Here is a 57671-nt window from a genome sequence, read left to right as displayed (position 1 = left end):
CCGGCTGCCCATGACTCAGGCAGCCGTCTACCGGTGGTGCGGTCTGCACGCCCGCTACATCGTGAGCTGGTGCCGACGGCACGGCCACGCGGATGTGCTCGGCGAACTGAGATAGTTGCCCGATCAGGCGAGGTAGCGGTCGACCAGCTTCTCGGCCTTCTTCGGTGTCCGGGCTTGGAACCCGTCACCGATCGCGCGCAGCTTCCATTGCGGGCCTTCACGATTGATCACCGCCATCACCACACCGGTGAACGGCATACCACCGGCGAGGGTGAAGCGGGCCAGTTCCGCGTTGTTGGTGTCGTCGATGAGGCGGCAGTACGCGTTCTGGACCTCCTCGAAGGTCTGTCCGCGATAGGAGGTGACGATGAAGACCAGATTGTCCACCGACGGTGCCACCGCGGGCAGTGACACGCTGATCACCTCGTCGTCGCCTTCACCCTCGCCGGTCAGGTTGTCGCCGGAGTGGTGGATCGACTTGTCTTTCGAGTTCAGCCGTCCGTAGTACACGGTGTCGACGCACCGGCCCGCCGAGAACATCAGCACGGACGCGTCAAGGTCGATCGCACTGCCCCGCTTGCGGAGGCCACCCGGCGGCGGCACGGGATCCCAGCCGAGACCCATGCGGATGGCGGTCAGGGCAACTCCGCCGTCCTTGCGCAGCGTCACCTTCTGGCCCTTGGACAGGTTGACCGGACGCGACTTGGTCAGATTTATCTCGGGTGCCGGGGGCGGCGGCTGTGGTGGTGTGTACGCGGGCGGTGCGGGTGGCGGTGTCGGGGCAGCGGGCTGATCGTCGACGCTGACGCCGTGGTCGCGGACGAGATCGGCGAACCCTCCGGCATAGCCCTGCCCGACCGCACGAACCTTCCAGTCACTCCCACGACGATAGAGTTCGACGGTGATGACCACGGATTCCGTTGTCAGACCGCCGATCACGAAGTCGTAGTGCTCCCGGCCAGACGCGTCGCCAACCCGCGCGACCGGCGGAGCGCTGCGCCCGAAATTCGACGACGGGTCGTCGAGGGTGACGACCGCGCGGACGGCATCGATGTCGGCGGGGATCGCGCCGGTGGCGATGACCAGGCGAGGCCGGCCCGACGCGGTCTCGAGTCTCACCCCGGGGCCAACGGGCTGGTTGTAGAAGACGAAGTCGGCGTCGGAGCGCACCAGGCCGCGGTCGGTGACCAGCAGGGCCGAAAGATCCGCGGCGGCTCCCACGTCGACCGTGATCGTCAGGTCGGCGGTGGGCAGAGGCGCGTTCTGCCCCTTGCTCAGAGCGGTCATGGGGTGGCCTCCAACTCATTGACGGCGTCCTGATTGATGTCGCGGTCGCCGGCCTCGGTGGCCGAGCGTACATAGTCGCCGAACCAGGTCAGGATCTCTTCGCCGGCAAGCGCTCCCGAGTCCCTGGTCACGGCGACGTGGTCGCGGTTCCACCCGAGATTCTCCAGCTCACCATGACGAGGGCGGATGGCGGCGTCGGAGGCTTCGAGAAGGTCGGCGTCGAGCCAGCCGTCGCCGGCCGAGATGAGCGGGGCGTCGGCGGTGATGCGGTCGGAGTCGACGAGACGGCGCCGTACTTCGCCGATGGCTGACGATTTGGTCACGCACCCGGGTGTCGCATAGATCTTGCGGCCCTGTTGCGACACGGTCCAGCCGTGACGGCCGCACCACTGCGTCCAGTCCGCCAGGAAGTCGGCGGGCTGGGATGCGAGGTCGACCACCAGGTAGCAGAACAGGTCGTCGGCGATGCGCAGGGACTTCACCCACGAGTCGTCGGTGCGCCTTCTCAGTTCGGTGACCACGGTGTCGAGATCGGCTGCGGTGGAACGCACTGCGTGATCGATACTGGCGCGCCACGTGGCGTCGTCGGTGCCGTCGACCAGGATCCGGCCGCCGTTGGAGACCACCGCGTACGGAAAAGGACTGCCCGGCAGCGTGACTCGATCGAACTGGGCCTGGGTTCGGGTGGTGACCGGCACCACCGGCACGGTGGCAGCAAGGTGGGCCAACAGCTCTTGGCTGTGAGCCGTCATGTAGGAGATCGGCGCGTCCTGGTAGATCTCCACACACTGGGGCGCCAGCGTCGCGAACTGTTCGTCACCCATCGCCGACCGTGAGTAGATCATCGTTCGGTCGAGGTCTGTCGCGACGAGAACCCGTGCCGGCCCGGCGATCACGCGCCCTCCTTGATGATGCCGACGCACGAGTAGGCCAGACCGTCGACGACCTCGATCGGGACCCCGCGTTCGGCTGCGAGCAGACGGATGTGCGCATGATCGGGCTGCTCGGCATCGCTCACCAGCACACGCCATGGGATGCGACGCAACAGAACTCGGGTGGTCTCCCCGATGCCCGGCTTGACGAAGTTGATCGACGACAAGCCGTACGACTCCTGGATCTGTTCCACCGCATGCCAACCCGCCCAGGTTGGCGTCCGATCCGATGCGACGATCTCTTGTACGCGCTCAGGCACTCGCTGCGCGACCGCCGAGAACTGCGCACTGATGGTGTCGAGGAGGACGCCGGAGACGTCGAACGGGGCGAGTTCGCGATAGAACTTGGCGCCGTGGTAGTCGTCGGGACCGATGTGGTCGCGATTGAGCACCGTGCGCGAAACAAGGCCCGAGACCGTCGAATTCAGGCAGGCCGACGCAATCAGGAAGTCGTCGCGGGTGCCGTAGGTCGCAGTGCAGTGTCCGGTGTCGGCGAGTACCGCCAGCTCGTCGTTGAGCGCGGGACCGCCGGCCTGCTCGAATTCCCGCAGGGCGACGGTGAGTTCACGCTGGATGGCACCCTTGCCGGTCCATCCGTCGATGAACGCCACCGACTCCGGATCATGGTCGGAAACGATGTGCCGCAGGGCATTGGTGTCGATCCCGCGACCACGGACGATCGACACCGCGTAGTGCGGCGAGGAAATACCATGGGCGAATTCGATCCAGCGTCGGATCAGCACGCCGACGGGAGTGCCGGCCCGAGCCAGTGAGACCAGCGTCGGACGTGAATGACGCTCGGCCAGAATCAGTTCCGCCACCACACCGACGGCCTCGGCAAGGCGCTGAGCCGACGCCGCCAGGGTCGTGTGGAAAAGCCGCTGATACTCCTCGCCCGGTTGATACTCGATGGGTAGCGATTCGGCGTAATGGGCGGCACCGGACTGGATTCGCCGCTCACGCTCCTCGATAGCGCCCTCGAGGGCGATGTCCGACAAGTCCTTGAGCAGCCAGGTCACCTCGTCGGGCCGGTAAGAGCCGAAGTCGGGGCCGCGCAGTCCCGATGTCCGAGTGGTTGTCGTTCCGGTCATCGGGCACCTCGTGCTTTGGCGATCACGGACTGTACGGTCTCGGGCACCACCAGCACCATCACATCGTGCCCGGCGGTGGTGAGCACATCGAGCAGGCCGCCGGGCTCGCGTAGCTCCGCAGAATCCGCCGGGGTATCGGCGACAAACAGTACTTGCGCGGGCGAGGCGCTGACGTTGTACACGTAGCGCCGCGCATCCGGGTCGAATTCCGGTGCGGCGAACTCGAATCCACGTCGCAGTGGATAGCCGTCGACGTCGCGGACATGCGCCGGCGAACGCGTGGTGGTCTGGTACCGAACGTCGAGGCCCGCGCTCTCGAGGCGTTCGGCGATGCACAGCGGCAGGTACATGAACTCTTCGTGGCCGATCACGACGAGCGGTGTGCTCGGGTCGAGTCTCTCGCGGACCGCAGCCGCCACGTCGTCGGCGGCGCGATGAAACGCGGTGGCGTCGGTGGCGAGGTAGCCGTGCCGTCCACCGTCGGGAACGTCGTCCGGCCACTCGGCATGCGTCTCTGTCACAGTACCGCGCGTCGGCGACACCGGATTGAGTCTCGCCGGTGGCAAGTTACAGACCTCGTCGATCAGGTTGTCCGGCAACGTGACCCGGCCCGTCGCCAGGGACACGAACTCGATGCGCACGCTGAGCTCGGTCGCGGCACGATCGGCGGCCGCTACATGATCGGCGTCGCGCATGTCCACCAGCGCGGCGACCACATAGTGCGATCGTGGCGCGAAACGATGCAGCGCAGCGATGGCCTCGATCGCCGTCTTACCGGTGGAGATCTCGTCGTCGACGAGGACCAGCGGCCCAGGACCGGCGATCAGATCCGGCGAACTCGGTTGCAACAGGTGTGTGGTGGCGTGGGAGTGGCCCTCCTCGAATGTCCCGTGCACCTGCGCCCCGGGGCGCGACCGCCGCGTCGAATGCAGGTAGGTGGCAGCAGAAATTCGCTCAGCCACGCAATGACCCAAACCCGTTGCCGTCTCGGCGAATCCGACCACCGTGGCGGACCGCGCGAGATCCGGCCCGAGGACACTGAGCACAACGTCACCGAGATCGTCGGCAGCGTGGCGCACCACGCTCGGGCCGATCGGGATGTGCTTGCCCAGCACCGTCGAGACCAGCAGATGCGCACGTCGCCGGTTGCGCCGCAATCCCAGCACCACGAGTTCGTTGACCGAATACCCCTGGGCGGCATCCGGCGTCCCGATCACTTCGGCACCGAAAGTACCTGTCACCCAGGAAGGAACGGTTTGTGTCATTCCGGCACCAGCGCCGTCAGCAGATCGACGAAGTCGACACCCTGCCGGGTCACCCCGAACACGGCGGCCCGATCCATCACGAGGTGCGCCCAATTGCGGTGCGGCTTCATCTCATTCATCTTGTTGTGATACGACGACGCACGTACCCCGCCGGTCTCCTGCGCGAGGATGTCGACGGCATCCTGATACTCCTCGTGGGTGACCGCCGACAAGGCGTGCACGGGGGCCACGTGTGCGGGATGGATGACGGTCTTGCCGTGGATGCCGTTCGCGCGGTCGAGCGCGATCTCGCGCAGCAGGCCGTCGATGTCGCGGCTGACCAGTTGCTGCCGGAACATCACCGCGTCGTGTTCGCGAAAGGGGGTCTGGCGCAACGTCGGACGAAAGAGACGTTCGTGGTCGGCGAAGTACTCCCAGACCGGACCGGTCACGATGTGGCCGGTCGCGTCGCGGCGACCCAACCGGTTGACAACGGCGGCGATGAGGTCGGCGGCGACGCGGACGTCGTAGATGGTGAGGTCCCGGTCGCGTCGGATGCCGAACAACCCGCAGATGTCGGTGGCGCCGATCCGCACGGCGAGAACATGTTCGCGGAACTCGTCGAGGAGGGCCGCGATATCGGTGAGCTGATCGTCACGCGTCTCCCGGTGGACGAGTGCGGGCGACTCGAGGACGGGCATCGCGAACAAGCGTGATCCGGTCGCCACCGAGGCGTCGCGGACGGCCGCGAGGTCGCCGCGCCCGGTCGACGTCCCGAACTTGGGCAAGACGAAGCCGTTCAGAGCCGCACACGATCCCAATGCCGTTGTGATGGAACGGATCTGCTCAACCCGACGAGTGCGGACGAACAGCAGCATCGAGGACACCGGCGTATCGGCGAGGGTCCGCAACGCATCCACCGCAGACTCGATGGCGATCCGTTCGTCGTCGTCGGCGACGGCATCCTCGAGGTCGATCACCATCGACGTCACGCCTTCGGCATGGCGTCGAGTTATGGTGTCCGCCAGTCCCGGCCGGGTACCCGGGACATAGAGGGTCGCGCCGAGGGCGAGGGCGAGCCGGGTGCGGGGCGCGTCGAGCGGGATGCGTTCGGGATGCACGCAGAACAATGTGTCGGCGACGGTCGCATCGATGTGGCGGAAGTGCTGCACCCCGACACCGGCGACCCCGGCCGCGCCACCCGCGGCCGCGGTGGTGGTCATCGTGCTGCCACCTGTCCTCTCATTCGGTCGACGATCTCCGAAATCCGTCGGTCGACGGCCTCCAACTGGGTGAGGTAGGCCCAGTAGTCGGGATGGATTCGTTCGAGCGCCCCGCCGGCTCGTTCGATCCGGTCGGCCTGAGCATCGAGCACCGAACCCCATTCGTCAACCAGGCCGTGGTTGATTGCGAACTGTTGGGCATCTCGTAGCCTAAAGCTTACCCGGCGTCGAACCGCGGACGGATCGTCGCGCACGCCGCGCAGCAGGCGCAGGCGGTCGAGGACGGCATCGACCGCATCGTCGGCCAAGGACAATTGTTCCCGGGCGGCTTCGGCTTCGGAGACGGCCAGATCGGGGGCGTCGATGAGGTGGCCGCGGGCTGTGGCCAGGGCGTTGTCCGCGTGACCCAGCGCGGCGGTGATGGTCGCGTCATTTCCTTCGAGGTCGGTCGAGCACTCGGCACTGAACTCGCGACGCAAGGTCGAGAGCGTCGGCTGCACCTGTTCGCGGCGCGTCGAAATCGCGCTGCGCAAGGTCTCCACCGATCGAATGACGACTTGCGCGCGATCGGCGTAGCCGGCGGCCTCGCCGAGGACCTGCTCGACCCGGGCCGCCGCGGCGATCACCGCACGCGCGGCCTGTCGTCGCCCGGCCAGCCCCGACGCCTGGGCGAAGGCGGCATCCGCGGCCGCCAGGTCGTCGGTGACTCGCACGACCGACGTCAGTCGGGCCAGTCGGGGATCGGTGTGTTCGAGCGCGTTCACGGCGCGGGTCGTGGCCACCCGCGCGTCCTGCTGCAACACCGCGTCTTGCCGAAGGGCACCGCGGGAGCGCGTCAGTTCGGCGTCATGGTCGAGCCCGAAACGGGTCATCTCCTCGTTGATGCGTCGGAGCGCGTCGGTGCAGGCCGCCACCTCCGACGGCTGCGGGCGGAATCGATCGTCCGCGTTGCCCGTCAGACGCAGGTACTCGGCGGTGATGGCCGAGTGCCGCTCGCGGATCGCGACCCACTGTCCGCGCACCGACGATCGGGGGTCGAGTTCGGCGGCCGCCGACACCGCGGTGTCGATCTCCCCGACGATCCGATCGGACGCCAGAAACTCCGAGGTCATCTGTTCGATGTACCCGCTGGAGTCCACCGCAGGGCGGCTACCTCCGCCAAACCAGCGGCGGGCAAAGTTTCTGGGCACGAGCCGATGCTATCGAGTAACTTTCAACCCGACACCCAGGCGCCGACCACCGTCGATGCGCCCGCGTGCCGACGAGGTCGGTCGCGTCGACCGGGAGGATCGAGGTAGAGGTGACGTGCAGCTAGTCCAACGCTCCAAGAGGGTCATCGAGGCCAGGCTCAACAACACCGCCGTGCGAGCGCTGAGTGGTTCGATGGTGGCCTACGAAGGTCAGGTCAATTTCAAGTCCGCCGGCTTCGGCGGCGGGGCCGGTGTGATGGCCGGTCTCAAGCAGCGCGCGACCGGCGAGGCGCTGTCGTTGATGGAGTGTGCCGGGCACGGCGTCGTGTACTTCGCGCACGACGCGGCCGAGGCCACCATCATCGAGATGACGGGTGACACCCTGCAGGTCGAATCCGAACAGCTGATGGTGCTGAACGGCAACCTCAACACCAACATCACCTTCGCCGGCCTGCGCGGCGCATCGTCGGGGCAGGGTCTGTTCACCACGACGGTGACCGGACACGGCCAGATCGCACTGCTGTCGCGGGGCGGCCCGCTGATCCACCTCGAGGTGTCGCCCCAGTACCCGCTCGTGGTCGACCCAGACGCGTTCGTCTGTGCGCGCGGCAACCTCAACCAGTCCTTCGTCACCGACGTCTCGTGGCGCACCGTCATCGGGCAGGACGCCGGCGAGGCGTTCTCGCTGCGCTGGGACGGTACCGGCGTCGTCTCCATCCAGCCCGCGGAGCGGTAGGAGTAGCAGTGTTCACCAAGGTCAACAGCAAGGTCGTCTCGGTCGACATCGGCCAGACCGGACCGGTGGTCGCCCGCAAGGGCGCCATGCTCTACTACACCGGAAACGTCCTGTTCCAGCCTCACCAGATCGCCGGCGCCGGGGGCGGCGGATTTGGCGGAGGGTTTGGGGCGATGGCCGGCCGCGCGCTGGCCGGCGAACACGAGTCGACGATGATCGCGCAGGGAAATGGCAAGGTGCACTACGGCTTCCGTGGCATCGAAGTGCAGATCGTCGACGTCGGGGCGGTCGGCGGAATGATGCGCGTAGAGGCATCACGTCTCCTCGTCTACGCCGCCAACATGCAGGCATCGGTGGTGTCGGTCGCCTCCTCGGGCGGCGGCGGTGGAGGCGGGGGCGGCGGCCTGCTCGGCTCGCTGCGTTCGGCCGCGGCCGGTGTGGTCACCGGCCAAGGCATGTTCACCACCCAACTCTCCGGTGGCGGCTCGGCGGTGATTCTCGGACATGGCGGGGTCTTCGATCTTCAGGTCACGCCGGACAAGCCGGTCATCGTCGACCCGCAGGCCTTTGTCGCGTCGGCGGGGCAGATCAACACCAACCTGAAGTCGATGGTCAGCTGGCGCAACGTCGGCCGAACCGGTGGTGAGGCAATGCAATTGGAGTGCACCGGCCATGGAGTGGTCTTCGTGCAGGCCTCGGAGGAGAAGCTGTGAGCGAGCTCAACACTGTCTGGAATCCGATGAACTTGCCGTCGGACGACAACGTCCCCGGCAACAACTACAGTTTCGCGATCGACCTCAACGCCCCCTGGTTCCTGTCCAAAGGTGCGATGATCGCCTACTACGGCCAGATGAACTTCACGTCACTCACGCACGGCATGCAAGGTCAGATGCTGCAGATGGTGGCCCAACAGTTCTCTGCGCCACTATATCTCGGGGACTACGTGGTGGCCGAAGGTCACGGAAAGCTGATCATCGGCGACCGCGGATACGACATCAACTCCTACGACCTCGAGGACGGCAACCTCACCATCCGGGCGTCGAACCTTCTTGCCTTCCAACCGAATCTGACCCTCAACCAGTCGATCGTGCCGGGCTTCCTCACCCTCATCGGGACCGGGAAGTTCCTCGCCTCGTCGAGCGGACCGGTCATGTTCGTGGAGCCGCCGGTGCGTGTCGATCCGGAAGCGCTGGTCGGGTGGGCCGACTGTCCTTCGCCGAGCCACCACTTCGACCAGGCATGGATCAACAGCTTCATCGCGGCCGCCGGCGCCCGATTCGGGATCAACTCCGGCGAAGAGCGTCAATTCGACTTCGTCGGCGCCGGAACGGTTCTCGTGCAATCGAGCGAGAAGGTGCGCAACGACAAGTCAATTGTGCAGACGATCCGCGGTCAGCTCCCGGGCCTCTCGGCACCCGGTCTGCAGCAGATCAACCAGGAGATCACCGCGCAACTCGGGCAGCATCAGTAGGTAGCGAGCTGCTCCCAGATCCAGCCGTTGCCCTTTCCGCTCCCTGAGCTGAGGTGGGTGTCCCACACGCTCTCATCCGCTGCCTGCCTGGGTGGGTGCCCCTACCGCTCCCTGAGGTGCCCGAGGCGTTAGCCGAGGGATCGAAGGGCTGGTGAGTTGACGTCGCCACGGCCTTCGAGGCTCGTCGACTTCGAGACGCTCCATGCTCGTACCTCGCATGGGGCTCCTCAGCCCGGCGGCTTGCGCTCCTCGCACCTCAGGCAGCGGGTGGGCAGTAGAGGGCGAGCCGTGGCTACACGTACACAGTCACCATCGCCGGCCGCACCGAGCGTCCGGCGACCACGAGTCCGGGTCGGATCATCTCGGCCACTCGGCCTTTGGTCGCAGATGCATCGTCCGCCGATAGTGTGTCCGCCGCCTCCATCACGGCGACGTCGAACTCGTCTCCGGCGCACGGGTTTATGACGGCTCCGTCGCGACCGACGATGAGTCGCTCCAGACCGTCACGCAATGCCGTGAAAGCGGCGGCCTCGCGCTCGGACTCCGCCGATCGTGCACACACATCGGCGTCCGTGTACAGCGCGAACAGGTCGACGAGCAGCGGCCTGTCGGCGGCTTGCCCGCCCGAGCGCGCCTTGTCCGACGCGACCAGACGGTCGAGCGTGAGTGACTGCCGCGTCACGACGCGGGCGAGGTCGGATACCTGCTCGGCGAGGCGGTCGATGGGCTCGGAAGCGGCCACTTCCGCCACGAGGGATTCGGGTGCCGATGGATCCGCCGATTCGGTCATTCATCGAGCCTACCGGCCTCGCACCGAGGAGCCCGCAGCGTCGATGCGCTGCTAGCATCCGTCTCGTGGGCGTCTATGGAATCGACTTGGGCACGACAAATTCCGGCATCGCCACAATCGGCGCCGACGGCAGGCCCGAGGTCATCTCCGGACTCAGCGGCTCGGTCACCACCCCGTCGGTTGTCCTGTTGACCTCGGCCACCGACCACGTCGTCGGTGAGGGTGCGCGCCGCCAGGCCCGCCTCGACCCCGACAACGTCTGCGCGCTCGTGAAACGACGTATGGGCGACCCCGATTGGCGGTTCGTCGCGCACGGTCAGACGTGGTCGGCGCCGGCCATCTCGGCGCTCATCCTCAAGTCGCTCGTCTCTGATGCGGCGTTCGCGGGGGAGAAGGTGGAGCGCGCCGTCATCACCGTGCCCGCCTACTTCGGCGACGAGGAGCGGCGCGCCACGATTCAGGCGGGGAACTACGCGGGCATCGACGTCGCCGGTGTGCTCTCGGAACCGATCGCGGCCGCCTTGTCGTACGGATTCAGCCGTTTGACCGACGGACTTGTCGGGCGTACGCCCGACGAGACGGTTCTCGTCTACGACCTCGGCGGTGGCACGTTCGATGCGACCGTGATCGAACTCGCCGATCGGCGGATCTCGGTCCTGGCGGTCGACGGGGATCATCAACTCGGTGGCGCGGACTGGGACGAACGCATTGCCCTGCACCTGTCGCGAACCTTCTGCGCCGAACACCCCGACACCGAGGACCCGCTCGACGACTCGGCCGGGTCGCAGAGTCTGGTTCTTTCTGCCGAGCGTGCGAAACACGAACTGACCGAATCGGATTCGACGTCCGTCGTGGTTGCTCACGATGGTGCTCGCTCGGTCATCACGCTGACGCGCGCACAGTTGGAGGAACTGACCGGCGGGCTGCTGCAGCGCACCGTCGACCTCACCCAATCCTGCCTCAAGGCGGCACGTGCGCGGGGGGTCGACCGCGTCGACCGTGTGCTGCTGGTGGGTGGGTCGTCGCGAATGCCGATGGTGGCCAACGCGATCGGCAAGGCACTGAACATCACCCCGGAGTTGTCCGACCCCGACCTCGCTGTCGCGCGGGGAGCCGCGATCTACGGTGACAAACTCGAAATCGAACGTCTCGTGACCGCCGATCTGCGCACGCGGGGCAGGCTGACCGACGGTTCCGGCGCGCTCGAGGCGAATCCAGCCGACGTGGAGGACTCGTGCCGCCGCGTCGCCGACGCGTTCGGGCTGCCCGTCGCCGGGGTGCGCCGGATGCTGGAGATCTCCGTCGACACGGTGGTGTCGCGTGGCTTCGGTGTCCTGGCTGTGGGTGGACGGTCGGGTGGACTCGAGGCGACCTGGCTGGTGCACCGCAACCAGACCCTGCCGATCCGGGTGGGCCGTTCCTTCGGCACCGTTCGGGCAGATCAGGATCGGATCAATCTGACCGTCCTCGAGCAACTCGGACAGCAGGCGACGCCCCGTCCCGAAGATGCCAAAGTGCTCATCGAGGGCACCATCACCGACATTCCGCCCGGCTACGACGAGGGCAGCGAGGTGCGGGTGACCTTCGAGATGGGATTCGACGGGGTGCTGCATGTGCGGGCCCATCACGTCGACGCCGACATACCACTGACCCTGAGCGCCAAAACCGGTGCGACGCTGTCGCAGTCGGAGGTCAACCGCGAACTCGACCAGGTGCAGCGGTCGCGGCGTCGGGACCGGTGAGGCAGACCGGTGCAGCCGTTCGTCGCCAACGACTATCGTAAGCGTGTCCTCGCCGCGGTCGATCGCCGCGGTGGTGTCGATGCCTCCGATCCCTTTGAGCTCTACGACATTCCGCTCGACGAAGCCGAATCACTCACCGATGCCGAGGTCAGCCGCCGGATCGACGAGGTGTGGGCGTTCTGGCAGAAACAACGCGACCATCCCAAGTACCGTGTCCTGGTCGGTCAGCTCGTCGCCGAACACGAACAACGCAGTGAGTCACTGCGTTTCGCCAACCGGCGGTCCGCGCTGGCACGCACCGTCACGGCGACCCGGGACCAACGAGATGCGGATCGATTCGAGTTGCTGGACAGCGCGATCGAGCGGCTGATGCAGCGTCACGGAGGCATTCCGGCGTCGAAGCGGTCGGGACTCGACGACATCGGCGCGATGGGTGGCCTGACGCCGGCCGAGATCGCGACACGTCTGCGGCGCTACCGCATCCTCGACGATTCGTCGGCGTCGACGCCGCTACCCGCCCCGACGCCGGAACTCAGCTCGGCACGGCTGGAACAGATTGCCACGCTGCTGGGCGAATTCGACCGTCTGCAGGTCGACGAGCGCACCCCGACATTGCTGTCGTTGCTGCGCCTGACCCTCGACGACGCCACCGATCTGGACGAGATCGGGAGACGGACAGCGCAATTGGGGGAACGGTCGCGCGAACTACCGGCCGGCCGGTTGCGTGCCGTCGTCGACGAACTGCTGGTGCACATACGGGAGATCCTGCTCGGTGATGTCGGCTTGGCGCGCGCGTATTCCGCAGCCGTGATGACCAGGGTCCGATCCCATCTCGAGCCTCGTATTCGTGCTGCTGTGCTCGTAGAAGACGAACTGCTGGAACATGATCGCGAGTTTCTGGTCCAGGAGGCGCTCTCGTTGGGCCTCGGCCCGGTCGGTGCGCGAGCGATGGTCGACGAGATCGCCACGGATTTCGGCGCCGCGGCACCCAAGCCGACGGTCGAAGCCCGGCCGGCGGTCGGGCCCGAACCGGCGCGTCGATCGAGGGAGTGGGAGGCTCCGCTGCGTTCGGCGCGCGCGATGCTGCGTCAGGGCAAGCCGGTGGCGGCCCGGACGCTGTGCCGCGAGGCACTCGACCTGGCGGGCGACGACTCTGACGCGATCCGCCAGATCCGTTCGGTGACAGAGGAAGTCGAGAATCTGCTGGCCGATGCAAAGGCGCGTTGGCGACGTGCACTCGACGATGCGGGAGCCGACCGTCACGTCGCAGCGTTGGCGGCGCTGGATGAGCTTTCGCGCACGGCGTCGGACATCGACACCCTCGACGTCCACGGACCCCAGCTGAGTGCTGCGCTGGAGGTCTCCCGGCGTGCCGTGGCTGCAGCGGAAAGCGTTGTCGCGCAGTCGAAGGCCGGAGGAGTCGGCCCGGCAGTACTCGCCGCTGCTGCGCGCGCCTGCGCCGACCACCCGGAACTGGCGCGGATGACCGCGCAGGTCAGCGTCGAACCCGCGACCGATGTGCGTGTCACGGTGCTCGGTGGCGTGGCCTGCCACATCACGTGGCAACCGTCGGCGACGCCGGGCGTGGTCTACCGTGTGCTCCGGCTGCGGGCCGACGGATCGTCGCAGACCGTGGGTCGCACATCGGCAACCGAACTCGAGGACGGTGGCGCGACGCCCGGGGCGGTGCCGCCCTCCTACGGCGTGGTCGCGCTGCTCGGTGGATTGTCGTCGGAGATGACCCGCTCCGACGGCGGGTCCGCTGTCGCGAAGGCTTCCGAATCACGCAGTGCACCTTCGAGTCCCGACATCGTGGTGCTGGGTGTCGTCGACGGGCGACTCCGTTTCGACTGGCCGGTCGGGGTCACCGAGGCCATGGTGGTCATCCGGCCCGACCAGCCGCCGTCCGACCCCGCCGACCCGCAGGCCCGCGGAACCAAGATCACCAACACGCGGTACGAGATCGACGGTGGCTTTGTGCTGCCCGCCGGTGCGCGCCATGTCGCGGTCGCGAGTTGTCGGCGCGACGAACGTGGAGCGCTGCACACCGCAACAGCTTTCGGGCCACAGGCGAGGGCTGTGGTCGATTCATCCAGATTGGAGTGACGAACAGAGAAGTCGTCGTCGAAACATCAGTACCGTTGACATAACTCAGCAACCGATACGCGAAGGATCGCAATCATGGGCATCGACTACACCAAACGTCCGAAGGCGCAGCCGGCACCACCGCCGCCGCCTCCCCCCGCTCAGCCGTATCAGCAGCCGCCGGCCCAGCCGTATCAACAACAGCCCTATCAGCAGCCGCCGGCCCCGCAACAACCACCCGTGTCGCTGTCCAAGGTCACGTTGACCAAGTCGGCGCCGAGCGTGTCGCTGACCAAGCAGGGTTCGACGACCGGGCAGATGCGGGTCAACCTCAACTGGACCTCCGGGTCCAAGGGTGGGCTGTTCAAGCGGTCGGCGGGCGTCGATCTCGATCTGGCGTGTCTCTGGGAGTTCAACGACGGTGACCGAGGCATCGTGCAGGCGCTGGGAAATTCGTTCCAGGCGCCTTACGACGGCCAGCCCATCATCTACCTCGACGGCGACGACCGCTCCGGTTCGGCCGTCGGCGGCGAGAACATGTACATCGATCTCTCCCAGACCCACCGCATTCGCCGGGTGCTGATCTTCGCCTACATCTACGAGGGCGCACCCAACTGGGCGGCCGCGAACGGTGTTGTCACCCTGTTCCCGGCCAACGGCCCGCAGATCGAGGTCCGGCTCGACGAGTCGGATCAGGGCGCCATCTCCTGCGCCATCGCCCTGCTGGAGAAGCGCGGTGGCGAACTCATCATCAACCGCGAGGTCCGCTACATCCGTGGTTCGCAGTCCAAGGTCGACGAAGCCTACGGCTGGGGCCTGAACTGGAAGGCCGGCCGCAAGTAGGCGGCGGCTTCCTCCCGCTGCCTGTGGGTGGTCGCCCTCCCGCTGCCAGAAGGTGGTCGCCCTCCCGCTGCCTGAGGTGTGAGGAGCGCTAGCGACGAGCCTCGAAGGCCCTGGTGAGATGACATTGTTGTCTCACCACGACCCTTCGAGGCTCGCTTCGCTCGCACCTCAGGGAGCGGTAGGGACCCCTCGGTCGGTTTCCGGGACGGTCAGGCCGGTGCGTCGATCTCCGACGGCTTCGCCTCGTCGTCGCCGGCCTCCTCGCGCCGCTTGCGCAGGACGCTGGAGGTGAACGCCGCTCCGATCAGCACCACGCCCACCAGGCCGGTGATGATCTCGTTGACGTGTGTCCCGATCGAGTACAGCAGGATGACCGCCAGTGCGCCGATCGCCCAGTGCGCACCGTGCTCGAGGTACACGTACTCCGACAGGGTGCCCTTGCGGACGAGGAACACGGTCAGCGAACGCACGAACATGGCGCCGATGAAGCCCAGGCCGAGCGCGATGATGATCGGGTCCGCGGTGATCGCGAAGGCGCCGATGACACCGTCGAACGAGAACGACGCGTCGAGGACCTCGAGGTAGAGGAACAGGAAGAATCCGGCCTTACCGGTGGCCTTCGCCAGTTCCGTCGGGCCCGACCGCTTCGTCTCGGAGGTCGCGCTCTCCTCCGACGCCTCGCCATCTTCGTCGTCGTCCTCGGTCTCGATGTTGAACAACTCACCGAGCCCGTTGACCGCGATGAAGGTGATCATGCCGAGCGCGCCGGCGATCATGACCGTCGACACCTCGTCTTCGGGTGCGATCCATGTGGCCGTGATGACCAGCAGGCTGGTGGCGATGACGACCTCGAGCATGTCGAGCTTGCCGATGCGTTCCAGCGGCCGTTCGATCCAGGTCAGCCAGGTGATCTCCTTCTCCTCGAGCACGAAACCGAGGAAGAGCATCAGCAGGAACATGCCGCCGAAGGCCGCGATCTGCGGATGGGCGTCGGTGATGATCGTCTCGTAGCTCGGATCACCGTTGGGGAAGTAGGCGGCGTCGTCCGGCGGCGGGTTGAGCGCGAGGTCGAGTGCCTGGACCGGCCCGAGTCCCGACGCGAGCCAGACGATCACCAGCGGGAACACCAGACGCATGCCGAAGACGGCGATCAGGATGCCGATGGTGAGGAAGATCTTCTGCCAGAACTCGCTCATCCGGCGCAGGACGGTCGCGTTGATGACGGCGTTGTCGAAGGACAGCGACACCTCGAGGATGCCGAGGATCACGGTGAGGAAGACGGCCTGCCACCCGCCATAGAGGAAGGCGACGATGATGGACAGAATCGTCACGACAATCGAGATGCCGAATATTCGTATTACCAAGGTGTACAGGGCCTTTCATCGAGGCGAACGGTCGGTGTCAGAGCCCTCGCGGATGGAATGCTCTCGGAATGCGCCATGCCGCACCCGAAGGTCGGGTGCGGCATGCGCGGGCACTGCTGCGGAGTCGATCAGACGTTGACGCCGAAGTCGCGGGCGATACCCGCGAGCCCCGACGCGTAACCCTGGCCGACAGCGCGGAACTTCCACTCGGCGCCGTGACGGTACAGCTCACCGAACACCATGGCGGTCTCGGTGGAGGCGTCCTCGGAGAGGTCGTAGCGGGCGATCTCGGCGCCACCGGCTTGGTTGACGACGCGGATGAACGCGTTGCGCACCTGGCCGAAGGACTGGCTGCGGGCGTCGGCGTCGTAGATCGAGACCGGGAAGACGATGGAGTCGACGTTCGGCGGAACGGCCGCGAGGTCGACCTTGATCGCCTCGTCGTCGCCCTCACCCTCGCCGGTCAGGTTGTCGCCGGTGTGCTCGATCGAGCCGTCGGGCGAACGCAGGTTGTTGAAGAAGACGAAGTGCGCGTCCGACAGCACCTTCTTGTCGGCGCCGAGCGCAATCGCGCTGGCATCGAGGTCGAAGTCGGTGCCAGTCGTTGTGCGCACATCCCAGCCGAGACCGACGAGCACCGCGGTCAGACCCGGGGCCTCCTTGGTCAGCGAGACATTGCCACCTTTGCTCAGGCTAACGCCCATTACGAGAACCTCTCTGTTTCGTGTCCACATTGTGTGGTTTGACGCTCGGACGCCACTCTATGTCAGTTCGCTGCGGGGGATCCTCCGCAGATACTTGCTGAATGACTCAGGTGGTCAGGACGACCTTCCCGCCTGCATGGCCGCCGGCCACCAGACGCAGCGCCTCGACAGCGTCCTCGAGTGCGAACGTCCGAGCGACTGGCACCACCAGGTCACCCTGTCCGGCGAGGCGAATGAGATTGGATCGCACCGAGTCTCGGAACAGCTGACTTTCGGGCTGGGCGCCACCGAGCGCGATGAATCCGTCGGCGGCGGCGCGCCGGGGTGCGGCGATGGTGACGATCCTCGACCGGTCGTCGACGAGTTCGAGTGAGGCGTCGATCGCGTCGTCGGTGCCGGAGGCGTCGAGTGCTGCCTGGATGCCGAACGGCTCGGCCGCCTCACGTATGTGGTCGGCGAGACCCGGGCCGTCGTACGAGACAGGCACGCCGCCGAACTCGCGGATCCGGTCGAAACCCGCAGGACTTGACGTCCCGACGACGCGGATGCCGCGCAGTCGCGCCAGTTGCAGGACCGCGACCCCGACTGCGCCCGACGCGCCATGCAGCGCCGCCGTCTCGTCACGATCCAAAGATGCGGCCCGCAACATGTCGGCGGCGGTGCACCCGGCCAGTAGCAGCCCGGCCGCTTCGTCGAAGGTCAACGACGCCGGCTTGGCGAACACCTTGTCGGCGGACACATTCAGCGCTGTTGCGTAGCCGCCGCGAACCCGGAAGGCGAGTACATCTCCCCCGATGTCCACGGAATCGACCTGGGGGCCGACGGCCTCGACCGTACCCGACACCTCGTACCCGATAGGCAATGGCAGCAGCGTCGAATCCGATTCGCGTCGAACGTGTTTGAGATCCGCCGGGTTGACTCCCGCGGCGCGTACCGCGATGGTCACCTCGCCTGGGCCTGGTTTGTCCAACTCCTCGTCGACGAGTGCGAAGTCGCCGAGACCATCGAAACCCGTTGCCACCCAGCGTTGTGCTCGCAACCGATTCACCACCGTGGCGTCGAGGTCGCACACTTGGTCCACATCCCTCGAGGATAGTTCCCGAGCCGCGAAAGAACCGTCGAACATGGCTTACCCTGGGCGTCGATGAGCTCGAAGAACAAGAAACCCAGGGGCGCCAAGCGCGCCGAGAAGTCGCGTAAGCGCGCCGCCCGGCGCAACAACGTCATTCCGCTGCGGCCCGGTGCGGACAATATCGATGTCCTGATGGATGGGTTCGACAACTGGCTCGAAGAGACAAACTTCGAAGCCGACGTCGAACGCCGTGCCGATCTGGTTGCGGCCGTCCAATTTCTGTACGAAACCCTCAGCCAGTCGCAGCCCGGGTTGTCGATCACCGACTGGTCGTCGGCCGAGGACCTCGACGCCGCGTTCAACACGGCTGAGTTCATCGAACAGAACGATGTGGGCGCTCCGCCGGCCGTGGTGTTCATCTTCGCGCTGCGTGTGTTCGTCGACTTCCTCGTCGCCACCGGGAAGTGGACGGGCGGCGAAGATGGCGCCGACTTCGCAATGGGTGCGTGTGAGGGGTACGTCGCCGACAAGATGGACATGCCCACGAGCGTCGAGGTCCCCGACGTCGAACCGAACCTCGAGTTCGCGGAGCTGTCGGCGACACAGATCGTGCTCTGGCTCGACGCCCTGCTCGACTGGATTGGGCCCGGGCAGCCGACGACAGAAGAGTCGTTGCCAGAGCCGGAACTGTTGCCCGAACTCTTCGAGGAGCTCGGCGTCGACCCCCCCGAAGAAGAGCTGACCTCGTTGAGCGGTCACCCACTCGAGTCCCAGGTGTGGGATCTTGCGGAGGCCATCGGGTTGATCGAGGCCGACACCTCGCAGGTACGACCAGGTGAGTTCGCCGAAGACTGGCGCCCCGAGGCCAACGGACTCACAGCGGCTCTCGACATACGGCGTCGCGCAGTGGCTGCCTCGGTGACCTTCTTGCTCACCGACCCCCGGATTCCGAGCGACGAGCCCGACGAAGTGGTCGCCCGCATCGTCTACCAGGGGCTGATGCCGGTGAACATACCGTTGGAGGCGATCGACGAGATCGAAGAGGAAGACGAGTTGCTCGGTGCGCTCGTCAAGGCACGTCTGACGGCGATCCTCGTGGACGGTTGGCTCGTCATCGACGACGACAAGTACGTGGTCCCCGAGGCCCTACGACCGGCTGTGTGGGCGGGATTCCCCGACTACCTCAATCCGGAACTGGGGAACGACCAAGCGATGATCACCGTTCGCGCCGACATGCCCGGGATCACGCCGCCCGTCTGGCGCACGCTGCGGCTGCACTCATGGGTGCGCCTCGACGAACTGCACGACGTCCTGCAGATCGTGTTCGACTGGGAAGATGCCCACCTTCACCAATTCATCGTTCGCCACACCGGGCACGTGCATCGGTACATGCCCGAGCATGCGATCCGACAGGGACTGCACCCGGCTGCGGACACCGAAGTCGAAGAACGTATCCGAATTGGCGAGTTGCTGGCCGCCCCAGGCGACGAACTGATCTACGAGTACGACTTCGGTGACGATTGGACGGTCCGGCTCGTCGTCGAGCAGATCGAGCAGATCGAGCCGGAGAACGACGATCCGTCGGCCACAGTGCTCGACGGCTCAGGGACAGCGCCGTTCGAGGACGTCGGCGGTGCGGGCGGTTGGGACGAGTTCCTCGAAGCGATCAACGATCCCGAACACCCTCGCTACCAGGAACTCCGTGAGTGGACGGGAATGCCCGAACGCATCCAACTTGACCCGACCCTGTTCGACGTCGCCGACGTCAATCGTCTTCTCCTCGATCCGGACATGTGACCGAACCCTGGCGACGGGTAGACGAGCCTGACACCATGAGGTGAGGTCACGGATCGAGCGCCCAGTCCGACGCCGCGATTCGCGTAAGGGTCCAGCCCCGGCCCGTCCGCCGGCGACCGAGAAGAAGCAGCGCTCGGTCCGACGTCGTCTGTGGTGCGCGAGAGGTCGCGGTGACGCGTGAGGACGGCCGAGGACCCGACATGTCAAACGAACCTCGAAACATCGCACAGAAACTCATCGGAGCACACCTGGAGTCGGGTGAGATGACACCCGGATCCGAGATCGCGATCCGCATCGATCAGACCCTGACACAGGATGCGACGGGCACCCTGGTCATGCAGGAACTCGAGGGCCTCGAGCTCGACCGGGCACAGACCGAGGTGAGTGTGCAGTACGTCGACCACAATCTGCTGCAGACCGACGAGAAGAACGCCGAGGATCACGACTATCTGCGAACCGCTTGTGCGCGTTATGGATTGTGGTTCTCCAAGCCAGGTAACGGTGTCTCGCACCCAACGCACATGCAGCGCTTCGGAATTCCCGGCAAGACGATGGTGGGATCGGATTCGCACACACCTGCTGCGGGTTCGCTGGGCATGCTCGCGATCGGTGTCGGCGGGCTGGAGGTCGCACTGGCGATTGCCGGGCACCCACTCAACATCCGCATGCCGGAGATCTGGGGCGTCCGTCTGGAAGGTGAACTGCCGCACTGGTGTTCGGCCAAGGATGTCATCCTCGAGATGCTGCGCCGCCATGACGTGAAGGGTGGGGTCAACCGCATCATCGAGTACCACGGCCCGGGTCTGGCCGGGCTGAGCGCGATGGACCGGCATGTCATCGCCAACATGGGTGCCGAACTCGGTGCGACGACCACGGTCTTCCCCAGCGACGACGCCGTGCGTGAGTTCATGCGGGCCGAAGGGCGCGAGGACGATTGGATCGAACTACTCCCCGACGACGACGCGACCTACGACGTCGAAGACACGATCGACCTGTCCGAGATCGTGCCGTTGATCGCCAAACCGTCATCGCCCGGGAACGTCGTCCCGGTGTCCGAGGTTGCCGGAGAACCGGTGTCGCAGGTGGTGATCGGGTCGAGCGCCAACCCCGGTCTGCGCGACTTCGCCATCGCCGCCGCGATGGTCGAGGGCCGTCAGACGCTGGGCGAGGTCAGCTTCGACATCAATCCCACATCACGCGAGATCCTCGCCGACCTGACCACCATGGGGGCGACGGCAAGTCTCGTCATCGGGGGTGCGCGCATTCACCAAGCGGGCTGTATGGGCTGTATCGGTATGGGTCAGGCACCGGCGACAGGTCGAAACTCGTTGCGCACCATGCCCCGCAACTTTCCGGGTCGGTCGGGGACGAAGGAGGACGCGGTGTGGCTGTGCTCGCCGGAGACTGCCACGGCGTCGGCCCTGACCGGGGTGATCACCGATCCGCGCGACTGGGCGCGCGACGTCGACATGGCCTACCCCGAGTTGGCATTGCCCACCGAACATGCGATCAACACCGCGATGCTGGTGGCGCCGCCGGATGCCGACGAGGCACTGGAGATCGAACCGGTGAAGGGCCCCAACATCTCCAGCCTGCCCGAGCTCGACGACCTCCCCGATGAAATCGAGGCGCCGGTCCTGCTCAAGCTCGGTGACAACATCTCCACCGACGAGATCTCACCGGCCGGGGCGCGGGCGTTGCCGTTTCGTTCGAACATCCCGAAGCTGGCGGAGTTCTCGTTCACCCGCGTCGACGAGACCTATCCCGATCGGGCTCGGGACGCCGAAAGCACCGGGCACATCATCGTCGGCGGTGAGAATTACGGTCAGGGTTCGTCACGTGAGCACGCCGCGATCGCGCCGCGCCACCTCGGTCTGCGCATGGTCATCGCGAAATCGTTCGCGCGCATCCACTGGCAGAACTTGGCCAACTTCGGTGTTCTCGCAGTCGAATTCGACGACCCTGCCGACTACGACGGCATCGACCAGGACGACGTGCTCCACGTCGAGAATCTCCGCGATGTGCTCGAATCCAAGGACGAGATCAGCGTCCACAACGTCACCAAGGACACGACATTCACGGTGCGACACCGGTTGTCGGCGCGACAGGTGGCCGATGTGCTTGCCGGTGGCATCATTCCGCGGCTCGCGGCCGAGCATGAGTCGGACCATCAGGAAGCACGCGAGACGACGGTGGCGACCGGTGGCGACAAGTAGTCAACCGCCACTCCCTGACCGAAAACAGCCGTGCCGCACACCTTTTCGGTGTGCGGCACGGCTGTCAGAGCGGAAAGACTCAGCCCTCGATGATGAACGCCTCGAGCTGCTGACGCGCGACGTCGTCGGCGAGCTGCTGCGGCGGGGACTTCATCAGGTAGGCCGAGGCCGGGATGACCGGTCCGCCGATGCCGCGGTCCTTGGCGATCTTGGCGGCGCGCACGGCGTCGATGATGATGCCGGCCGAGTTGGGGGAGTCCCACACCTCGAGCTTGTACTCCAGGTTCAGCGGCACGTCACCGAAGGCGCGGCCTTCGAGGCGGACGTAGGCCCACTTGCGGTCGTCGAGCCACTCGACGTGATCGGACGGGCCGATGTGGACGTTCTTGTCCTGGACCTTGCCGGCGAGCGGGCCGGTGAGATTCGAGGTGACGGCCTGGGTCTTGGACACCTTCTTGGACTCCAGGCGCTCACGCTCGAGCATGTTCTTGAAGTCCATGTTGCCGCCGACGTTGAGCTGGTAGGTGCGGTCGAGGGTGACGCCGCGGTCCTCGAACAGCTTGGCCATCACGCGGTGGGTGATGGTCGCGCCGACCTGGCTCTTGATGTCGTCGCCGACGATCGGGACGCCGGCGTCGACGAACTTCTGCGCCCACTCCGGGTCGGAGGCGATGAACACCGGCAGGGCGTTGACGAACGCGACATTCGCGTCGATGGCGCACTGCGCGTAGAACTTGTCGGCCTGGTCGGAGCCGACGGGCAGGTAGGAGACGAGGACGTCGACCTGGTTGTCCTTGAGCGCCTGCACGATGTCGACGCCGGAGCCCTCGGCCTCGGTGATGGTCTCGAGGTAGTACTTGCCGAGTCCGTCGAGGGTGTGGCCGCGCTGCACGGTGACGCCGGTCGGCGGCACGTCGGCGATCTTGATGGTGTTGTTCTCGCTGGCGAAGATCGCGTCGGAGAGGTCGAAGCCGACCTTCTTGGCGTCGACGTCGAAGGCAGCGACGAACTCGACGTCGCGCACGTGGTAGGCGCCGAACTTCACGTGCATCAGGCCGGGCACGGTGGAGTTCTCGTCGGCGTCCTTGTAGTACTGCACGCCTTGCACCAAGGATGAAGCGCAGTTTCCTACGCCCACGATGGCAACGCGCACCTTGTTGGGCTCACCCATGGTCGGGTTCTCCTTCTTCTCGCGGCGCCGCAGACGTTCGCTGCGCGACCGGTGTTTTCACTTGCTCAGTTTCCGCATCGAAGACATCGCCCTCAAAGGCGTCATCATCGAAGACATCGCTGTCGGTTGCGGTGTCGGTGGCATCCACGTTGGTGCCACCCGGATCTGTCACAGACGTGTCGTCGGCGGCAGATCCTGAGTTCTCGGCCGCGATCAGCTCGTTGAGCCAGCGCACTTCACGTTCGCTGGATTCCAGGCTGAGCTGATGCAGTTGCCGGGTGTAGCGGTCGACGGTCCGGTTGGACCTTCCGACGATCTCGCGCAAACCCTCGCGGCGTTCTTCCACTTGCCGACGGCGACCTTCCAGGATGCGCATCCGCGCCACGGCCGGGGTCCGGCTGAAGAACGCGAGGTGCACACCGAATCCGTCGTCGGTGTAGTTCTGCGGACCGGTGTCGGCGACGAGCTCGCTGAACCGGGTCCGCCCCTTGTCGGTGAGCTGGTAGACACGGCGTCCGCGTCGAACCTTCATCCCCGACGGCGTGGCGGCTTCATCGATGAGACCGTCCGCCTGCATGCGGCGCAGCGTCGGATACAGCGACCCATAAGAGAAGGCACGGAACGCACCGAGCAGACCGGTCAGGCGTTTGCGCAGCTCGTATCCATGCATGGGGGATTCGATCAGCAGTCCGAGAACGGCCAGTTCGAGCATTCCTCACCCCCTTCCGGGGTCGTGTGGTCCGACGCATGTGTATCGATGACGTGTCGGTGCACACTGACGCTCCGACACCTCGCTTCGATGTGTCCACCAATGTATCGCACCGATATAACAATCGTCCATGCAACTCGACACATTGCTGCGGCCGCACGTCGCGCGGGCGGTCCACCAACGCAGGACGTACGCTGAAACACGTGCAACGCCAGATCGTCGACTACGCCCTGCAGCGGCGCGCGCGGTTGGCCCAGGTTCACTCGGGCCGGACCGCCGTCGCCGATGTCTGCGATGCGAGTCCGTATCTACTGCGTGCCGCCAAATTCCATGGCCGCCCGTCGAAGACGGTGTGCCCCATCTGCCGAAAAGAGCAGGTCACGCTGGTCTCCTGGGTGTTCGGCGAGCGTCTCGGACAGGTGTCGGGCTCGGCCCGCAGCACCGAGGAGATCGCCAAGCTCGACGCGAGTGCCGAGGAGTTCTCGGTGCACGTGGTCGAGGTGTGCCGGACGTGTAGCTGGAACCATCTCGTCCAGTCGTACGTTGCGGGGTTGCCACCGCGGTCGACGCGGACTCGTCGCGTGGCCAAATAGTCAGCAACTCACCATCGAACGTTGGTCTTGGTCGTCGTCGCAGGAGACTGTGTTCTGCGCGACGATTTTGCCGTGAGGCGGGCCGATACGTCACGATGGGATAACGAAACACGATCGAGAAGTACTGTGGTGGCGGTGAGACAGCCCGCGTGGCCCGGTGGGAAAGGTTGACGATGAGCGAGGCACGAAGCACTTCGCCCACGTCGCGTGGTGCCGGAACTGGTCCGGCCCGGGGGAGCAACAGCGCGAATCACAAGAAGCACACGCGGTTCGCGTGGGCACTCGGCATTGTCGGCGCGGTGGTCCCGGCCATCATCCTGGTGCTCGTCATGGCGTTCGCTTGGACGTACTACCACGCCGAGATCCCGGAACCCGAGGTCAGCCAGAAGGCGACCATCGTCGACTCCGGCGGAAACATGATCGCCGAGGTCAAGCAGGCCGACGGCGACCGCAAGGTGATCCCCTACGACGAGATCCCGCAGACCATGACGCAGGCCATCGTGGCTGCCGAGGACCGCGAGTTCTGGGACAACGACGGCTTCTCGGCCAAGGGAATCTCGCGTGCCGTGATCGGCAAGCTGACCGGCAACGCCGACGCCGGCGGCGGTTCGACCATCACCCAGCAGTATGTGAAGAATGCGATCGTCGGCGACGAACGCAGCTACAGCCGCAAGTTCCGCGAACTGGCGTACGCGGCGAAGATGAAGCCGGGCAACGGGTGGTCGAAGGAGAAGATCCTCGAGTCCTACCTCAACACCATCTATTTCGGCCGCGGCGCATACGGCATCGCCGTCGCGACGCAGGCCTACTACGGCAAGTCCATCAACAAGGGCCTGACCATTGATCAGGCCGCGCTGATCGCCGCGATCGTGCGCGCGCCGTCGTACTACGACCCCGCGATCAACCCGGGCGTGGTGCTCGGCCGCTACCAGTACGTGCTCGACGGCATGGTCTCGACCGGTGCGATCACCAAGCAGCAGGCACTCGAGGTTCGTGACCGTCTCCCCAAGACGATCGAACCGCGCAGCTTCTCCGACGTCACACCCGGTCCGAGTGGCCTGATCAAACGGCAGGTCCTCGCGGAACTGCCGAGGGTCGGGATCACCGACAAGCAGCTTCGTACCGGCGGACTGAAGATCGAGACCGGCATCGATCCGCAGGTGCAGAACTCGGTGGTGCAGGCCGCGTGCCGGCAGAACCGCATCTACAAGTGCCCCGACGGCAAGCTCAACGGCGAACCCAAGAATCTGCGGGCCGCGGCGGTCTCCATCGATCCGCGGACCGGTGCCGTGCGCGGCTACTACGGCGGCGACGAGTCGCTCGGCTGGGACTACGCCCAGGCCGGGCTGCAGACCGGCTCGTCGTTCAAGGTCTTCGCGCTGGTCGCCGCGCTGGAGCAGGGCATTCCGCTCTCCCGCGTCTACAGCTCCGCTCCCTACCAGGCCAGCAACGGACTGACCGTGGAGAACTCCGACGGTGAGAGCTGCGGGTCGTGCAACCTGGCCACCGCCATGAAGATGTCGCTCAACACCGTCTACTACCGGCTGATGATGGACCTCCAGGGTCAGGCGAAGGCCGTGGCCGACGCGGCGCATCAGGCCGGCGTCGCACGGTCCTTCGGCGACATCGAGCAGACGCTGCAGGAGGCCAACGGCTATCCCGAGGGCGGCGTCGTGCTCGGGCAGTACCCGTCGCGCGTGATCGACATGGCGTCGGCATACGCGACGCTGGCTGCATCGGGCATCTATCGCGAGCCGTATTTCATCCAGAAGGTCACCGACTCCGACGGCAATGTGCTGTTCGAGCGGCAGAAGAACTCGGGCCAGCGGGTGTTCCCGGCCAAGGTCGCCGACAACGTGACGGCCGCACTCGAGCCGGTCGCGTCGTACTCCAACGGGCACGCCCTCTCCGATTCGACCCTCGGCTCGCGCCCGTCGGCGGCCAAGACAGGCACCGTGCAGCTCGGCGACACCGGCAACAACAAGGATGCGTGGATGGTCGGGTACACGCCGCAGTTGTCGACGGCCGTCTGGGTCGGGACCAACGGCGGCGGAGCGATCGAGAATCTCAACGGCGCGTCGATCTATGGCAGTGGTCTGCCGTCCGACATCTGGCAGGCCGCGATGAACGGCGCGCTCACCGGCAAGCCGATTCAGCAGTTCCCGGAACCCGATGCGGTCGGCGGTCAGGCCGGGGTGCCTTACGAGCCGCCGCCGGTCACCTACGACAACACGACCACGCAGCCGCGAGGTCCGCGCACGTCCCCGCGCGGTGGCGATGACACCAACCGCAATGGCGGCGACGGCAACTGGACCCCGGTGCCCGGGATCACGATTCCGACCGGACCGCCACGCGGTGGCGACAACCAGGGCAACGAGAACAACAACGACAACGGCAACGACGACAGCGGGAACGGGAACAACGACGACGGCGGCGACGTGCCGAATCCCCCGATCGGCTGACCCCGGCAGTGTCGGAACCTGGTGGGTCGGAACCTGGTGGGTCGGAACCCGTTGGCGGTGAAGCACAACCGGACGGTGTAAGCCCGCTCCCACTCTCGGCGGATCGGCGTACCGACGAACACCGAATCGCCCCGTCGCACACGGATCATCTTGTGTGGGAGGCAAGTTCGGTTGTCGGCGGTCCGGTGGGCGCACATGCCGCGGTTGGTCGTAGCCGATACCTGACGCCGATCCGTGTCTTGTTCGGCCTCGCGCTTCTCACGCTCGCGCTCAGTTGGTTCGGCAAGGCGGGATGTCTGCAGCAGGCAGAGCCCGACGACGGGACCGCCGGCCAGCCCGGCGCGGTGGCGCGACTCGACTGGGACGACCAGCGACAGTTCACCGACCTCTGCTACTCGGACGTCATCAGTCTGTACGGGGCCGAACGGCTCGACATGGGCGCGCTGCCCTATCGGGATTACTGGTATCAGGACGACGGCAACGGCCAACAGATCAAGCGCTACATGGAGTATCCGGTGCTCACCGGCATGTACATGTACGGAGCCGCACGGGTGGCCGGTTGGTGGAGCTGGGCGCACGACAACTGGGGAGTTCCCGCTGCGATCGACGTCGTGCTGTTCTTCAACGTCGTCGCGCTCGGTCTGGCGTTGTTCTGGCTGGTCACCATCTGGGCGACCGCTCTGACTGCGGGCGCGCGCATGTGGTCGGTGTGGTTGGCGGCACTCTCGCCGCTGGTTCTGGTGCACGCCTTCACCAACTTCGACGCCATCGCCACCGCCATGGTCGCGCTGGCCATGCTCGCGTGGTCGCGCCGGATGCCCTGGCTGGCAGGCATATTCATCGGTGTCGGCACAGCGGCCAAACTGTATCCGGCGTTGCTCCTGATCGTGCTGGCGGTGCTGTGTCTACGAGCGGGCAAGCTACGGGAGTTTGCCGCCACGGCCGCCACCGCGGTCGCCACCTGGCTGGCCGTCAACCTGCCGATCCTCGTCCTGTACCCGAACGGTTGGCGAGAGTTCTTCCGCCTCAATGCCGATCGTAACGCCGACCCCGACACGTGGTACCGCGTCATCACCGATCTCGGCGGTAGCGCCTGGAATGTGAGTCTGCTCAACGGGCTGACGATGGTGCTGCTGGTGCTCGTCGTGGGCGCCGTGGTGGCCATCGGATTGGTTGCTCCGCAACGGCCGCGGGTTGCGCAGCTCGCGTTCCTGCTCGTCGCGGGATTCCTCCTGGTCAACAAGGTGTGGAGTCCGCAGTACTCGCTGTGGCTGGTCCCGCTCGCGGTGCTGGCGCTGCCACACACGCGAATTTTGTTGAGCTGGATGGTGATCGACGCCCTGCTCTGGATTCCCCGGATGGGCCTGTTCCTCGATCCCAGCCGCCGATGGCTGCCCGACGAATGGTTCACCTTCGCGGTGGTGCTGCGGGGTCTGATGGTTCTCGCGCTGTGCGCCCTGGTGATCTGGCAGATCTGGCATCCCGCCGACGACCTGGTGCGGCGCAGGCGTCTTGGCGGTCACTACGACGACCCGGCCGGCGGAGTGCTCGACGGTGCGCCGGACAAACTGGGACCGAAGGTGATGGGTCGGCAGAGCCCGCAACCGCTGGGCGAGCGAGAGCCTGAACCAGCCTGACCGCAAACCGACGCAAGGGGGTCAACGAATGACATACGACAACGCAGGTGGGCAACCCCCGCCGTTTCCGCCGATGCCGCCCGGACAGCCGATGCAGCCGGGACAGACATGGGGTCCGTACGCGCCTCCGCCGCCACGACGTTCGCGTACCGGCCTGATCATCGGGATCGTCCTGGCGGCTGTCGTCGTTGTGGCACTTGTTGCCGGAGGTGTGATCTGGGCTGTCCTGGCCGCAAGTGGAAACGACGATGAGTCTGGCTTCTCGGATAAGGAGTACACCGAATTCGCCGGCCAGTTCGTGACGGACTTCAGTACGTCGACGCCGACCGATCAGTCCGGATATGAGCGGGCCATCGCGTCAACCTGTCCCGGCTCGAGTGCCCGCACTGGGCTGGAGAATGCGAGAGAAACGACTCTGCAACTGCGTAAGCAGATAGCCGCATCGGCACAGGTTCAGCGCACGGCGATCGATTCGGAAAACCGCACGCCCGATGCCGTCCCAGTCATCGTCGTGTTCACGGTCACGCAGACGACCTCCTCCGGACCCACGCCAAAGGTCCCTTTCACCATGGAGATCACTGTCGAGCAAGAGAACTCAGATCTGTGTGTCGCGAAGGTGGACCGGGTCGGACAGTGACCCGCCCATGCGGATCACGACATCCTCTGCAATAGACGTTCTTTCGCCGGCGGCCAATCGTCGTCGACCATCGCGAACTGCGCTGTGGTGCGCCATCCATCGCCGAAACGTCGGTGCTTGCGCAGCAGGCCTTCGAAGGTGGCGCCGAGTTTGGTGATCGCCGCTCGTGATTGGGCGTTGTTCTCGTGCGTGTGCCACACCAGCCGCACGGCGCCGCAGTCCTCGAAGGCGTGACGCATCAGCAGATACTTGGCGGTGGGGTTGATGGTCGTGCCTTGTGCCGCTTCGGTATAGAAGGTGTAGCCGATGGCGCACGTCAGGTGGGCCGCGTCGATGTCGTAGTAGCTGGTCGAGCCGACCAGCGCGCCGGTCTCGCTGTCGATGACGGCGAACGCGACGCGCTGCTCAGGTGTCTTCAGCTTGCTGCTCGTCGCGGGATTCCTCCTGGTCAACAAAGTGTGGAGTCCGCAGTACTCGCTGTGGCTGGTCCCGCTCGCGGTGCTGGCGCTGCCGCACACGCGAATTGTGTTGAGCTGGATGGTGATCGACGCCTGCTCTGGATTCCCCGGATGGGCCTGTTCCTCGACCCCAGCCGCCGATAATTACCCGACGAACGGTTCACCTTTGCGGTGGTGCTGCGAGGTCTGATGGTGCTCGCGCTGTGCGCCCTGGTGATCTGGCAGATCTGACATCCCGCCGACGATCTCGTGCGACGCCGACGCGCCGGACAAGTTGGGACCGAGATCCGTGCGGTCGTCGGCGCAGAACCCGCCGCAAGCGCCGGGACCTGCGCTCGCCCACTCTGCCGGCTGACACCTCCGGGGCCGGCGATTGCCGGCGCCCGGAGGCGCCCGGTGCTCAGTTCTCGCCGTCGTCGTCCGGGGCTGTGGTCGGGGCGTTGTCCTCGGTCGTGTCGTCGTCCTGGGTCGTGTCGTCCTGGGTCGTGTCGTCGTTCTGGGTCGTGTCGTCGGCACCGGGGTCATTGCCCGCGCCGTTGTTGGGATTGGTACAGACCGTGCCTTCGCACGGAACGTACCTGTTGGATCCGTCAGGTGCGGGGATCGCCTTTGGCGCGACGTAGGAGCCGCTCGGGCAGGCCGGATCCTGGTTCTGTGCGCAGTAGGCCTGGGACTTGTTGTTCCCCTCCGACCCATCGGCACCCTGCGGACCACCGTTGACAGGGCGGCCGGCGGCGTCCCATGCCCCATTGCCCGGGCCGCCGCCGTGATTCGGGTTGGTGCATACGGTTCCCTCGCACTTCACGTACGAGTTGCTGCCGTTCGGATTCCGAATGGCGTCAGCTGCGACGAAACTGCCCTTCGGGCAAGCGGGATCCTGATTCCGCGCGCAGTACGCCTGCGTCTTGTTGTTGCCGGTCGATCCATCCGCCCCGGTCGGACCACCCTTGACCGGGTTGCCGTTCCCGTCCCAGAAACCACTTGCCGGATGGGTCGCCACATGCGGGCCGAGATAGGTTCCGGTGGGGCACTTCGGGTCCTCGTTGTGGGCGCAGAAGCCGCGCGTGAGGTTGTTGCCCATCGAACCGTCCGCACCTTTGGGTCCGCCGTTCACCGGCTTGCCGTTGGTGTCCCACGATCCCGCCGCATTGACAATGCTGGTCGACGTGGCGGCCGAGTCCGACGAGGTGTCATCGCTACATGCCGCCAGAAAGAAGCACACAGCGAACAGGGATGCCGCACATACAAGTACTCTTTTCATCACGCTCTTCTCGGATACATTCCGCGGGCGATCACATCGTGACCGCGTGGACATTCTCGATAGGATTCAAGCAAATGCTGACGGATCTCCACCGACGAACAACGAGGCTTTTGGGTAGTGCAAATCAGACTTGTACCGGCAGTGGCCACAGCCCGTGCGCCGTGCGGCACCGGCATCGGACGCAGATGTCGTTCGTGACATCCACCGTTGTCTCGCTTGGAGATCGATGTGAAGGGAGGATGACGTGACCGATCCGATGATGCTGGACAGTAGGCGCCTCCGAAACTTCGTGGTGGCGGCCGAGTCGGACACGTTGTCCCGCGCGGCGCAGAATCTCTTTCTGACACAGCAGGCGCTCTCCGCCTCGGTGCGTCAGCTCGAGCGTGAGCTGAACACCCCGCTCTTCGATCGCTCGCACCGGCACTGGGTGCTCACCGAATCCGGGAAAGTACTCTATGAGGGCGCGAAGGCGATCCTCGCGGGCAACGCGGCGTTGGTCCGGTCAGTGCAATCGGTGGCGACCGGCCGGCCGACACCGTTCGTCGTCGGGCACTCCCCGGCGATCTCTGGTGAAGAGGTGTACCGGTTACTCCGTCCCATCATCGCCGCGGAGCCGGAGCAGCCCATCACGGTTCGTCAGCTCTTCCCCGGAGACCTTCGGGAAGAACTGTTGAGCAACGACATCGACGTCGCCCTTCGTCGTGGAGTGGACGCGCCCGAGGCATTGATGTCGTCGGTTTTCGCCTATCACGAACTGCGGCTGGCGGTCCATGTGGAGCATCCGCTTGCAGGAGAGCGACAGATCGCCGCGCAGGCACTCGCCACCACCCCCATCGTCGTATGGGCTCCGGAACGGCATTCGTTCTACACCGATCTTCTCGTATCCTATTGTCGGCGTTCCGGATTTGAGCCTTCGCTGATCATCAACAACGTTCAGGGAACCCCGCCCTTCACCGCGGTGCTGCGTCACCGGTCCGCCGCGGCGTTCGTGACGGATGCGGCCGGCGAGCTCGCGGGTGGATCGATACGCGTGATCGACTTCGACGAACCGCCGCTCGTGCCTGTGCAGGCGATCTGGTTGCCGCACAGTCATTCGGCGTTGCGATCCGCCATGATCGACGGTGGTTCGCGAGTGTGAGAAGTGGGGGAGCTCTGATCGCCATCGTCACGGTAGTCGTTGCAGAAGTGTCTCCTTCGCCGCCGGCCAATCCTCGTCGACCATCGCGAACTGCGCCGTGGTGCGCCATCCGTCGCCGAAGCGTCGATGCTTGCGCAGCAACCCCTCGAAGGTGGCGCCGAGTTTGGTGATGGCAGCACGGGATTGGGCGTTGTTCTCGTGCGTGTGCCACACCAGCCGAACCGCGCCACAATCTTCGAAGGCGTGTTTCATCAGCAGGTACTTGGCGGTCGGGTTGATCGTCGTGCCTTGTGCCGCTTCGGTATAGAAGGTGTAGCCGATCGCACAGGTGAGGTTGGCTGCGTCGATGTCGTAGTAACTGGTGGAACCGACCAGCGTCCCGGTCTCGTTGTCGATCACCGCGAAACCGACGCGCCTCTCCGGATCGTGCAGGGCTGCTTCGACGAAGCTGCGGGCGCTGACAGCGTCGACCGGGACGCCCGGTACCCAGCGGAATCGGGAAGGATCGCCCACCACCTTTGACAATGCCTCGACGTCGTCGAATCTCAACGGCCGCAACGTCACTCGTTCCCCGATCAGAGGACCGCTACCCAGCCAGGAACTCACGCGGGGACCTTCTCTCTTGTCATCATGGTTGCCAATGGTTCTCGCAGCGGCGTGCGGACGAAGGTCACGATCAGCAGGGCCAGGATGACCGCATGGACCCACACGGAGATAGACACGCCTGCGATCGGCACCCACGACGGCCACCCGTTCTGGATGAAGCCTATGTAGCGGAAGATGGAGATGTCGAGCACCAAGTCCGCGACGAGGTAGACCGCGATCAGCTGCCAGCGCACCTGCAGCAGGACGAAGAACGGTAGAAGCCACAGCGTGTACTGCGGTGAATGCACCTTGTGAAAGAGCATGAACCCGGCCAACATCGATGCAGCCACCCCGATCCACGGGTAGTAGCCAAGCTGTTCCTGGCGTCGTCGGCTGAGCGCGATGGCGACGGCGAACGCGGCGAGGATGAGCAACGGTGACATGACGCCGACCACGGCGTCGTAGCTCGGGGTGTCGTCGTCGAAGAGGAAGCGTAATCCCCAGTACCACACCGAGTTGGTGGTCGCGTCGGCCGTGCGCTTGCCCTGGAACTGCCACGCCGCCTTCCAACCGTCGAAACCCAGTGCGATGAAGGGCAATTGGACCAGCAGGGTGGTCAGAGAAGCGGCGCCGACAACCCAGCCGGCGCTCCTCCAGTCGGGTCCGCGCTTGGTGTCGTCGCCTCGATAGAGCACGTACAGGGCGAGCGGGAGGACGAACAGACCCGGATAGAGCTTGAGGCAGAAGCCGATTGCCAGCAGGATCGCCGCCAGCACGGCCGACGTCCGTAGCGAGAGCCGCCGATCTCCTGTCCGCGGATCGGGGCTCGACCCCCACGCCATCACCGCAATCGCCCCGACCGTGGTGGCCACCACCGGCAGCTCCCAGTTGTGGAAGGCGTAGAGCATCAACGGGGGTGTCGCCACCCACAGCAGCACCCACCACCGCGCCATCAGTGCGAGCAGCACGGTGATCAGGAAGGCGAACGGCGTGAGGAGCCAGATGGTGTGCTGGAAGAACTCGGTGTCGGTGTGGGCGCCGATCGCTCCGAGATAGATCAGCAACCCCGACAGCACCGGGTATTCGACGACCCCGCCGTAGAGGGTGCCGTCGGGGTGGATGCCGCCGTGGATGTAGGGGAAGACGTGCTTGTCGACGTCGCGGTCGAGCCACAGCTGCATGATGTCGGAGTAGCAGGGGATCAGGCGCGTCTGGTCGCCGCCGGGGAAGTTCTGGCTTCGACCGTCCGCGTCGAACGGGTCGCCGCCGCAGCGCACCTTGACGTGATAGCTCCACGCCAGCGACAGGCAGGTGAGAAGCAGGGCCACCACGATGATGAGGACTGTCTCGCCGCGACCGGTGAACGCGGGGAACCGCGAGCGAATCGGAGTACGCGGTCCACCCATGATCACAGCGTATGCGGTGCTCCGCAGCGTCGAGCACCTACGCTGGTCGTGTGGAACCGATCAGCGTTCAGGCGGTCACACCAGGACTGCGATACACCGTGGATGCTGCCGCCGCGGACGTGTCATCGCAGCAGATCACCGTGTACGAGGGTGTGCTCGTGCTGGTGCACAACCAGTCGTTTCGCGGCATTGTCCGGCACACCGACGTCTCGCCGCTCGCCTTCTTTGTCCCCGACAGCCTCGACTACCCGGATGAACCGCTGTCTGTGCACACGGAGGTCTCCGTGCGCCGGTTCCTCAGCAGATCGCAGGCCCCGATGGCATTGGGTGTGGCGCGGGCCGTGACCACCGTCATCGACGATCCGCGCGGCGGTGGCCGACGCTGGCTGCACACCCAGGTCGATCTGTACGGCTACGCGGTCTCGGAACTGGAGCTCAACTATCGCGTCACCGTGGCAACCTGACGCGCATCGCTGTGCACGGATTTTCTTCCAAACCCCCTGGTCGTGTATCTTGGAGCGGTTGCCGACGCAGGCGACCCTCCTGCCACGGAACGTCCGTGGCCGATTAGCCCATAGGAGGTGATGTGGTCTTATGCGTCACTACGAATTGATGGTCATCCTCGATCCGAATCTGGACGAGCGCACCGTCGCACCCTCACTCGATACCTTCCTCAATGTTGTCCGCAATGACGGCGGCAAGGTGGATGGCGTCGACATCTGGGGCAAGCGCCGTCTTGCCTACGAGATTGCCAAGCACAACGAGGGCATCTACGCGGTCATCGACCTGAACGCGGAGCCCAAGACCGTTTCCGAGCTGGATCGTCAGCTCAAGCTGAACGAGTCGGTTCTGCGCACCAAGGTCCTGCGGAAGTAATCCACAGATTCCTTGATCGTCTGAACACGTCGGTACCGGGCCCTAGGGTTGACGCAGTGGTCAAACCCAACTGACTCCCGGTGCACGTCGATCAGCGAGTGCCCACACACGACCCGAGGGGAAACACACATGGCAGGCGACACGGTCATCACCGTCGTAGGAAACCTCACCGCCGACCCGGAACTGCGGTTCACGCCGTCCGGTGCTGCGGTGGCGAACTTCACGGTGGCCTCCACTCCGCGCACCTTCGACCGTCAGACCAATGAGTGGAAGGACGGCGAAGCGCTGTTCCTCCGCTGCAACATCTGGCGGGACGCGGCAGAGAACGTGACCGAGAGCCTCACCAAGGGTGCCCGGGTCATCGTGCAAGGACGGCTCAAGCAGCGGTCCTACGAAACCAAAGAAGGCGAACGACGCACGGTCGTGGAACTCGAGGTCGACGAGATCGGTCCCTCGCTGCGCTACGCCACCGCCAAGGTCAACAAGGCCTCGCGCGGCGGTGGGGGCGGCGGCGGATTCGGATCGTCGGGCGGCGGCGGAAGCCGCAGCGGTGGCGGTTCGAATCAGCAGGTCGCCGATGATCCCTGGGGCAGCGCGCCTGCCAGCAACAGCGGATCGTTCAGCGGCGGGGACGACGAACCACCTTTCTAGATTTTGTAACGACTGGAGCAACACACAATGGCAAAGGCAAAAGCCAGCCGGAAGCCCCGCGTCGAAAAGGTCACCAAGACCAAGGCGTGCAGCTTCTGCAAGGACAAGAACAAGGCTGAGATCGACTACAAGGACACCGCTCTGCTGCGGCGCTTCCTGTCCGACCGCGGCAAGATCCGCTCGCGTCGCGTGACCGGGAACTGCGTTCAGCACCAGCGCGATGTCGCGGTGGCCGTGAAGAACTCGCGTGAAGTGGCCCTGCTGCCCTTCACCTCGACCGGCCGATAAGCGGAAAGGGAGAACTGACATGAAGCTCATCCTGACCGCTGCCGTGGAGAACCTCGGCGAAGCCGGCGACACCGTCGAGGTCAAAGACGGCTACGGCCGCAACTACCTGCTGCGCCGCGGTCTGGCCATCCGGGCCACCCGTGGCGCACAGAAGCAGGTCGACGACATCCGTCGCGTGCAGGCTGCCCGCGAGGTTCGTGGTCTCGAGCACGCCAACGAGCTGAAGCAGGCCCTCGAGGGTCTCGCCGACGTTTCGCTGGGCGTGAAGACCCACGACTCGGGCAAGCTGTTCGGTTCGGTGACCGCGGCCGACGTCGCGGGCGCCATCAAGACCGCCGGCGGCCCGACCGTCGACAAGCGCACCGTCGAGCTGCCCAAGGGCCACATCAAGGCCACCGGTAGCTACCCGGTGATCGTCAACCTGCACCCGCAGGTGGCGGCCACCGTGCAGCTCGCCGTCGTCGCCAGCTGACACCAGCGCACCAAACCCCAAGGGGCCGGATGGAATTCGTTCCATCCGGCCCTTTGTTGTCTACGGCACCCACCGGCCCCTCCGCTGGTCGAGCCGACTCCGCCCCGCCCCCCGCTGGTCGAGCCGACTCCGCCCCGCCCCCCGCTGGTCGAGCCGACTCCGAGCCGCTAGGCCGTTGGGTTGAGGAGCACCGAACGAGCGACAGCGAGTCCGATGCGTCTCGAAACCAGGCGTCGTGTCGAGACGGTGAGCCGACCTCCTCACACACCCCGCTCCGAAGGTGTGAGCACCGCCACGCGAGCCCACCTGCTCCCTGAGGTGCGAGCCTGCGAGCCTCGAAGGGCCTGGCGCCGCTCCCGGAGATCGGAAACACTTGGCGCCCAGCTTGTTCCGTCCACTGAAAGTAGGGGAAGAGTTTCTTCCCCGTGAAATCGCTTCTTCCCCTATATAATTCGCGGGGAGGACACCAGAAGTAGGGGAAGAAACTCTTCCCCTACTTTCAGTGGGACCATCGGCTGTCCGCGTCTACTTCGGCGCAGGCGGGTTGGCGGGCAACTGATTCCAGTACTGCAGGCGCGGCGGAAGATACCGGGGCGCCGGGTTAGGGCTGTGCCCGACCGCGTCGTTGCCGGGTTTGATGGTGTCCCACGACGGGAAGAAGAACTTGTGCCACGCCGGTGTGAAGATCAGGCCCCGATCCGCGGTGCGGCAGGCCACCTCGTTGGCGCGCGGCACCGTGCAGGTCACTCCTGCGATGGTGACGCGCTTGCCCACGCCGAGTAGCGGCGGTCGGAAACCGGACTTGGAGCCGAAGCGGTAGTTCTGCCCACCCGGACCCTTGGACGCCACCCACCACGGGCCCTGGAGGTCGAGGGCAAAGATCGCGCCCGTCGCGTTCGACGGAGCCGTCGCAGGACGCCCCTGACAGCCGACGTAGCGGTACTGCGGGCCGATCTGGCACATCCACCGGCCGGTGGTGAAGAACGAGCGCCCGTTGTCGAGGTAGGCCAGTGAACGGAAGGTCGTCGGGTTGACGGGTTGATAGCGCGAGAGGTCGAACTCGACCGGCAGCGGCGGTCCGACGGGGGCTGCGTCAGCAGAGGGTGTCGACAAGGCTGCTCCCGCGGACACGAGCAGGGCGGCGGCGAGAACGCTCGCCAGACGACGATGGAGAGTGATCCATGGCACGATCGACATTGCATCACAGCGTCGCGCGGTTCGGGACGCGAATGTCCACATCTGGGACGCTCGCCCCACACCGACCCCGGTGTCCCCGCTGCGCCTACCTGCTGTAACGCAGATCACATCTATTGTTCACCGGAATGTTGGGCACAGGGGGTTGATTTCGGTTCGCAACACGCCCGATATCGACATTCGCATGACACGCCGTGCGATCTGAAATCGGTAGCTGTGGATAAAAGTCAAGGCCCTGACCTCTGCGTATCCGTCTACGCACAACACAATTCCTCATCGTGTCCACAGTCCCTGCACAACGGTTCCTGCGCCGTTCACATTCGGTCCACAGTTCGCTAACAGATTCATCAACAGTCTCGTTTGAGTGCGCTCAGTTGAGGTCATAGTGTCCTGCCTCAGCGCCTCGATGTGGCTGCGCGCACCGCGAAAGATGGGTTGTCGGTGCTGCCGGGTAAGACGGGGCTGACAACAACAAGGCGTTCCGAGAGGTGTGCACGCGTGGCCGTTGTGGATGACCGTGGGCATGACGCAACACGGGGTCGGGGCGAGGGGTCGGGCAATGGCAGTGGTCGCTTCGATTCGGAGCCGCCACCCGAGGAGTTCGGTCGGCAGCCGCCGCAGGATCTGGCTGCCGAACAGTCGGTGCTCGGCGGGATGCTGCTGTCCAAGGACGCCATCGCCGACGTCGTGGAGAAGATCCGCACCAGTGACTTCTACCGTCCTGCCCATCAGGCGGTGTACGAGGCGATCCTGGAGCTGTACGGCAAGGGTGAGCCTGCCGACGCCGTGACCGTGTCGGCCGAGTTGGAGCGTGCCGGTGAGCTGCGCCGCGTCGGTGGCGCCCCGTACCTGCACACCCTGATCTCCACGGTGCCCACGGCGGCGAACGCCGGCTACTACGCGGAGATCGTCGCGGAGAAGGCCATTTTGCGTCGCCTTGTCGAGGCCGGTACCCGCATCGTGCAGTTCGGCTATGCCGGTGCCGACGGCCAGGATGTGGCCGAGGTGGTCGACCGCGCGCAGGCCGAGGTCTACGAGGTCACCGAGCGTCGGACCGCCGAGGATTACGTGCCGCTCGAGGAACTGCTGCAGCCGACGATGGACGAGATCGACTCCATCGCCTCCCGCGGCGGGATTTCCCTCGGTGTGCCAACGGGTTTCGCTGATCTGGACTCGGTCACCAATGGTCTACATCCGGGCCAGATGATCATCGTCGCGGCCCGTCCCGGTGTGGGCAAGGCGCTCGCCCTCGATACTCCGCTGCCGACGCCGTGCGGGTGGACGACGATGGGCCGGGTTTCGGTCGGCGATGAGTTGATCGATGCGCTGGGTCGTCCGACCCGCGTGGTGGCCGCGACCGACGTCATGACCGACCGCCCGTGCTTCGAGGTGGAGTTCAACGACGGCACCGTTCTGGTGGCCGACGAGCAGCACCAGTGGATCGTCGACATCGACAACGAGCCTCAGGTGGTCACCACCGAGATCCTGCGCTCCCACGCCGGCTGTGCCGTGGTGCCCAACGCCAAGCCATTGGAGTTGCCGCGCAAGCGATTTGCCTACGGCCCGTACACCGTCGCGGCGCTGGCCGGAATGGCCTTCGACGATCCCGAGATCGCCATGCGCATCGACGCCGAAGGCCCGGTCGACGTGATGACGCTGATGGCCGATCTCGGTGGACGCATTCCGTACGAGTATCTGCGCGGCTCGATCGCCCAGCGTCGGGCGCTGCTCGCCGGGCTGCTCGACGCGCGCGCCACCGTCGACGACGACGACGGCTGGATCACCGTGCCCGCCGCGACCCGCCACATGACCGCGGTGATCGCCGACCTCGTCGCCGGGCTCGGTTACAGCTACAAGCGGTCAGTGACCGGCTGGCTGCGCGTCGACGCCGACGACGACGTATTTACCGTCCACCATAAAGCGGTGCGGCACAAGGAACTTCGACGCGCAGCCGGCGTTCGACGCGTGACCGCGGTCCGCCCGGTGGCGTCGGTTCCGGTGCGCTGCGTGCAGGTCGACAACCCCGACGCCCTCTACCTCGCCGGTGAGGCGATGGTGCCCACCCACAATTCGACGCTCGCCATGGACTTCCTGCGTTCCGCGTCCATCACCCATGGTCTGACCAGTGCCATGTTCTCGCTGGAGATGAGCAAGACCGAGATCGTCATGCGACTTCTCTCGGCCGAGGCCAAGATCAAACTCGCAGACATGCGGTCCGGTTCGATGAGCGACGACGACTGGACCCGCCTGGCCCGGCGGATGGGCGAGATCTCCGAGGCGCCGCTGTTCATCGACGACTCGCCGAACCTCACGATGATGGAGATCCGCGCCAAGGCCCGCCGCCTCAAACAGCGCAACGACCTGAAACTCGTTGCGGTGGACTACATGCAGCTGATGACGTCGGGCAAGAAGGTCGAATCCCGCCAGCAGGAAGTCTCCGAGTTCTCCCGCCAATTAAAGTTGCTCGCAAAGGAACTCGAAGTACCCGTCGTCGCCATCAGCCAGCTGAACCGCGGACCGGAGCAACGGACCGACAAGAGGCCCCAGGTCTCGGACCTTCGCGAGTCGGGATCGCTTGAACAAGATGCGGATATGGTGATCCTGCTGCATCGCCCCGATTCAATCGAGCGGGATGACCCCCGTGCGGGCGAAGCGGACATCATTTTGGGCAAGCACCGTAATGGACCGACAGCGACGATAACCGTTGCGCACCAACTACATTTGAGCCGGTTTGTGGACATGGCTCGGGGTTGAGCTGCTGCCGCGGCGGCTGCCGCGGCTGCTGCTACTGCGGTCGCGAGGGCCGGCGAACACGATGGTGAGCCGTCGCGGCGCACATCCGCACGCTGCTCACTCACCGACCAGGGACTCCTGGACCGCGGCGCGATGCACGATCGCAATGTCGCGGAGTGCCTGGGCTAAGTCGTAGCTGCAGCGTGAGACCAACAGCGCCGCAGCAACCAGCAAGCAGTACTTGACAGGCAGTGCCGCGGCATCGCATTCACTGATGTGATGCCGCGGTGTCTCATCTACCGGCAGTCGTCGGGAACAACCCAACGCTGATGCTTGGATGCCGGTTGGCGATGGTCTGACGCGAATGATCGTCCGTCTCCGTAGTCAGCGTGAGGATCCACGGAGTGATCTCCTCGGTGAACTTGCCAGGGTGAGGCTCGAGGTCGGCTAGGACATCTCGTGCAACGGAATCGAGCCGCGCTGCGGTGAGTTGTCCGCGGAATCCCGAAAAGGCAAGGCTCACATCGCGCGTGAGAGGACCTGGGACGGTATCGGGACCGTTGTCGTCATCCCACTGGCTACGTAGCATCGGTGAGACGATGGGCTCCACTGAGAAAGAATGGCGTACCCGACGGGAAAAGGACCGTGCCCCAACAGTTTTAGCGTGGCGGATGAAACGGTCGATTCGACGTGGCGAAGCGCATACGAGGATACGGCACTCCATCACAACAGGTTTCACGGCTGACTCACTCCTTGACGGCTAGATGTCCCTCCGACCATAGCCCACAATCTGAAAAAAGCCAGTTCACTGCCGTCTGGCAACACGTGCACGTGCTGTCGCCACGGTGCGCCGCAGCCTGTAGTGGTGGGGTACCAGCGTTCAAACACTCACCGTTCCTGTCGCCACATCACCGGCGCGTTCATACGTCGCGCACACCACGCCGTTGGGCGTCACCAGACTGCCGGTCATCGCGAACTCCGCGGCAATGGTTCCTACCAGCACTGGCGAACTGCCAGATCTCCACCTTCAGCCCCGACGGCGCCCGGTGCTGATCATCCCGACCCACGACCACGACGCGGGATAGCGCGAGACGTGAAGCTCCAGCGCGCCGCTCGACCCGCAGGCCGCTTTCGCGGATGCTGATGATGCTGGGGTAGGTAGGTCCATGACCGTAGTCCTCGCTGTCATTGCTTGAAGTTGGGAGAGTTCTTGACGGCGCGGATCGTGCGTGTCAAGTGCTTGTCGTGCCGCCGCTGCTCGGCGCGCAGTCGCGCGTCGGTACGCGATGCGGCGTAGGCGTTTTCGCGCTGCAGCCGTCGGTAGCTGTCGAGGCGCCGCTGAGTGAGACGATCGGTCTCGACGGCCGCGAGGACAGCGCAGCCCGGCTCGGTGATATGGGCGCAGTCGGCGAACCGGCAGTCTTGCGCCAACTCGGTGATCTCGGCGAAGGTCTGGTCCAGACCCTCATCGACGTCGTGCAGACCCACGCCGCGCAGACCGGGCGTGTCGATCAGAACACCGCCGTGCGGCAGCGGCACCAGCTCCCGCCAGGCAGTGGTGTGGCGGCCCTTGCCATCACTGGTGCGTACCGCACCGGTGGCCAGGAGGTCCTCGCCCAGCAATCGGTTACCGAGCGTCGACTTGCCCGCGCCCGACGGGCCGAGTAGCACGACCGTGCCAAACAGGGCGTCGGTGAGGGCGTCGAGGCCCTCACCGGTGGCGGCGCTGGTGACCAGCACGTCCACCCCCAATGCGGCCTCGGCCACCTCGGCCTCTGCCCGTGAAACATCCTCGCACTCATCGGCTTTGGTGAGGATCACCAGGGGAGTGGCGCCGCTCTCCCAGGCGAGGGCCAGCATTCGCTCGATTCGCCCGGGACGGACTGGATCGGCGAGGGAGACGACCACCACCACGGTGTCGACGTTGGCAGCCAGCACCTGGCCATGGGACGTGCGCGACGCGGAGGAGCGAACCACGGCGGTCCGACGCTCGAGAACCTCGGCGACGGTGGCGGCGTCGGACGTGGTGGACGGTCGCAGCGCGACCCAGTCACCGGTGCACGTCGCCAACCGATCCTTGCCGGAGTGCGCGGGAACCACCGCGCGAACCGGTCCGGCCGCGGTGACGAGTTCGCACAAGCCGCGTTCGGCCCGCACAACACGGCCAGGAATCAGCCCGTCGGCACGGAATGGTGCGAACTGGAGGTCGCGGTCGGCGTCCCAGCCGTAATCGGTCAGAGGCAGTGCTCCCACAGGGGAAGCGTGACGATGTTGACGTGAAGTGGGGTGTGAAGACATTTGTGGAGACCTTTGCGGAAGGGGCCCTCCGTATCGCACGCGCAACCAGAACTCCCGCTAGGGGAGAACAAGAAGGGTGCTGATCAGGACGAGGCCTGTGAGGTGTGGATGACTCGGGCACTGCGTACAGCAGTGATCGCCGCGACGGTCATCGGCTCACCTCTATCAGGCTCCGCAGCACACAAATGTGTCTGCTGGTTGACTCAGTTTAGCAGCCTGTGTTGTCGTCGGGCAGCTCGCAATACAACGGAAGGTTTGCGCTGGGCGACGACCTCGGACAGGCTGCAGGAGTGACGAACACGGATACCGATAAGAGCACCGAAGTGCGGTTGACCGAGCAGGAAGCGCTGGCCAACCTGCGCACGGTTCTGGAGTTGTGTGCGTCCGGTCAACTCAAGTGCAGCGCGAAGACCTCCCGCGCGTCGGCGGCGACGGTGGGTCTCGTGGCCAGCCACCTGATCAACGGCGACTTCTATCCCGACGACGCGATCGCCGCATTCGCCTGGCCCCTGCTGATCCAGTCCGGCGGCCTGGCCAACCTTGATGGCACTCGCCTGGCGCTGACGCCGAAAGGTCGTGCGGCGCTGGGTAAACCGCCGGCCGACGTCATCCGCGACCTGTGGCGCCGATGGCTCACGCACGGAGTGGTCGATGAGTTCAGCCGGATCGATGCGATCAAAGGGCAGCGTGCCACCAACGTGCTGACTGCGGTCAAGCCGCGTCGGGCGACCGTCGCCGAGGGACTGGCCGCCTGTCCTCCTGGTGAGTGGATCGAGGTCGACGACCTGTTCTCGACGATGCGCCGAGCGCGTCTCAACCCCACCATCGCCCGCAGCGAACGCGCCCTGTGGAAGCTCTACATCATCGACGCCGAGTACGGGAGTTTCGGCTACGACGGGTACCACGATTGGTCGTTGCTCGAGGGCCGCTACACGCTGGCGGTCACATTCGAATACGCAGGCACACTGGGCCTGGTCGACCTCGACTACCGCGACCCCCGCGGCGCTCGCGACGACTACCACGACAATTGGGGAAGCGACTTCCTCGACGCCCTCAGTCGCTACGACGGCCTGCGCCGAATCCGACTCACCCCGTTGGGCGCCTACGCACTGGGCCTCACCCATACCTTCGTGCCGTCCGACGACGTCGCCGAGACGTCGTCGCTGACTGTTCTGCCCAACCTCGACATCGTGATCCCCCGCGGCATCACCACCACTGAGAAGCTCACGCTCTCCGCCTTCGCCGCCCAAACCGCCGACCACGTCTGGACAGTGTCGGCGACCACCCTGACCGCCGCACTCGGGGCGGGAAGAGACCTCGCCGACTTCGTCGCCTTTCTGATCCTGCGCAGCGATCATGAATTGCCGTCGCCCCTCACCACACTCATCAACGACGTCCGCCGACGCGGCGCACAACTCACCGACCTCGGACATCTCCGAGTGATCGAGTGCGCCGATCCGGCCGTAGCCGCGCTCATCGCCCGGGATCGCAGGCTCCGCTCGCTGTGCCGCCAGCTCGGAGACCGATTTCTGACCGTCGCACCCGAGAACGAGCCGAAGTTCCGGACCGCTCTGCTCAAGCTCGGGTACGTGTTGCCGACGGTGTAATGGGTTCACTGGCAGCGACAGCACGTAGGCATGGATCGCGTCGTTGGCGAGTGCGGAGAGCACATCGACGATGGTGCGAACCACAAGAAGGCAAAGCTCCCGTTTGTCTCCTATGTACTCGCAGACGGCAATCTCGTCACCGGGCAGAACCCGGGATCGGCCAAGGAAACGGCCACGAAGGTCGCGTCGCTTCTTCGGTAGCTCGGGCTCGGGGGCCTTCCGGTAATCGCGGCAGTGGGGTCGGTCACAACTGAGGCCGGTGGGTCGACGGCCCAGTCGGACGGAATCTTGGCATCGCCGTGATCGTTCAGAATGGTGGGGGACGTGGCTCAGACGCCGACGTCCGCCGATCGCGGCACGAAGCGGACGGACAGGAAGGCGAGGTGCGTGATGACCGTCGAAGTGAAGACTGCCGATATGACGACCGCCGCCGGAGCTTTCGCGTCACCAGACATGATTGCGCCGACGCCACTGCCCAGCGAGGATCCGTTCTTCGACGCTCCCGCCGAGGTCGGCAGCCTGGCTCCGGGCGAGGTGATTCGATCGCGGCAAGTAAAGCTCAAGGACTTCTGGGCGTCGCACCATCAGAGCCAGGCGTGGCAACTGCTCTATCGCTCCACCGACCTCAACGGAGTCGCCGGAGTGGCGGCGACCACTATTGTTCTGCCGCGGAGACGTGCGCCGCGTGGCCGATTCATGCTGTTGTCGTTCCAGTGTGCGATCGATGCCGTCACGTCGTCGTGTTTCCCGTCGTATGCGCTGCGTAAGGGCACGGGAGCCAAACACGCAATCGCACCCTTCGAGTTTCTGGTGGTGCGCCGCGCATTGGCCAAGGGCTGGGCGGTGACCATTCCCGATCACGAGGGCATGCTCGGTGCGTGGGGTGCACCCCGCGAACCCGGCTACCGCACGCTCGACGGCATTCGCGCAACCATCGCGTTCGCCGGCGATCGGCTGGCGCCAGATGTGCCGGTCGGCTTGTGGGGTTATTCCGGTGGCGGAATGGCCACCGCATGGGCTGCGGAGATGGCCCCCACCTACGCGCCGGAACTGAATCTCATCGGCGCGGTCCTGGGCTCGCCGGTCGGCAACATGGGTTCGGCACTGGTACGCCTCAACGGCGGATTCCATGCGGGACTTCCGTTGATGGTGATTGCCGGTCTATGTCGGGTGTATCCGGCGTTGGCCGCGGCGATGAAGGTACACGCGACCGAGGTGGGCCGGCGAAACCTCGCAGCCATCGCCGAGATGGGAACCGTTGACGCCCTGCGTGAGTTCCGCAATCACGACATCGATGACGACATCGACATCCCGATCGCCGACCTGCTTGCCCAGCCTGAGATCGTGACGATGATGGCCGATCTCGGACTCGGTTCACACCAACCCGACATTCCGCTGCTCGTCGTCCAAGCCGTCCACGACGAAGTGATCGGCATCGATGACATAGACGAGCTGACCGCGAACTACCGGGCGCAAGGCGTACCGGTGACCTACATCCGCGACCAGCTCAGCGAGCATTTCACCCTGCTGCCGTTCTCGGGGCCACTGGCGGTCAAGTGGCTCTCCCATCGGCTGGAGGGACGTCCGGCGCGCGATCGCACTGTCACTTCGCTTGTGGGGCAACCACGTCCGAGATTCCGCCGCCGGTCCGACGCCCGCCAACCACGCCGGTTGCGCGGTTCGTCGTCGGCTGGGCGTCGCAATGCCCCGTAAGCCGGTGCTGGATCAACCTGTGCTCGACCCAGATCCGATCTCGCCGACCATGCCTCGGAGGCAGTAGCGTCACCAGCATGAGCTCGGAGACGTCCGTCGAGCAGTTCGCCCGACGTCCGGTGTGGGCGGCAGCGGCCGTCCAGGCCGTGCTGCTGACGGTGCTCTCGTTCGGCTACGACTACCACCGCGACGAGCTCTACTACCGGATGCTCGAGCCTGCTTGGGGTTACGTCGACCAGCCTCCGCTGACGCCGGCCATCGCGCGGATGACGCTGCACCTGGCCGACGCGGAGTGGGCGTTGCGCATCCCTGCGACGCTGGCGTCGGCGCTGTCGGTCGTCGTGCTGGCGATGATCACCTGGCGACTCGGTGGTGGCCGTACCGCTCAGACTCTTGCCGCCTGGGGTTATGCCACCGCGATGATGCCACTGATGCTCGGCCACGTCCTGTTCACATCGACGATCGATCTGCTGCTGATCCTGCTGGTGGCGTACGCCCTGCTCGTGGCGGTGCAGGGTCGCGACCGATGGTGGCTGGTGGCAGGCCTGCTCGCGGGCCTTACCACCTACAACCGGTGGTTGATCGTGACCGTGGTTGCTGGGCTCGTCCTCGGCCTACTTCTGCTGGGGCCGCAGCGGGCGTTCCGGACACCGTGGCCGTACCTCGGCTGCGTCGTCGCGGTGATCGTGGGCCTACCGAATGTGCTGTACCAGATCCGGCACGGGTGGCCGCAGCTCGAGATGGGCGCGGCGCTCGGCGCCGCACATGGCGCGAGCGTGCGCAGCGGCTTCGTCGTGATGATGATCGTCTTGCTCGGTCCACCGCTGGTCGCGGTGTGGGGTACCGGCGTCGTCTGGCTATTGCGGTCCGACCGGCGCCACGTCGACGGCTGGCTCGTGGTCGGGTTCGCCGTGCTGCTGGTGTTCACCTTCGTCGGCGGTGCTCAGCCGCACTATCCCGTGCACCTGCTGTCGGTGATGTATGCCGCCGGTTGCGTGCCGGTGGCAGTGTGGTTGTCGGGCAACCGATTCCGGCGGCGGCTGGTGATCCTCGTGGTCGCCATCAACGCAGCGGTGTCGATCGTGTTGGCGTTGCCCGTCATTCCGTTACGCGTCGTCGGGCCTACCCCGGTGGTCGACGCCGGCCCGATGGTGGCCGACCAGATCGGCTGGTCGGAGTACGTGGAGCAGATCGCCAAGATCTACGACGCTCTGCCCGTACCGCGACCGCCGATCCTCGCGTCGAACTACGGGGAGGCCGGAGCGTTGGCGCGCTACGGTCCCGAATTCGGTTTGCCGGCGCCCTATTCGGCTCACGTGGCGCTCTACGATCAGCGTCCGCTGCCTGCAGACGTCGACGCGGTTCTCGTGGTCGGGGGTCAAGTCCGCAGGGCTGCAAAGCTATTCAGAGAGTGCAAGGTACTCGCGACGCTCGACAACGGACTTGGCGTCGACAACGAAGAGCAGGGCATGCCTATCGCGCTCTGCGAACATCCACACGATCCGGAGCGGTTGTGGGCGGAGCTTCGTCATCTGGAATGACGCCGACTGCCCGTACCCGCTGGAGACCCGCCGGGCGCTCGATGAATCACGCACGCCCGACGGGAGTTGGTGGACTACAGGAACGAGTCGTCTCCACTCAGTCCGTAGCGGGGGTGATCGCCGATGACGATGGACTCGAAGATGCCATAGCCGGTGGCGTCGCCCTCGGAGCAACGGATCACGCAGTCCCGCAACTGATGTGCTTCGAGTAGGGTCTCGCGATCGTCAACGTTCCGTTTTCCATTCGGAAGACGGTGAGCGCGGATTCAGCGGTTGCGCCGATGAACAGTGCCGATCCGCTGGTCGGCACGTACCTGAACTATCTGGAGAACCGCGAGGCGTTCCGACACATTGTGACGCTGTGGCTGACCGATGAAGGCTTACCCGGCCTCGTGCACTGCACGGTCGGCAAGGATCGGACAGGTGTCGCCTACGCCGTGGTACTCGACGCGCTCGGCGTGCTGCGCCGCGACATCATCGCGAACTACGTTGCGAAATCCGAGGATGTCGCAACGATGATGGGTCGTCTGCGTGACATGGCAAGCTACGGCTCCGCGGTCGATGTCTATCCACCGGAGGCGTATGCGTCGATCCCAGCAACGATCCTGCGATTCCTCGCCTGGGTCGATCTCGAATATGGCGGCACCCGAGAGTATTTGGTGTCCACCGGAATCACCACCGCGCAACTGGACCAACTAGCCGACCGTTTGCTCACCCCCGATGAAGGAGAACCCATGTCCCAGATCACGCAAGCGATCGTCGTCAACGCGTCCGCGGACGACGTCTGGCGTCTGGTCGGTGACGTCGGCAACGTCCACGCGTGGGTGCCCGCGCTGAGCAAGACACGGATGGATGGGGACGTTCGGATCGCTACCTTTGCCGACGGCGGTGAAGCGCGTGAACAGATTGTCTCCCGGAGTGATTCGGATCGCACCTACACCTACACCTATCTCGACGGACCGATCCCGCTTGAGCAGTACGAGTCGACCATCACGGTGAGCCCGCATCACAGTGGTACCGGGACTCTGGTGACGTGGACGGCCACGCTGCAAGCAGATCCGGCTGTGGTCACCAGTATCGACGAACTCTACGCGGCGAGTCTGGCGGAACTGAAGAAGGTCGTCGAATGACGGCGAGTTCGCTGGCTCGCCGCACGTTGACCACCTCGGGTGGAAGCCGGGGGATCGGTGAGGCCATCGCGGTTCGTGCGGCCGACCTGGGCGCGAACGTCGCGTTGATGGCGAAAACTACGGAGCCGCACCCGAAGTTGCCCGGCACGATCTACACCGCGGCGAACGCCATCGAGAAGGCCGGGGGCAATGCACTGCCCATCGTCGGAGACATCCGCGACGACGACGCGGTTTCTGCCGCAGTGGCGCTGACCGTCGAGCAGTTCGGGGGCATCGACATCGTGGTCAACAACGCGAGCGCGCTGGATCTGAGCACAACCGAGCACATCAGCATGAAGAAGTACGACCTCATGCAGGACATCAATGCGCGCGGAGCATTCTCGCTCACCAAGGCTGCGATCCCGTTCCTGCGCCGGTCGGTGAATGCACATGTACTCACCCTCAGCCCGCCGATCAATCTGGATCCCCGGTGGTACAGGGATATCGGTGCGGCATATACGATCTCCAAGTTTTCCATGACACTTGTCACGCTCGGCCTGGCGGCGGAGCTGCGTGATGATGGAATCGCTGTGAACTCGTTGTGGCCGCGGACAACGATCACCACCGCCGCGGTGCGCAACATCTTGAGCGAGAGTCTGATTGCGCGTAGTCGTACGCCGGACATCATGGCCGATGCCGCGATGAGCATCATCACCAAACCGGCGAGTGTGGCCACCGGACAATGCTTCATCGACGACGAGGTTCTCGCGCGCGACGGAGTGACCGACACCGCGCAGTACCGCGTGGTTCCCGGTGACGACGAACTGGAACTCGACTTCTGGATGGATTGGCCGTGATCGCTGCCGATGGTCAGGACGCGTTACACGCCACTCATGGCGGCATCGACCGATCTTTGCAACGCGTGCACTTCGGCGTCGGCCACTGGGCGCAGAACCGATTGCAGCGACGGCGTAGGGCATATCGACGGTGAAGTGGGCGTTGTAGCCGGTCATGGTGACGCGAGCGACTGATTCGCGGCAGTCGTGGGCGAGCGTTAAGTGACGGGCCCATCGTGGTTCGACGTGGCCGCCGCTGAACTCGCCGTGCAGGTTGCGCACGAACCCGACCTGCTCCTCGTGAATGCGCACTGCCCGACGTTGTTCCGGAACGCCGGCATGAAGGGCGTTGACCAGGGCTGACGAGTTTTGTCGGTGGCATGGTTTAGCGTGGTTTGTACACGGGATGTGATGACTGGGTAGTTGATGACTGAGACCGGGTTGCCGGTCTGATTCCTTTTGATGATGAGCGTGTTGTGCGGATGGTCCCGATCCGTTGGTTCGTCGTGTCGGAAGGGATTGTCGTGTCTGTGTTGTCGACGCCGTCGCCGTGGCCTGAGCAGTTTGCTGCCGGGCTGCTGGGTGGGGTCGACCCGGCCTATCCGGATGAAACCCCGACCAACGATCTTCTGTTGGGGATGGCTGAGATTGATCGTGGGCGTGCGTCGTTGGCGTATGCCGAGTATCGGTCAGCGGCGGTGCTCTATGACCGGTATGTGGCGGCCAAACTCGTCGAACCATCCGGGTCGGGGTTCGTGACCGATGGGTATGCCGATTGCGCGGCGCGGATCGCCCGCGCCCGTGGGATCGGGCAGCGCGCGGCGGAGAAACTACTCAGTGAGGCGGTGTCGTTGCGGGATCGCCTGCCCGAGGTGTTCGACTGTTTACGCGACGGGATCATCGCACCGTGGCAAGCACAACTCGCGGTGACGCGCACCGAGTTGTTGGACGAGTCGGCGGCGGCACCTGTGGTGGATGCCGAGATCGCTGCGTTGTTGCGCACCCGGAAAGGTACGTGGTCGCGGGCGCGGATGCGCGACATGATCGACCGCGTCGTCTACCGCCATGACCCGGATGCGGTGCGTCAGCGCCGTAAAGACGCGTTGGATGCACGTGGGGTGTGGACGGCCGAGTTGGAGGACGGGACCGGGGAGATCACTGCGGTGGGGGCTGCCGAGGATGTGCGGGTCGCTGCGGCGCGGGTGGCCGGGTTGGCGAAAGCGGTGTGCGCGAACGATCCGCGCACTGTTCAGCAGCGGCGCTCGGATGCGATGTTCGCGTTGTTGTCGGGCACCGTGTTCGAGTGTGATTGCGGGCGTGAGGAGTGCGACGCCCAGATCCCGGACCCGGCGACCATCTCGGCGTCAACGGCACTGACACCGTCGACGGCGATCATGGTGCATGTGGTGTGTGATGAGGCGACGCTGGCCGGCACCGCGGACAACCCGGCGTTCGTGGAAGGTCACGGGCTCATCAGTGGTGAGCATGTGCGGGATATCGCCGCGCGTAAGGACTCCATTGTGAAACCGGTGATCGGGCCGCAGGCGGTGGCGAATTCGGATGGGTCGTTCACCCTGCCCGCGCACCAACCTGCGGATGCGCACCGGCCCTCGGCCGCATTGGACACGTTTCTGCGGATTCGGGATGGGTATTGCGTGGATCCGGGTTGTGTGACGTCGGCGTGGCAGGGCGATGGTGATCATGTCGCGGAGTTCGATCACGATCACCCGGAACGTGGTGGGCAGACCACGGCTGACGGTATGAACATCAAGTGCCGTCCCGGACATGTGCTGAAGACGTTCGGGGAGTGGGTGGATGATCAGTGGCGCGACTGTGATGGGCGCCTGAGCACGGAGTACACGACTCCGGAGGGGCTGATACTGCCGGGTGAGGCCGAAACCAATGAGGACCTGTTCCCGGGGTTGCGTCGTATCCGGTTTGTCGCGCCCGCTCAAGGCCCACCGACTGGTAACGCGCGCAACGATATTGCCACCACCCGCCCTCGTCGTGGTCGGGTGGCAGACAAACATGCCCGACGCCGGGCAGAAAGGAACCGCAACCGACGCGACCGCGACGAACGCGACCGCGCCGCAGGCCCACCACCCTTCTGACATGGAGGTGCGCGCAACCCACCGAGGGGTGCGCGGCGAATCATCTATCGTTGCCCCATGGCAGAGCTGTCTCGTCGGCGCGTGCTATGGGGCGGCGCGATCGTGGTCGTCGCAGTGGTTTTCGTCGTCGTCGCCCTGCTTGGGCGCGACGCGATCAACGAACGGGCGCAGGACGAGTCGCGCGCATCCGAGCGCTGTACCTCGATCATCCGCGGCGACATCGCGTCCCGGCTCGAGGCAGGTGGGAAGACTTCCGCGCAGGCCTCCTCGGCCGAGTTCAGCGATGTCACGACCGACAACAGCGGGCTGTCCATCTCAGACCTGAACGCATTGCGTGAGGCCGGCCGCGATCGATCCGCCGTGGCCAACACCTGGCTGATCGCCGGCGACGTGCGCATCCAAGGCGATCTACCCAGCGGGTCGGGACTGGGACCCACCAACACCTTTCGCTGTACGGCCGTGGTGTTCAACGACCGCGCTGTTCTGGTGGCGAGCCATCGGATCAACTGACATGCGGTCGAGGCGATGTCGCGATTGACCCCGAGACGCGTCGGCGTTCATCGAGAGCGAACGCTCAGCCACGCAACCGGCGCACCACCACGAACACTATCGCGCCCAGCACAATCGCCCCGACGATCGGTGCGACCCGCTTGAGCACCGAGCCGCCGGCATACGCCATCAGGTCGAGAGCCTCGGCCTCCTCCGGGGGCTGTTCCACCACAAGGGGTTTCGACGTGTCGGGCGTAGCAGTCGCACCGGTGGCCGGCGATGTTTCGGCCTGGCCCGCCGGCTCCGCGTCGCCGAGTTTCTTCGACAGGCACGACGCGAACTGGTCGATGATCTTGCCGCCCACGTCGGAGAGCATGCCTCGGCCGAACTGGGCCGGCTTGCCGGTGATCGCCAGATCGGTGACGACGCTGCCGGTGGTGGTGCCACCCTCGTCTTTGAGTGACATCGACACGGTGGCCTTTGCCGTGCCCTGCCCTCGCGACTCCTTGGCACTGCCCTCGATCACGGCGCGGTGCGCATCCTCGTCTTTCTCGATGAACGTGCCAACACCCTTGTACACCAAGGCAACCGGTCCGATCTTCACCTTGATCTGACCGGTGAACTTGTCGCCGTCGACCTCAGTGAGCGTCGCGCCGGGCATGCACCCGGCGACCCGCTCGGGTTCGATGAGGGCCGCCCACACGGTCTCGATAGGTGCGTCGACCGAGAAGCTGTGTTCCAGTTGCATGGTCAGACGCCTGCCGCCGTGACGACCGCGCGCCGGGTGAGCACCTTCGCCAGATGGGTTCGGAACTCGGCGTCGGCGTTCGGATCACTCATCGGGTCGGTGCCGTCGGCGGCGTGGTCGGCCGCGGCGCCGATCACGTCGACACCTGCCGACTGCCCGACGAGGGCCTCCTCCACAGCGCGTGCCCGCATCGGCACCGCACGCATGTTGGTCAGGCCGATCGCGGCCTCGCGGATGATGCCGTCGTCGTCGACGTCGAGGGTGGCGGCCACGGCGATGATCGACCAGCTCTGGGCCACCCGATGGAACTTCTCGTAATGCGCCGTCCATCCGGTGTGCTTCGGAATGCGCACCGACACCAAGATCTCGTCGGGTTCCAGAGCGGTGCTGAAGATGTCGGTGAAGAAGTCCTCGGCCGCCACATCACGCTTGCCGTTGGGACCGACGACGGTCATCGTCGCATCCAGCGCGACGGCGACGGCACCCAGATCGCCTGCCGGATCGGCATGGGCGAGCGACCCACCGAACGTGCCCCGGTGGCGGATCTGTGGATCGGCGACGGTCTGCTCGGCGTCGGACAACAACGCCGCGTGCGCGACGACGAGAGAATCGGTCATCACGTCGTGGTGCGTGGTCATCGCTCCGACGACGATCGAGTCGCCGTCCTCACGTACGCCGCGCAACTCCGCGACCCGCCCGAGGTCGACGAGGGCGGTCGGCGAGTTCAGCCGTAACCGCAACACCGGCATCAGGCTTTGCCCGCCGGCGATCACCTTGGCGTCCTCGCCGGCGTCGGCCAGCGCGGAGACCGCCTCGTCGAGGGTGGTCGGGGCGAGGTAGTCGAACTTGGACGGAATCATTGGGCACCTCCCTGAGCAGACCGGGCTGCTTCGGTTTGAGCTGACTGGATGGCTCTCCACACCCGCATCGGACTGCAGGGCATCTCGACGTCGGCCACGCCGAAATGGCGCACCGCGTCGATCACCGAGTTGACGACTGCCGGGGTGGAAGCGATCGTGCCGGCCTCGCCGACACCCTTGACGCCGAGTGCATTTCCGGTGGCGCGGGTCTCGGTGCGGTCGGTGGTGAAGTGCGGCAGGTCGGGTGCTCCGGGCACGAGGTACTCGGCGAACGACCCGGACAGCAACGTGCCGGACTCGTCGTAGATCGCGTCCTCGTAGAGCGCCTGCGCGATGCCCTGCGCGAGTCCGCCGTGCACCTGCCCTTCGACGATCAGCGGGTTGATCACCGCGCCGATGTCGTCGACGCACACGTATTTGCGGATCGTCACCAGACCGGTCTCGGTGTCGACCTCGGCGGCGCACAGATGTGTGCCGTGCGGGAACGAGAAGTTGTCCGGGTCGTAGGTCGCGTCGGAGTCGAGATTCGGCTCGACGCCGTCCGGCATGTTGTGCGCGGCGAACACCGCGAGCGCGACGTCGGTGATCCCGACCGCCGCCTCGGTGCCCTTGACGGTGAACTTGCCGTCGGCGAACTCGAGATCGTCCTCGGAAGCCTCCATCAGATGCGCGGCGATCGGCCGGGCCTTGTCGACGACGCGGTCGGCCGCCTTCACGATCGCCATCCCGCCGACCGCCAGCGAACGCGAACCGTAGGTGTCCAGGCCGCGCGGCGATGTCTGGGTGTCGCCGTGCAACACCTCCACATCCTCGAAGGGCACGCCGAGCCGGTCGGCGACGATCTGGCTGAACGCCGTCTCGTGGCCCTGGCCGTGCGCCGAGACGCCGGTGACCACCTCGACCTTGCCCGTCGGCAGCATCCGGACCGTGGCGTTTTCCCAACCCCCCGCGCCATACGACAGCGAGCCGAGGACACGCGACGGTGCGAGCCCGCACATCTCGGTGAAGGTGGACACACCGATCCCGAGTTGCACCGTGTCGCCGCGGTCGCGTCGTTCCTTCTGCTCACGCCGCAGGCCGTCGTAGTCGAGCAGTTCGGTGGCCTTCGCGGTGGCCGCCTCGTAGTTGCCCGAGTCGTAGGTCAGGCCTGCGACCGTGTCGAACGGGAATTCCTCGTGTTTGATCCAGTTCTTCGCGCGCACCTCGAGCGGATCCATCTCGAGTTCGGCGGCGAGTTCGTCCATGATCCGCTCGATCGCGAAGGTCGCCTCCGGACGTCCGGCACCGCGGTAGGCGTCGGTCGGCGTCTTGTTTGTGAACACGTTGGTGCAGGCGAAGTGGTAGGCGGGGAACTTGTAGATGCCGTTGAACATGAACGCACCCAGAATCGGGACACCCGAGGTGACCAACCGCAAGTAGGCGCCCATATCCGCGAGCAACTCCACCTTGAGGCCCCGGACGGTGCCGTCGCGGTTCGCCGCCAGCGTCAGCTTCTGGATCTGGTCGCGGCCGTGATGGGCCGCCTGCATCGACTCGCTGCGTGATTCGGTGTATTTCACCGGCTTACCGAGGCGCCGTGCCGCCAGCAGGGCGAGCACCTCCTCGGGGCAGACCTGCAGCTTGCCGCCGAAGCCACCGCCGACGTCGGGCGCGATCACCCGCACCTTGTGCTCGGGGATGCCGAGGGTCATCGCCAGCATCAGCCGCAGGATATGCGGGACCTGGGTGGCCGACCACATGGTGATCTGTGTGCCGGTCGGGTCGACGACCACCGAGCGCGGTTCCATGAACGCCGGAATGAGGCGTTGCTGCCGGAAGGTGCGTTCGATCACGACCTCGGCGTCGCGGATCTCGTCGTCGACGGCGGTGCCGGTGCCCGCCTCGGCGGAGTCGAAGATCCACACCGCGCTCACGTTGGTACCGAGATCGGGATGGACGAGGTCGGCGCCATCGGCGGCCGCTGCGGCGAGGTCGAGCACCACCGGCAGGTCGTCGTAGTCGACGTCGATCGTCTCGATGGCATCCTGTGCCTCGGCGACGGTGCGCGCGACGACCATCGCGACCGCTTCCCCGGCGAACTGCACGGTGTCCACCGCGAGCGACGGAGCCGGCGGAGCCTTCATGTCCTCGGTGATCTGCCAGGCGTTCGGCAGGCTGCCTTGCTCCTCGGCGAGGTCGGCCCCGGTGTAGACGGCGACGACGCCCGGCATCGATCGCGCTTCTTCGACGTCGATGCTCGCGATCCGCGCATGCGCCATGGGACTGCGCAGCAGCGCGATGTGCAGCATGCCGGGCAGCACCAGGTTGTCCGTCCACTTGGTGCGTCCGGTGATGAGGTGGTCGTCTTCCTTGCGGACCCGGGCCTTGCCGATCTCGTGCTCGACGGCGCCCGGTTCGACGGTTGCGGTCATCGTGCACCCCCCGTCTCCTGCATCGGACGGCTGGTGTCCGCGCCGGCCGGCTGACCTGTGCGTTCCACCCGCGGCGATGCGTCGGCCTTCAACCGTTGCGCCGCATCCAGGGCCGCGCGGACGATGTTCTGGTAGCCGGTGCAGCGGCACAGGTTGCCTTCGAGGCCCTCCCGGACGTCATGCTCATCGGGGTTCGGATTCTCGGCGAGAAGGTCGATCGTCGACATGATCATGCCCGGGGTGCAGAAGCCGCACTGGAGTCCGTGATTGTCGCGGAACGCCTCCTGGACGGGATGCAAGGTGCCGTCGGCAGCCTTGAGACCTTCGACAGTGGTGATGTCGGCGCCGTCGGCCTGCACGGCCAGCACCGAGCACGACTTGACGCTGTGTCCGTTCAGCAGCACCGTGCAGGCGCCGCAATTGCTTGTGTCGCAACCGATCACGGTGCCGACCTTGCCCAGCTGATTGCGTAGATGGTGTACGAGCAAGGTGCGGGGCTCCACCTCGTCCTCGTAGGTCGTGCCGTCGACGGTGACAGTGACACGCATGTTGGCCTCCAATGCGTTCGCCAAAGGTGGGCTGAGGGCCTGGCGAAGCCCTAGAGAACACTGTGCGCCTCCGCTGCGTGTCAGATGTCCGAAATCGCGGATCACGTGCTTCCGACGGGGGTTTTGGTGAGCCCCTCACGCCTCGCGGATGGCGGCGAGCAGCTCCTGCAGGGTGGCCAACGAGTGACCGGCCAGCAACCCGTCGAGATGCGGCAGTGCAGCGGCGATCCCGCCCTGGATGGGCCGGTAGCCGTCCATCCCGGCGTGCGGGTTGACCCAGAACACCGCTCGGGCCAGACGGTGCAACTGCGCCATCTGCTGGGCCAGCAGCGTCGGATCACCGCGTTCCCAACCGTCGGAGAAGATCACCACCACAGCGCCGCGTGCCACACCTCGGCGTCCCCATCGGTCTCCGAACGCCTGCAGGGTTTCGCCGAGGCGGGTCCCACCGGCCCAGTCCGGCACCGCTCGACCGGCCGCCGACAGGGCCAGTTCCGGATCGGCTCCGCGCAGCGCGCGCGACAGTCGGGTCAGCCGGGTGCCGAGCGAGAACACCTCTGTCCCGCTCGGATTGGCTCGGGTCACGACGTGTGCGAACCGCAGCAGGGCGTCGGCGTAGGGGCTCATCGAACCGGAGACGTCGAGGAGCAGCACCACCCGTCGTGGACGGGTTGCTCGTCGGTGCCGGCTTGGGCGCACCGGCTCGCCGCCGGCAGCCAGCATGTCGCGCAGGGTCTTCCGGCGATCGACCTCACCGCGTCGTGCGGGAGCGTGACGTAGCGCCGGACGACGCGGCGGCATCGGTTTCAACGTCGCGATGAGCTCGGCGAGGTGGGCGCGTTCGGCCGCCGACAGCGTCGCGATGTCGCGATGCCGCAGCACCTCGGTGTCGTCGGCGGCCACCGCGAGGTGCGGACCCGACCCGCTCGTCTGCTGGGTGTCGGTGGTGCGCAGCGCGGCCATACGGGACGGTCGGGGTTGGGTGGGACGTCGCGTAGTGCGCGGCATCCGGTCCCCGAACCAGGCGTCGAAGGCCAGATCGAAACGGGGACGATCATCGGGATCGCGGCACAGTGTCGCCAGCCCCGCGAAGTACACCTGCTCGACGTCGGCGAGGTCGATCTCGCCCAGTGCGCGCACCCAGGTCTCCACCGTGTCCGTCGCGACCGGTAACCCCGCGTGGGTCAGACTTCGCGCGAAACCCGCGAATCCCACCAGTTCGCCGTTCATGCCAACAGTCGGTCCAGGCCGGCGCGCAGGACCCGGTCGGTGTCTTCGCGGTACTTCAACACCGCACCCAGGGTGGCCGCGGCGACCTCCGCGTCGAGCACGTTGCGGTCGA

At 65.6% G+C, this 57671-nt stretch carries 50 protein-coding genes and 4 pseudogenes (1 of these 54 running past the window's edge); 30 read left to right on the top strand and 24 right to left on the bottom strand.

What is annotated here, in order from left to right:
• Positions 1–115: the final stretch of a response regulator gene (locus tag ABZW74_RS04075; RefSeq protein WP_355274146.1), read on the top strand. It extends 620 nt beyond the left edge of the window; the window shows 115 of its 735 coding nt (coding positions 621–735); its start codon lies off the left edge, out of view; the stop codon is at positions 113–115.
• Positions 116–123: 8 nt separating this feature from the next.
• Here ABZW74_RS04075 and ABZW74_RS04070 read toward each other — a convergent pair whose 3' ends face one another.
• The 6 genes from ABZW74_RS04070 to ABZW74_RS04045 are packed head-to-tail and all read right to left on the bottom strand — an operon-like array spanning position 124 to position 6889.
• Complete coding sequence (locus ABZW74_RS04070) at positions 124–1287, bottom strand: TerD family protein (RefSeq protein ID WP_240855342.1); 1164 nt, start codon at positions 1285–1287, stop codon at positions 124–126.
• Positions 1284–2132 carry an HAD family hydrolase gene (locus tag ABZW74_RS04065; RefSeq protein WP_355274185.1) on the bottom strand — a complete coding sequence of 283 codons (849 nt, stop codon included), beginning with the start codon at positions 2130–2132 and terminating at the stop codon, positions 1284–1286. The genes ABZW74_RS04070 and ABZW74_RS04065 overlap by 4 nt, the downstream gene beginning before the upstream one ends.
• 47 nt (positions 2133–2179) lie before the next feature.
• Positions 2180–3310, bottom strand: a complete 1131-nt coding sequence (locus ABZW74_RS04060; protein WP_355274143.1) for a cysteine protease StiP family protein — start codon at positions 3308–3310, stop codon at positions 2180–2182.
• Positions 3307–4551, bottom strand: a complete 1245-nt coding sequence (locus ABZW74_RS04055) for a phosphoribosyltransferase family protein (RefSeq protein ID WP_355274141.1) — start codon at positions 4549–4551, stop codon at positions 3307–3309. Before ABZW74_RS04055 ends, ABZW74_RS04060 begins: the two co-directional genes overlap by 4 nt.
• Positions 4552–4571: 20 nt before the next feature.
• On the bottom strand, positions 4572–5777 hold the full coding sequence (locus tag ABZW74_RS04050) for an HpcH/HpaI aldolase/citrate lyase family protein (RefSeq protein ID WP_355274138.1): 1206 nt from the start codon (positions 5775–5777) through the stop codon (positions 4572–4574).
• Positions 5774–6889 carry a hypothetical protein gene (locus ABZW74_RS04045; protein WP_355274183.1) on the bottom strand — a complete coding sequence of 372 codons (1116 nt, stop codon included), beginning with the start codon at positions 6887–6889 and terminating at the stop codon, positions 5774–5776. Before ABZW74_RS04045 ends, ABZW74_RS04050 begins: the two co-directional genes overlap by 4 nt.
• A gap of 193 nt (positions 6890–7082) precedes the next feature.
• Here ABZW74_RS04045 and ABZW74_RS04040 point away from each other — a divergent pair, with 193 nt between their 5' ends.
• The 3 genes from ABZW74_RS04040 to ABZW74_RS04030 are packed head-to-tail and all read left to right on the top strand — an operon-like array spanning position 7083 to position 9174.
• Positions 7083–7703: an AIM24 family protein gene (locus tag ABZW74_RS04040; protein WP_240855335.1), complete on the top strand. Its 621-nt coding sequence runs from the start codon at positions 7083–7085 to the stop codon at positions 7701–7703.
• A gap of 8 nt (positions 7704–7711) precedes the next feature.
• A complete protein-coding gene (locus ABZW74_RS04035; protein WP_240855333.1) occupies positions 7712–8416 on the top strand; it encodes an AIM24 family protein in 705 nt (234 codons plus the stop codon).
• Positions 8413–9174, top strand: coding sequence for an AIM24 family protein (locus ABZW74_RS04030; RefSeq protein WP_355274135.1), 762 nt, complete (start codon positions 8413–8415; stop codon positions 9172–9174). Before ABZW74_RS04035 ends, ABZW74_RS04030 begins: the two co-directional genes overlap by 4 nt.
• Positions 9175–9466: 292 nt before the next feature.
• On the opposite strand, the gene grpE is transcribed toward ABZW74_RS04030, so the two are convergent.
• Positions 9467–9964 (bottom strand): nucleotide exchange factor GrpE, encoded by a 498-nt coding sequence (grpE, locus tag ABZW74_RS04025; RefSeq protein WP_240855329.1) that lies wholly within the window; start codon positions 9962–9964, stop codon positions 9467–9469.
• Between the two features lie 65 nt (positions 9965–10029).
• Here grpE and ABZW74_RS04020 point away from each other — a divergent pair, with 65 nt between their 5' ends.
• The 3 genes from ABZW74_RS04020 (at position 10030) to ABZW74_RS04010 (ending at position 14634) form a co-directional block, all read left to right on the top strand.
• Positions 10030–11706: an Hsp70 family protein gene (locus tag ABZW74_RS04020; protein WP_355274132.1), complete on the top strand. Its 1677-nt coding sequence runs from the start codon at positions 10030–10032 to the stop codon at positions 11704–11706.
• A 9-nt stretch (positions 11707–11715) separates the two neighbouring features.
• The gene (locus ABZW74_RS04015; protein ID WP_355274130.1) at positions 11716–13812 is read left to right on the top strand and encodes an Ig-like domain repeat protein; all 2097 of its coding nucleotides are present in this window, start codon (positions 11716–11718) and stop codon (positions 13810–13812) included.
• A 75-nt stretch (positions 13813–13887) separates the two neighbouring features.
• Positions 13888–14634, top strand: a complete 747-nt coding sequence (locus tag ABZW74_RS04010) for a tellurium resistance protein (protein WP_355274127.1) — start codon at positions 13888–13890, stop codon at positions 14632–14634.
• Positions 14635–14843: 209 nt separating this feature from the next.
• Here ABZW74_RS04010 and ABZW74_RS04005 read toward each other — a convergent pair whose 3' ends face one another.
• The 3 genes from ABZW74_RS04005 to ABZW74_RS03995 all read right to left on the bottom strand — a co-directional run bounded on the left by ABZW74_RS04005 (position 14844) and on the right by ABZW74_RS03995 (position 17741).
• On the bottom strand, positions 14844–15998 hold the full coding sequence (locus tag ABZW74_RS04005) for a DUF475 domain-containing protein (protein WP_240855321.1): 1155 nt from the start codon (positions 15996–15998) through the stop codon (positions 14844–14846).
• 128 nt (positions 15999–16126) lie between these two features.
• Positions 16127–16702: a TerD family protein gene (locus tag ABZW74_RS04000; protein ID WP_240855320.1), complete on the bottom strand. Its 576-nt coding sequence runs from the start codon at positions 16700–16702 to the stop codon at positions 16127–16129.
• A gap of 106 nt (positions 16703–16808) precedes the next feature.
• The gene (locus ABZW74_RS03995) at positions 16809–17741 is read right to left on the bottom strand and encodes an NADP-dependent oxidoreductase (protein ID WP_240855561.1); all 933 of its coding nucleotides are present in this window, start codon (positions 17739–17741) and stop codon (positions 16809–16811) included.
• A gap of 105 nt (positions 17742–17846) precedes the next feature.
• Here ABZW74_RS03995 and ABZW74_RS03990 point away from each other — a divergent pair, with 105 nt between their 5' ends.
• Both ABZW74_RS03990 and ABZW74_RS03985 read left to right on the top strand, forming a co-directional pair.
• Complete coding sequence (locus ABZW74_RS03990) at positions 17847–19571, top strand: plasmid pRiA4b ORF-3 family protein (RefSeq protein ID WP_355274124.1); 1725 nt, start codon at positions 17847–17849, stop codon at positions 19569–19571.
• 200 nt (positions 19572–19771) lie between these two features.
• Complete coding sequence (locus ABZW74_RS03985; protein WP_355274121.1) at positions 19772–21787, top strand: aconitate hydratase; 2016 nt, start codon at positions 19772–19774, stop codon at positions 21785–21787.
• A gap of 79 nt (positions 21788–21866) precedes the next feature.
• On the opposite strand, the gene ABZW74_RS03980 is transcribed toward ABZW74_RS03985, so the two are convergent.
• Positions 21867–22958, bottom strand: a complete 1092-nt coding sequence (locus tag ABZW74_RS03980; RefSeq protein ID WP_355274118.1) for an inositol-3-phosphate synthase — start codon at positions 22956–22958, stop codon at positions 21867–21869.
• A complete protein-coding gene (locus tag ABZW74_RS03975) occupies positions 22951–23670 on the bottom strand; it encodes a PadR family transcriptional regulator (RefSeq protein WP_240855310.1) in 720 nt (239 codons plus the stop codon). The genes ABZW74_RS03980 and ABZW74_RS03975 overlap by 8 nt, the downstream gene beginning before the upstream one ends.
• A 200-nt stretch (positions 23671–23870) precedes the next feature.
• Between ABZW74_RS03975 and ABZW74_RS03970 the strand changes: the two genes are divergently transcribed.
• The 4 genes from ABZW74_RS03970 to ABZW74_RS03955 all read left to right on the top strand — a co-directional run bounded on the left by ABZW74_RS03970 (position 23871) and on the right by ABZW74_RS03955 (position 28996).
• On the top strand, positions 23871–24260 hold the full coding sequence (locus ABZW74_RS03970; RefSeq protein ID WP_240855308.1) for a DUF5318 family protein: 390 nt from the start codon (positions 23871–23873) through the stop codon (positions 24258–24260).
• Between the two features lie 173 nt (positions 24261–24433).
• On the top strand, positions 24434–26722 hold the full coding sequence (locus tag ABZW74_RS03965) for a transglycosylase domain-containing protein (protein WP_355274114.1): 2289 nt from the start codon (positions 24434–24436) through the stop codon (positions 26720–26722).
• Between the two features lie 125 nt (positions 26723–26847).
• Complete coding sequence (locus ABZW74_RS03960) at positions 26848–28359, top strand: glycosyltransferase 87 family protein (RefSeq protein ID WP_355274179.1); 1512 nt, start codon at positions 26848–26850, stop codon at positions 28357–28359.
• A 28-nt stretch (positions 28360–28387) separates the two neighbouring features.
• Positions 28388–28996, top strand: coding sequence for a hypothetical protein (locus ABZW74_RS03955; protein ID WP_240855299.1), 609 nt, complete (start codon positions 28388–28390; stop codon positions 28994–28996).
• Positions 28997–29010: 14 nt separating this feature from the next.
• On the opposite strand, the pseudogene ABZW74_RS03950 reads toward ABZW74_RS03955, so the two are convergent.
• Positions 29011–29406, bottom strand: a pseudogene (locus ABZW74_RS03950) (GNAT family protein); the annotation flags it as partial.
• A gap of 13 nt (positions 29407–29419) precedes the next feature.
• Between ABZW74_RS03950 and ABZW74_RS03945 the strand changes: the two are divergent.
• Positions 29420–29682 (top strand): annotated as a pseudogene (locus tag ABZW74_RS03945) (hypothetical protein); the annotation flags it as partial.
• Between the two features lie 172 nt (positions 29683–29854).
• On the opposite strand, the gene ABZW74_RS03940 reads toward ABZW74_RS03945, so the two are convergent.
• Positions 29855–30715, bottom strand: a complete 861-nt coding sequence (locus ABZW74_RS03940) for a Mesocentin (protein WP_240855297.1) — start codon at positions 30713–30715, stop codon at positions 29855–29857.
• A gap of 244 nt (positions 30716–30959) precedes the next feature.
• On the opposite strand from ABZW74_RS03940, the gene ABZW74_RS03935 reads away from it, so the two are divergent.
• A complete protein-coding gene (locus ABZW74_RS03935) occupies positions 30960–31853 on the top strand; it encodes a LysR family transcriptional regulator (RefSeq protein ID WP_240855295.1) in 894 nt (297 codons plus the stop codon).
• Positions 31854–31880: 27 nt separating this feature from the next.
• Here ABZW74_RS03935 and ABZW74_RS03930 read toward each other — a convergent pair whose 3' ends face one another.
• A complete protein-coding gene (locus ABZW74_RS03930; RefSeq protein ID WP_355274110.1) occupies positions 31881–32459 on the bottom strand; it encodes a GNAT family protein in 579 nt (192 codons plus the stop codon).
• Entirely contained in the window at positions 32456–33844 is a 1389-nt protein-coding gene (locus tag ABZW74_RS03925) for a hypothetical protein (protein WP_240855292.1), read from the bottom strand. The genes ABZW74_RS03930 and ABZW74_RS03925 overlap by 4 nt, the downstream gene beginning before the upstream one ends.
• Before the next feature lie 50 nt (positions 33845–33894).
• Here ABZW74_RS03925 and ABZW74_RS03920 point away from each other — a divergent pair, with 50 nt between their 5' ends.
• From ABZW74_RS03920 to rplI, 5 genes are all read left to right on the top strand, one after another.
• A complete protein-coding gene (locus ABZW74_RS03920) occupies positions 33895–34308 on the top strand; it encodes a hypothetical protein (protein ID WP_355274108.1) in 414 nt (137 codons plus the stop codon).
• A 130-nt stretch (positions 34309–34438) separates the two neighbouring features.
• Positions 34439–34720 (top strand): 30S ribosomal protein S6, encoded by a 282-nt coding sequence (gene rpsF, locus ABZW74_RS03915; RefSeq protein WP_240855285.1) that lies wholly within the window; start codon positions 34439–34441, stop codon positions 34718–34720.
• A gap of 129 nt (positions 34721–34849) precedes the next feature.
• Positions 34850–35371: a single-stranded DNA-binding protein gene (locus ABZW74_RS03910; protein WP_240855283.1), complete on the top strand. Its 522-nt coding sequence runs from the start codon at positions 34850–34852 to the stop codon at positions 35369–35371.
• A 27-nt stretch (positions 35372–35398) separates the two neighbouring features.
• Entirely contained in the window at positions 35399–35659 is a 261-nt protein-coding gene (rpsR, locus tag ABZW74_RS03905; protein WP_240855280.1) for a 30S ribosomal protein S18, read from the top strand.
• A gap of 19 nt (positions 35660–35678) precedes the next feature.
• Complete coding sequence (gene rplI / locus ABZW74_RS03900; protein WP_355274104.1) at positions 35679–36131, top strand: 50S ribosomal protein L9; 453 nt, start codon at positions 35679–35681, stop codon at positions 36129–36131.
• Between the two features lie 525 nt (positions 36132–36656).
• Here rplI and ABZW74_RS03895 read toward each other — a convergent pair.
• Positions 36657–37328, bottom strand: a complete 672-nt coding sequence (locus tag ABZW74_RS03895; RefSeq protein ID WP_355274102.1) for a hypothetical protein — start codon at positions 37326–37328, stop codon at positions 36657–36659.
• A gap of 495 nt (positions 37329–37823) precedes the next feature.
• Here ABZW74_RS03895 and dnaB point away from each other — a divergent pair, with 495 nt between their 5' ends.
• Complete coding sequence (gene dnaB / locus ABZW74_RS03890) at positions 37824–40079, top strand: replicative DNA helicase (protein ID WP_355274099.1); 2256 nt, start codon at positions 37824–37826, stop codon at positions 40077–40079.
• A gap of 1164 nt (positions 40080–41243) precedes the next feature.
• On the opposite strand, the gene rsgA is transcribed toward dnaB, so the two are convergent.
• Positions 41244–42311, bottom strand: a complete 1068-nt coding sequence (rsgA, locus tag ABZW74_RS03885; RefSeq protein WP_355274096.1) for a ribosome small subunit-dependent GTPase A — start codon at positions 42309–42311, stop codon at positions 41244–41246.
• A gap of 335 nt (positions 42312–42646) precedes the next feature.
• Here rsgA and ABZW74_RS03880 point away from each other — a divergent pair, with 335 nt between their 5' ends.
• The 9 genes and pseudogenes from ABZW74_RS03880 (at position 42647) to ABZW74_RS03840 (ending at position 51783) form a co-directional block, all read left to right on the top strand.
• On the top strand, positions 42647–43963 hold the full coding sequence (locus ABZW74_RS03880) for a helicase-associated domain-containing protein (protein ID WP_240855268.1): 1317 nt from the start codon (positions 42647–42649) through the stop codon (positions 43961–43963).
• Between the two features lie 72 nt (positions 43964–44035).
• Positions 44036–44164: pseudogene (locus ABZW74_RS03875) on the top strand (type 1 glutamine amidotransferase domain-containing protein); the annotation flags it as partial.
• A gap of 189 nt (positions 44165–44353) precedes the next feature.
• Complete coding sequence (locus ABZW74_RS03870; protein WP_355274093.1) at positions 44354–45676, top strand: lipase family protein; 1323 nt, start codon at positions 44354–44356, stop codon at positions 45674–45676.
• A gap of 77 nt (positions 45677–45753) precedes the next feature.
• Entirely contained in the window at positions 45754–47217 is a 1464-nt protein-coding gene (locus tag ABZW74_RS03865; protein WP_355274090.1) for a glycosyltransferase family 39 protein, read from the top strand.
• Between the two features lie 254 nt (positions 47218–47471).
• On the top strand, positions 47472–48347 hold the full coding sequence (locus tag ABZW74_RS03860; RefSeq protein WP_355274087.1) for a tyrosine-protein phosphatase: 876 nt from the start codon (positions 47472–47474) through the stop codon (positions 48345–48347).
• The gene (locus tag ABZW74_RS03855) at positions 48344–49183 is read left to right on the top strand and encodes an NAD(P)-dependent oxidoreductase (protein ID WP_355274084.1); all 840 of its coding nucleotides are present in this window, start codon (positions 48344–48346) and stop codon (positions 49181–49183) included. Before ABZW74_RS03860 ends, ABZW74_RS03855 begins: the two co-directional genes overlap by 4 nt.
• 201 nt (positions 49184–49384) lie before the next feature.
• Positions 49385–49525, top strand: a complete 141-nt coding sequence (locus ABZW74_RS03850) for a hypothetical protein (RefSeq protein ID WP_355274081.1) — start codon at positions 49385–49387, stop codon at positions 49523–49525.
• Between the two features lie 161 nt (positions 49526–49686).
• On the top strand, positions 49687–51273 hold the full coding sequence (locus ABZW74_RS03845; RefSeq protein WP_355274078.1) for a DUF222 domain-containing protein: 1587 nt from the start codon (positions 49687–49689) through the stop codon (positions 51271–51273).
• A 57-nt stretch (positions 51274–51330) separates the two neighbouring features.
• Positions 51331–51783 (top strand): hypothetical protein, encoded by a 453-nt coding sequence (locus ABZW74_RS03840; protein WP_355274075.1) that lies wholly within the window; start codon positions 51331–51333, stop codon positions 51781–51783.
• A gap of 64 nt (positions 51784–51847) precedes the next feature.
• On the opposite strand, the gene ABZW74_RS03835 is transcribed toward ABZW74_RS03840, so the two are convergent.
• The 6 genes and pseudogenes from ABZW74_RS03835 to ABZW74_RS03810 all read right to left on the bottom strand — a co-directional run.
• Positions 51848–52510 (bottom strand): SRPBCC family protein, encoded by a 663-nt coding sequence (locus ABZW74_RS03835; protein WP_355274072.1) that lies wholly within the window; start codon positions 52508–52510, stop codon positions 51848–51850.
• 2 nt (positions 52511–52512) lie between these two features.
• Positions 52513–53370 (bottom strand): xanthine dehydrogenase family protein subunit M, encoded by an 858-nt coding sequence (locus ABZW74_RS03830; RefSeq protein ID WP_355274069.1) that lies wholly within the window; start codon positions 53368–53370, stop codon positions 52513–52515.
• The gene (locus tag ABZW74_RS03825; protein ID WP_355274067.1) at positions 53367–55781 is read right to left on the bottom strand and encodes a xanthine dehydrogenase family protein molybdopterin-binding subunit; all 2415 of its coding nucleotides are present in this window, start codon (positions 55779–55781) and stop codon (positions 53367–53369) included. The genes ABZW74_RS03830 and ABZW74_RS03825 overlap by 4 nt, the downstream gene beginning before the upstream one ends.
• A complete protein-coding gene (locus ABZW74_RS03820; protein ID WP_355274064.1) occupies positions 55778–56329 on the bottom strand; it encodes a (2Fe-2S)-binding protein in 552 nt (183 codons plus the stop codon). The genes ABZW74_RS03825 and ABZW74_RS03820 overlap by 4 nt, the downstream gene beginning before the upstream one ends.
• A gap of 135 nt (positions 56330–56464) precedes the next feature.
• Positions 56465–57559, bottom strand: coding sequence for a VWA domain-containing protein (locus ABZW74_RS03815; protein ID WP_355274061.1), 1095 nt, complete (start codon positions 57557–57559; stop codon positions 56465–56467).
• Positions 57556–57671: pseudogene (locus ABZW74_RS03810) on the bottom strand (MoxR family ATPase); the annotation flags it as partial. The pseudogene ABZW74_RS03810 and the gene ABZW74_RS03815, both read right to left, overlap by 4 nt.

It is taken from the genome of Gordonia sp. NPDC003585 (assembly GCF_040610755.1).
Lineage (GTDB): Bacteria > Actinomycetota > Actinomycetes > Mycobacteriales > Mycobacteriaceae > Gordonia.
This window is presented reverse-complemented; position numbering and strand designations above follow the sequence as displayed.

Excerpts from the sequence above, each read along its gene's own strand:
- ABZW74_RS04070 (WP_240855342.1), bottom strand. The coding sequence starts at position 1,287 with ATGACCGCTCTGAGCAAGGGGCAGAACGCGCCTCTGCCCACCGCCGAC.
- ABZW74_RS04065 (WP_355274185.1), bottom strand. The coding sequence starts at position 2,132 with ATGATCTACTCACGGTCGGCGATGGGTGACGAACAGTTCGCGACGCTG.
- ABZW74_RS04060 (WP_355274143.1), bottom strand. The coding sequence starts at position 3,310 with ATGACCGGAACGACAACCACTCGGACATCGGGACTGCGCGGCCCCGAC.
- ABZW74_RS04050 (WP_355274138.1), bottom strand. The coding sequence starts at position 5,777 with ATGACCACCACCGCGGCCGCGGGTGGCGCGGCCGGGGTCGCCGGTGTC.
- ABZW74_RS04045 (WP_355274183.1), bottom strand. The coding sequence starts at position 6,889 with ATGACCTCGGAGTTTCTGGCGTCCGATCGGATCGTCGGGGAGATCGAC.
- grpE (WP_240855329.1), bottom strand. The coding sequence starts at position 9,964 with ATGACCGAATCGGCGGATCCATCGGCACCCGAATCCCTCGTGGCGGAA.
- ABZW74_RS04010 (WP_355274127.1), top strand. The coding sequence starts at position 13,888 with ATGGGCATCGACTACACCAAACGTCCGAAGGCGCAGCCGGCACCACCG.
- ABZW74_RS04000 (WP_240855320.1), bottom strand. The coding sequence starts at position 16,702 with ATGGGCGTTAGCCTGAGCAAAGGTGGCAATGTCTCGCTGACCAAGGAG.
- ABZW74_RS03990 (WP_355274124.1), top strand. The coding sequence starts at position 17,847 with ATGAGCTCGAAGAACAAGAAACCCAGGGGCGCCAAGCGCGCCGAGAAG.
- ABZW74_RS03985 (WP_355274121.1), top strand. The coding sequence starts at position 19,772 with ATGTCAAACGAACCTCGAAACATCGCACAGAAACTCATCGGAGCACAC.
- ABZW74_RS03980 (WP_355274118.1), bottom strand. The coding sequence starts at position 22,958 with ATGGGTGAGCCCAACAAGGTGCGCGTTGCCATCGTGGGCGTAGGAAAC.
- ABZW74_RS03975 (WP_240855310.1), bottom strand. The coding sequence starts at position 23,670 with ATGCTCGAACTGGCCGTTCTCGGACTGCTGATCGAATCCCCCATGCAT.
- ABZW74_RS03965 (WP_355274114.1), top strand. The coding sequence starts at position 24,434 with ATGAGCGAGGCACGAAGCACTTCGCCCACGTCGCGTGGTGCCGGAACT.
- ABZW74_RS03955 (WP_240855299.1), top strand. The coding sequence starts at position 28,388 with ATGACATACGACAACGCAGGTGGGCAACCCCCGCCGTTTCCGCCGATG.
- ABZW74_RS03940 (WP_240855297.1), bottom strand. The coding sequence starts at position 30,715 with ATGAAAAGAGTACTTGTATGTGCGGCATCCCTGTTCGCTGTGTGCTTC.
- ABZW74_RS03925 (WP_240855292.1), bottom strand. The coding sequence starts at position 33,844 with ATGGGTGGACCGCGTACTCCGATTCGCTCGCGGTTCCCCGCGTTCACC.
- rpsF (WP_240855285.1), top strand. The coding sequence starts at position 34,439 with ATGCGTCACTACGAATTGATGGTCATCCTCGATCCGAATCTGGACGAG.
- ABZW74_RS03910 (WP_240855283.1), top strand. The coding sequence starts at position 34,850 with ATGGCAGGCGACACGGTCATCACCGTCGTAGGAAACCTCACCGCCGAC.
- rpsR (WP_240855280.1), top strand. The coding sequence starts at position 35,399 with ATGGCAAAGGCAAAAGCCAGCCGGAAGCCCCGCGTCGAAAAGGTCACC.
- rplI (WP_355274104.1), top strand. The coding sequence starts at position 35,679 with ATGAAGCTCATCCTGACCGCTGCCGTGGAGAACCTCGGCGAAGCCGGC.
- ABZW74_RS03895 (WP_355274102.1), bottom strand. The coding sequence starts at position 37,328 with ATGTCGATCGTGCCATGGATCACTCTCCATCGTCGTCTGGCGAGCGTT.
- ABZW74_RS03870 (WP_355274093.1), top strand. The coding sequence starts at position 44,354 with ATGACCGTCGAAGTGAAGACTGCCGATATGACGACCGCCGCCGGAGCT.
- ABZW74_RS03865 (WP_355274090.1), top strand. The coding sequence starts at position 45,754 with ATGAGCTCGGAGACGTCCGTCGAGCAGTTCGCCCGACGTCCGGTGTGG.
- ABZW74_RS03855 (WP_355274084.1), top strand. The coding sequence starts at position 48,344 with ATGACGGCGAGTTCGCTGGCTCGCCGCACGTTGACCACCTCGGGTGGA.
- ABZW74_RS03840 (WP_355274075.1), top strand. The coding sequence starts at position 51,331 with ATGGCAGAGCTGTCTCGTCGGCGCGTGCTATGGGGCGGCGCGATCGTG.
- ABZW74_RS03835 (WP_355274072.1), bottom strand. The coding sequence starts at position 52,510 with ATGCAACTGGAACACAGCTTCTCGGTCGACGCACCTATCGAGACCGTG.
- ABZW74_RS03830 (WP_355274069.1), bottom strand. The coding sequence starts at position 53,370 with ATGATTCCGTCCAAGTTCGACTACCTCGCCCCGACCACCCTCGACGAG.
- ABZW74_RS03825 (WP_355274067.1), bottom strand. The coding sequence starts at position 55,781 with ATGACCGCAACCGTCGAACCGGGCGCCGTCGAGCACGAGATCGGCAAG.
- ABZW74_RS03820 (WP_355274064.1), bottom strand. The coding sequence starts at position 56,329 with ATGCGTGTCACTGTCACCGTCGACGGCACGACCTACGAGGACGAGGTG.
- ABZW74_RS03815 (WP_355274061.1), bottom strand. The coding sequence starts at position 57,559 with ATGAACGGCGAACTGGTGGGATTCGCGGGTTTCGCGCGAAGTCTGACC.